Raw genomic sequence first — 55,109 nt, 5'->3', positions numbered from 1 at the left:
TTGTCAGTGTTAAAGTAGTGGGCTTATATTACCTATAAACCCTACAATTCAGGCAATTAAGTTTACATTGATAAATTTTGATTATTGGGATAACGGGCATATAACCTGATTGGCCGAACTCTAGCTCTTTGAGCACTGGAATGGCTTCTTGCAATGAGGCATTACGATCCAATAATGGTTTGAGTGCGGAATGAGCCATCTGCACATAGTTTTTCAGTTCCGCTTTCTTCATCGCCATCATCGTCGTGTGCGTATGATTGATTTGTTGTTGGTTGTAGGTACTGGTTTGGAGGTAGGTAAACCACATCATACCCAAAGCAATCGTTAACACGGGAATGATGGAAAGAATATAAAGTCGCTTTCTTATCGTTAGATTCATAGGTACTTCCTTACGTCTCGGCGCAGCGTTACAAACTGGTAAGCTTCAATAGCTTTACCAAATAAAAGTGTTAATAATTATTTTTGTACTGATTGCAGATTAACCGAGTTGGCGGGTGAGAAGTACAGGAAGTTGGTGATCGTGGACGAGAGAGACTCACATTTTTAAGCAGGATCACAATTAGCGAGAGCATTGGCCCGAGTTGCAGCGGGAGCTACCAGTAAGCCAGTATGAGACACGATACCTATTGTTGGCAAAGCGCAGGTAAAGCCAGTCTGCAATTGGCTTGAGTAATGGCCAACGTAGTGGAGCATATAGCCAACCTCGTCCTACCAACTGCCATGCTCGGTGAGTCACATCAAGACCAAGTATCAGTTCATTGTTGTCATTCAGCGCATGCAAAATCGTATTGGCTTTTTGCGCGTCTATCTGTGGGTAATCAGAAAAGTCATTGCTGTAGATATCGACGATTTTTATCGCTTGTTTTACATCTCGTCGCTTAAGTGCGTGCATTTCTTTGGCGCACAGTGGGCAAGTTCCGTCATAAAATATGGTGAGTTTTGTCATTGCGATCGTCTTATTATTTGATTTGGCTTACTGAGTTCTACGTGGCGATTTTTCTTTTGGTTCATTATGTTGCAGGTAGTGGTTCCAATTCGCGCGTATGTTCTCGTAGTTGTATTGGCAAAAGTCTTTGCGATCTCGTAGGTAGTCTTTTTCAACTTCATCGAGAAGCGACTTGTACTGTTCCGGATCACTGCCGTACACCAAACATAAGGTAGAGAAGTAGCGTTGCAAATCAAAACTGTGCTCATCAATGTACTCACCGAAGTCGTAGTAGTCCGGTCTGTCATCGGACTCAAATGCGAACATGTCGGCGGCGCTAATGGCCATCTCTGCGCCATCTTCTAGGAAGTCAATCATTAAGATCGTGGCAAAATTATCGACGGCATCTTCTTCTTTTCCGAGAACAGGGATGTTTTGATCTTCGATGTAAGCATGCCCGGCTTCATGCAGCAAGGTGTGTAATAACGTATCTAACGCCCCTGTTTTTGGGGATTTTCCAAGGCGTTCTTCATACTGGTTATTGGAGAAGTAATTGAGTGATTCCAAATAAAAAGTGTAGGGAATGTGTATCGTGTGCGTATCGGGATCGTACATTGGGCCATCTTCTCCGCCGTAAACTAGTGTGAGTGGTTTGCGAAATGGAAAGTGGATCTGAGATAGCTCAACAAAAATTGGGTTTACATCGCTGTTTTGGATAGATTGCAGGGCGATGTTTTCATGGGTTGTTTCCACGGGAGAATATTCAATACGGATATTTTCCGCTGCAGTGGCAGATGAGATGGCACAGAGTAATAGCACAGGGAAAAGCGAATGAATTTTCATGTAGGGCTCTTGTTATTTGAATAACTTACATAAAAATTATACATGTTTTTGTGTGATGCATAACTGGGATTGTTTTTATCACCCAGAATCGGGTAGTTAGCCTCGAAAGACTACCATGACAACACCGTACATTTTGGTTGCTGGGCCCTCCAAAAAGCCTATCAAAACACGTTTTATTCAGGAGACGATAGATAAGTGATTGGCCTTTAAGGTTTATTTTTTGGTGAGGCTAAGCTGAATTGGCTTTGCTCTTTTGTCTGTAAAAATGCTATTCAGCAGTTAATCATTATGGAATGAAACCATGGGATTGGTGAATGTCACTGAATTGAAGAAAATTATCAGCAATATGTTATAATCCGGCTCCGTTGTGACGAAAACGTTTGTTGCAGCTTGAGAATTTCCTAGGATTCGGTTCGTTTACACACCATGAGCCAGAGTTGAAAAACTACGACAGGAACAAGCAAACCCAATTGTTTTGAACGCGATCTCGGCGTTTAGAGGTTACAACGGGAAGGAACTTTGTTTGATAGTAATTGACACATTCTGTTTAAGTAAGGGAGCCCAATGTGGTTCAGAAAGTGTCACCCAGAATTTACTCACAACACTATACCCCAAGCAGTAACGCACAGGTATTGCGAGGGGGCATTTGAAGGAGCTATATCGGCTCCTTTCACATTTAAGGGCTGGCTAACAGCGGAAAACTGACACATCGCTAAAGGAGCGTCCCTTAAACTAGCCTAAGGCGCATCTACACCAACTTTTGAGTATTTTCGAAACAGTAAAGCGAGAACATTTGCTATTGAATGAAGGTTAAATTAACACTCGATCATTACGGAGGATGAAGAGAACAATAATAAGAGGCGATATGAATCATTTAATATCTGTAGGTGCACTGGAGTCCTTCTTGGTCGCAATCAGTGTGCTTTTCCTGGGGCATTTTATTAATGCTAAGCTACCGATTTTAAAGAAGTTCAACATACCTGAGCCGATTGTAGGTGGCCTTATTGTGGCCTGCATGATTACTGCTCTTCATTTCAACGGCATCGACTTGGAGTTCGATTTGCCGTTACAAAATACGTTTATGTTAATGTTTTTTGCGACGGTTGGTTTGGCCGCAAATTACACTCAGTTGATGAAAGGAGGTGCGAAGGTTTTTATCTTCTTAGCTGTCGCATCGTTTTACATCATCATACAAAACGGCGTTGGCGTTTCACTCGCGGCGGCGCTCGGTTTAGATCCTTTGATGGGGTTAATTGCTGGTTCGATTACTCTGTCTGGTGGCCATGGTACAGGTGCTGCGTGGTCACAAACCTTCCAAGACGTGTATGGATTGGATAACGTTTTGGAAATTGCGATGGCATCAGCCACTTTTGGTTTGATCATCGGCGGTATCATTGGTAGCCCAGTGGCACAGCGCCTCGTAGAAAAAAATAGCATTGAATCGGAGTATGGTCGTGGTGGTCGGGATGCCAAAACTCACGAAAAATTCCCTGAGTTGGTGACCTACAACGAATACGAAGAAGATAAAGTAACGGCGAAAAAAGTGGTGGAGAAACTCTTCTTCCTACTGATCTGTGTTACGGGGGCGAAGTATGTTGAGCAATGGGTTAGCACGTATGAAATCTCATGGTTGATGATTCCAGACTTTGTTTATGCGCTGTTCATTGGTGTGATCATCACGAACTTCTTAGAGGTGACCAAGCTTCGTAAGTTAGACGCAGAAACCGTCGATATGCTCGGTACCGTTTCTTTGTCATTGTTCTTGGCGATGGCATTAATGAGCTTGAAGTTATGGAATATCTTTGACTTAGCGATTCCATTCTTGGTCATTTTGGCTGTGCAGTCTGTGGTCTTAGCTATCTTCACTTACTACGTTACGTTCAAAGTGATGGGACGCAACTATGACGCTGCGGTTATTGCGGGTGGTCACTGTGGTTTTGGCTTGGGAGCAACCCCAACAGCCGTGATGAACATGGGCTCTATCGTTAACCGATTTGGCCCGTCGCCGCAGGCATTTATGGTGGTGCCAATTGTGGGGGCTTTCTTTATCGACATCGTTAACTTAATCATTTTACAAGGTTACATTTCATTCCTTGGTTAAATTTAAGTTCATGATCTCCTAAGGTCGAAATAAAAACGGTCACAACACAGGTTGTGACCGTTTTTTTATGGCTCGATTTTGGCCGTTTATCGAACGACGGATTATTGAATGGTTCGGCTGAATTTGAGACTAGCTGTCCAACCAAGAACGCCGATGAAAGCGTAAATGCCAACGTTTAACCAGCCCGCCTGAGGAATTGCATTAAATGGGCTTGGTGCAACAATGGCGTGCAGTGGAAGGTAAAGCACTTCGGAGAAGAACTGATCTAGGCCGTAATAGCCAAATAGTGCGATTGGCATCCAGCGCAGCGCATAAATGGCGATAAACAAAATGACCAGTGGTGAATTCACTTTCTGAGAAATAGCCATTGCGGTTAATGCCAACGGTAACAGTAGAATACCGGCGAACAACATTCTGATTAAAAACTCTCCCCAATGCAGCAGCACGTAACCTAACGAGGCTTGGCGGTACAATAAAGCCAATTGGTGATCGGTAGAGATGTTCAGCAACCACAGCATCAAATCTGCTGCGAGCACAAGCGCCGAGCAAACGAGCGGAATCACCAATAAGCCAAACCCTAGCTTCACTAAGTGAGTTTTTATATCGCTGACCGGCATACTACGCCAAAACATAATACTGCCCTCCGCACGCTCTTTGCGTAGCGTTCTTGGGAAGTATTGAACGGCTAACAAGATAGACAGCAGTCCTGCTCCTCCGGTAATCAACATATTGACGTCATCACCAAGCTCTTTATGAATGTCACTGACATCGCCACCAAAGCTCATTTGGAAAAACATATTGTGTTGTAGAGTGTCGTTACTCATTAAACTGACAAAGAGAATAACTCCACACGCCAACACAAACAGTGGAATACGTAAAACAAGAGGGTTTTCTAACCACTCTTTTTGCAACATCGCGACAACTGAACGCATTACGCTGCCTCCTTCTGCAATGCTAAAAATAGATCCGCTAACTTCACCCCATGGATGGTCCCCATTGTTTCTGCTTGTTGGGCATACTGGGCAGTGAGTAACCATTTCGTTGAACCGAGCCCTTTTTGTGACGAGAGTGGGTTCATCGCTTCAATTTGTGTGCGGTATTCGTCGCTGGCCTCAAGGATAAAGTAGTCTTCACTGATACTGTCCATCGAGGTTTGTAGTACAGGGCGGCCATGCTTGAGAATCAGCACATCAGTCAGTAAGTGCTCAATCTCTGATACTTCATGACTGGCGATGATCAACACGCGCTCGCCGTCGTGAAACCATTCCAATAAGTGACGATAAAACGTATCACGATACACGAGATCTAACCCGAGTGTCGGTTCATCCAATATGAGGATTTGGGTGTTAGTCGCGATTACAATCGCGAGGTGCAATTGCACCTTCATCCCTTTGGATAAAGATTTGATGCGCGCACGAGGTTTGATGTCCGTTTGACGAAGCAGCGTATCTGCTTGAGCGCGATTGAACCCTGGATGCACGCCTTCGGTATAGTTAAGCAGTTGAGCGACAGTCATCCAATCTGGCAGAACGTTCACATCCGAGATATAGGATAAGCTCCGCATTATTTTGTCGCGTTGCATAATGGGTTCAAATCCGTTGATACGAACAGTGCCTTGATATTCATGTGCGCCGAGTAGGGCATTAATAAGCGTTGATTTACCTGCGCCATTATGGCCGAGTAAGCCAAGTACTTGTCCTGCATGTAGGTCGAAACTCACTTCATGCAGTGCTTCTCCTTGTTGCTGATATTGCTTGGAGACATTGTTTACACTGACTAATGCGCTCATTGGTCACCTTTCAAGTGTGGTTTTAGTTGTTGAATGAATTCGTCGAGTGACATATCCAGACGCTGTATTGTGCCGGCTATCTGCGGAATTTGTTGTTGAAGAAAACGTGCCTTCTCGTCTGCGAGCAATTTTAGTTTTGCCCCTGAAGCGACAAACATACCTTGACCGCGTTTTTTCTCCACTAACCCCTCATCAACAAGCAATTGATAGCCTTTCATGACGGTGAGGTGGTTAATTTTCATATCCGCAGAGATGCTACGAACGGAGGGCAGAGCATCGCCTTCTTGCCAGATACCTTGCAGTATTTGTTGAGTGATCTGGTCAGCCAACTGTCGAAAAATCGGTTGGCGATCATGCCAATTGGTCATGAGTGAATCTCTTGGCTGAAGTGGTGTTATATATAGGTATAACACCTAGTGTGCCGGAGAGAAAGTAATAATTTAAAATTAAGCGTATGTTCCAGCCTTCGCTTCCCCTAAATATCTACCTATGTGATAGCTATTTTGAATACTTTGTTATGAGCATAAATTAAACACTTCTCATAAGTTGAGAAGTGTTATTTTTCTAATCCAATCAAGGCATTTACCACCAGCTTGGTATTGGTATTCTCATCTAATGATAATCAGTGAGATTTTGGGCGCATCCATTTCTTACTTGATGAGAATTGATGGCAAATACACCCTAGAAAACAAAAGGTTCGAGAGGCAATCTGATTGACTTAGGCACCTATCTCACGTTGGGCGCTTGCTCAATGAATGAGAAAGAGGAGAGTAAAGAGGTCTCATGAATCAGGTAATATCTATCGGCCCACAAGAGTCGTTTCTCGTCGCAATTTGCGTGTTATTTTTAGGGCAGTTCATTAACACCAAATTACCAACCTTAAAGAAATTCAATATCCCAGAGCCAATTGTTGGTGGTCTAGTTGTGGCTTGCGTGATCACGACGATGCACTTAAATGGTGTGGATGTATCATTTGATTTGCCACTGCAAAATACCTTTATGCTGATGTTTTTTGCGACGGTTGGCTTAGCCGCGAATTACACCCAACTGATTAAAGGCGGTGCGAAGGTTTTCATCTTCCTTGTTGTGGCATCGGTCTACATTCTTATCCAAAATGCGGTCGGCGTATCCTTAGCAACCGCATTGGGGTTAGATCCACTCATGGGGTTGATCGCCGGCTCTATTACGCTTTCTGGCGGACATGGAACTGGTGCGGCGTGGTCGCAAACTTTTCAAGAAATGTATGGTTTGCACAATGTCCTAGAAGTGGCGATGGCTTCTGCTACGTTTGGCTTGGTCATGGGCGGGATTATTGGCAGCCCTGTCGCGCAAAAGTTACTCAACAAGCACAACTTAGAATCGGAATACGGACGCACCAACCAAAGCCATCAGAGTTTCCCTGAATTGGTGACCTATAACGAACATGAAGAAGATCGTGTCACGGCGAAAAGAGTTGTAGAAAGCTTATCCATTATTTTGCTTTGCGTGACAGGCGCGAGCTATCTGGAGAGTTGGGTGAGCAGTTTTGGCATCAAGTGGTTGATGATCCCAGATTTTGTTTATGCGCTGTTTATTGGTGTTGTCATCACCAACATCATGGAAGTGACCAAGGTGCGCAAGGTTGATTTAGAAACCGTTGATATTCTTGGTACGGTTTCGCTATCGCTGTTCCTTGCCATGGCTCTGATGAGCTTGAAATTGTGGAATATCTTTGATCTTGCGATCCCATTCCTTATTATTCTTGCTATTCAGTCTGCCGTACTCGCGGTGTTCACTTATTACGTAACATTCCGCATGATGGGCAGTAATTACGATGCCGCGGTGATCGCCAGTGGACACTGTGGTTTCGGTTTAGGTGCCACACCGACTGCGGTCATGAATATGGGCTCTATCGTGAGTCGTTATGGTCCATCACCACAAGCATTTATGGTAGTACCAATTGTCGGTGCATTCTTCATCGACATTGTGAACTTAGTGATTTTGCAAGGTTGCATTGCTTTTATTAAATAGCCCCCGCTTCTTTCAGCTTAACATAACAAAGCCAGTCCCTTGAGACTGGCTTTGTTATTTGTAACACGAAATCTTGTTTCTCTGACTTCAAGCCGTAAAATCAATACGTTACTATGATGACATAGTGTTCAGTTTTACAGCAGCATGAGGTACCCACATGTCTGAAAAAATATCGACGTCGGCATTAGCGAAAATGCGCAAGGTTGAAGCCAAGCTGTTGTTTGCTGATCTCAAACGCGCTGGTTACATCGTTCGCCAAGACGAGAAATGGATTTTGACCGAAGAGGGCGCCAAGTTTGGTGGTGAGTATGTTGATCATCCTAAATTTGGGCAGTTCATTGTTTGGCCGACTAACTTGCACATCGAGCTTGCTGCGACGTCTGGCAAAAGCTACAGCGCAACCCAGTTGGGTGAGAAGCTTAAGCTCAATGCCAAGCGCATGAACCAGCTGTTAAGTGAATTAGGTTGGATCAGTAAATCCGAAGAGGGTTGGAGCTTAACCGAAGCTGGTATACGCGCTGGTGGACAGCAAAGAACCGATAAAGAGACACAAAATACCTTTGTCGTATGGCACGATGTGGTGCTGCGTAATAAGCGTCTTAAGCAGTCTGTCATTGAATTTTTAGGACAAGATGCGGAGTCACACTCCACGGATAAATCGTATTCAAGCTTTCGCCAAAAGTTTGAAGCCAAACACCGAACATTAGATGGGCATTACGTGCGCTCGAAGGGGGAGTTGCTCATCGACAACTGGCTGTACTTGGCTGGTGTGGTGCACGCTTATGAACGTCAGCTGCCGATTGACCAAGATGTCACCAGTGATTTTTATTTGCCAGGCGGTAAAGTCTATTTACAGTTTTGGGGAAGTGATACTGGGGAGATGGCTGAGGCTGACCGTGAGACCATTCGTACTGTTTATGAGCAGCATCATTTTAACCTTATCGAAGTCGAACCGAGTGAACTAGACAAGTTAGATGAAGTGCTGCCTAAGCGTCTTCGTCAGTTTGGTATTAAAGCTTATTAACGACTTAAGCCCGCTGTTCAGATAAGAAAAAACCCGTGATCAATCACGGGTTTCGTATTTTTAGCGTGCATCTAGGCTGTCATCCTATGGATTAAAAACCTTTGATGTTTTCCGCTTCTAGCTCCGAGAAGTACTTCACTGTCTTCACTTTCAGTTCTTGTTGAGCTGGCTCGTCACATACGATCACTGCTTTAGGGTGAAGTTGAAGTGCAGAAACCGTCCATAGGTGGTTTACACAACCCTCTACTGCTGCTTCAAGTGCTTGAGCTTTGTTATGACCTGTTACCAGAATCATCACTTCTTCTGCGTCTAGCAGTGTACCCACACCGATAGTCAGTGCGTATTTAGGCACTTGGTTGATATCGCCGTCAAAGAAGCGAGAGTTCGCAATGCGAGTGTCTTCAGTCAGTGTCTTGATGCGAGTACGAGAAGACAGAGATGACGCTGGCTCGTTGAACGCGATGTGACCGTCGTTACCCACGCCGCCCATGAACAGGTTGATCTTGCCGTAAGACTTAATTTTGTCTTCGTAACGCTTACATTCTGCGTCGTGATCGTCAGTGTTACCGTTCAGTAGGTTGATGTTTTCTTCTTGGATATCAATGTGATTAAAGAAGTTGTTGTACATGAACGAGCGGTAAGACTCTGGGTGATCCGCAGGGATGCCAATGTACTCATCCATGTTGAAAGTCACGACGTTTTTGAAGCTCACTTCGCCGGCTTGGTAAAGCTCGATTAAGGCTTTGTAGGTTGCTAGAGGAGTGCCACCAGTTGGTAGACCCAGAACGAATGGACGCTCAGCAGTAGGTTTAAAGTCGTTGATACGCTTAGCGATATGCGCAGCTGCCCACTTACCTACTTGTGCTGCTCGAGTTAACGGGATAAGTCTCATTTTGTGCCCCTAGTTATTGGAATTTACGATGTACCGAAACATTAATTCGCATTATAAAATAAGTAATGACGAACTGCTATTGTTTTAGGTCAAAATTTTGCTTTTTCTTTAACCAGTGTTGATTTTATCGACTGTTTTTATATCTAAATGCTTTTATAAGCCGATTTTTTACAAAGAAATTGCATTATGAAACTGACGAATTGATAGATAAAATTTATGATCTAAATTAAGTTCTGTCTTCGCACTTAACCTTGTTTTTTAACAACCTACAGAGTGTGAAACCGCACACGAACTTCAAATATTATGGGATGGACATGGCACGACGCTCATTCCTTAACCATAATTGAAATGTGTAAACCAGTGAGGAATTCGGTATGAAAAATGAGTTAGATCCGAGCAAAGTACTACAGGCTTACGAATGTGTGATGAACAACGGTACACCAACCGAATTTGGCAAAATGTATGAAGGTGTAGAAGCGTTTTCCGATTACGACGGGTACAACGTTTTCTTACGAGGGAATGGTGTTGAGCTAAAGGTTGGCTTCCACAATACCTATCAATTGGAGTACGACCAAGAGCACTTGAAAGAGAGCTTTTTGAAAAAGATCGCGATGCTTGCCAAGTAGACTAGCACTAAATACTAAAAAAGCCCTTGGGAGAACGCGCCCTTGGGCTTTAGGAGAAGAAATGAGCTTGTTTTGCTCGCTCAGTCAAACCAAACGAGCTTTCGCCTATTACCTACTGCTAGAAAAAGGCGAGAATTAGTTTATTTGGTTATTAATCGTCTTCGACCAAACTCTCTTCAATGTAATCTTCTGTCGCGTCAGGCTTATTACGACCATTTAGCGTGTGGAAGCGCTTGCGACCACGAGCAAGTTGGGTGTACTTTAGCCACGTACGCTCAAGTTTTGTTTTTGCTTTGCCTGGGTTTTCTAGCACCTTGATGAAGTGTTTCTCTTCGCTATTTTCAGGTGTTAATTCGCCTGACTCTAAGCCAAGCATAGTATCCCCATAAATTGTTAGGATTTCCTCTTCCGAGAGAGTAAAATCGCCAGACTTTGCAAAGCCGCGTGGGAATTTTACGTTGTCGTAAAAACGTTTTTTGCCATGACGGAATTCAGTGTCAGACATGTCAACAGCCTCTGTAACCGTTATTGATGAATGTAGTGAACTACGGCGAAAATTAGGCGTAAAGCTAACAAAAGAAAAACAAAACTTTTTTGTCGTCATGATTTTAATTAGTTGTTAATCTGGTTTTATATTAACCAGGAGATGGTTTATGGATGTAAAAGTCTTTCGAACATTTTTAGAGCTGGCAAGGGTTCGTCACTTCGGACGCGCCGCTGAGAATCTTTATATTACCCAAGCTGCAGTGAGCGCACGTATCAAACAATTGGAAAGTTACTTCGATACGCAATTGTTTATTCGTGATCGAAATAACATAAAGTTGACCTCTGCAGGTGAGCGCTTAATCAGTTATGCAGAGGTGATGGTCACCACATTGCAACAAGCGAAGCTAGAGTTATCGCTTGAAGATGGCAAAGCGCTGCAATTAACGTTAGGCGGTACGCCAAATATTTGGGACGCCTACTTGCAGAACTGTTTAAGTGTCGTCACAGATTCATTTGGAGGCTATGGCTTCATGGCAGAAGTGATGGGGCGGGAAATGCTCAGTCGCAGCTTGCTAGAGCGCACGTTAGATATGGCATTTGCGTTCGACCAAATCAAAGCTGATGAGCTTAACTGCAAAAAAGTGGCCGATGTTGTTCTCGTTCTGGTATCGACTGAGAAAGACTCTTTAGACACCGTTTTTGAAAACAAATACGTGTATGTGGATTGGGGAACGCGCTTCTCATCAGAACATTCTGAACGTCACCCTAAGATCCCGGCTCCGTATCTGCGCACCTCAACAGCGCGTATAGCATTGGACTTTATTTTAGAGAAGGGCGGTGCCGCTTACTTACCCATCTCTCTGGTAGAGCCCTTTATCGCCAATGGGCAGCTTCACAAGGTGTCTGGCGTAGAAGATTGGTGTCGCCCTATCTATTTGAGCTATCGTAAAGCTAGCTCGTCTGTAGACGCGATTAAGCAAGTGGAAGAAATTGTCAAAGAGATTGATCCACTGACGGCTTACAGTTTTCAGCAAATTGGTTCCGGCACTTCCGACGAATAGCGTTGAGTGAAAAGTCAGAGAAATTAAAAAGCCGCCTTGGAAAATCCAGGCGGCTTTCTTTTTATCTCGATGAATCGATAGTTATGGCAAGTCAAATAGCAGGGCGGTTGTGCTCTCGTTCGATGTATTGCGTAAAACAACCTTACTTTGCTGTTCGACCTTCGCGCCGTCGCCCGCCGTCAAGGTGGTATTGTCGATGCTAAGGCTTCCCGTTACTTGGTGAACGAATAACTTTCTACCCGATTCTATCTCAAAGTTAAGTTCGCTATTTGGTTCAAGAATTAACTGATGTAATGTGGCATCTTGCTTAATAAGTAGCGTACCGTTTTCTCCTGTTGGAGTCGCGATAGTTGTTAGTCCAGGCGTGCGACCAAAGTCTTTTTGCTGATAACCTGGTTTGGTTCCAAATGTATTTGGCTGAATCCAAATTTGTAGAAAGCGCAGCGTGTCGCGGTTCGACGCATTGTACTCACTGTGGTAAATCCCTTTCCCTGCCGACATGAGTTGGAATTCCCCGGCAGGTAATGTTTTCACGTTACCTTCGCTGTCTTTGTGCGCGATAACACCTTCCAGCACATAGCTGATGATCTCCATATCACGATGGCCATGTGTATCAAAACCTGCGCCAGGTTGGACTACATCGTCATTAATGACTCTCAGCTCAGAAAAGCCCATATGTTGAGGATCGTAATAGCTACCGAAAGAAAACGTATGTCTGCTATCAAGCCAGCCAAAGTTTGCTCGACCTCGGTCTGCTGCATGTCTTACCGTAATCATAGAGCCTCCCTAAGAGAGTTTTTTGTTCAAGAAGTTATCTAGCGCGGCCTTACCTGCGCCAGAAAACGCCAGTGAAACACTTGCTGCCAGTAAAGCTAAGCCAAACTCGTAACCGTTGTTTGCCATGAACAAACCGTTTTCAAAGTGGACGGAGAATATCGCTACCACCATCGTGAACGCTAAAGCAACGGCTGCTGGGCGAGTTAGTAGGCCAAGCAAGATGAACAAGCCGCCAAAGAACTCTGCGCTGCCAGCAAGGAATGCCATTAGCACGCCAGGACCTAAACCGATGGATGCCATCCACTGACCTGTACCTTCTAACCCATAGCCACCAAACCAACCAAACAGTTTTTGTGCGCCGTGCGCCATAAAGATAATGCCGATTGGAATGCGAAGTGATAGTGCGCTGTAACCTGCGTTTGAAGTGGTGATTTTCTGTAATAGTGCTTTCATGATTCTGTCCTCTGACTCTTTTCAATGAGTGGGAAGCGTGTGCTCCCGTGCTGTTGAGAACAGTTTAGGTGGCGGTGAGAATAAAAATAACGGGAGTATTTTGATAAACTCGTTCTAAAAAATTGAATAATGGATTTTTGTTATTTTTAATCAGTTGCTTGAGTGTTTTTTATGAGTTTTTTATGCCAGTTTTGTCGTGTTTTAAATCAGGTTCCATCATTATTTTCGATAAACATTTTTGCTGTTAAACAAAAAAAAGAGCACAGGTTGCTGTGCTCTATTGCTTTCGCTATTTACAAGGGAGAAAGGTGTGTTAAAGAAAACCGTCAGAGGTTCATTAAGCTCTCTAGTGACTCCTCTACATTGTTGTAGTGATAGGTTCGAATATTACGTCCATCCGTGGCATTAATTTGAATTTCTGAGATCTCGTTATCTGAGTCTCGTTCGATAATTCCAATTGAATGATCTACGGATTTACTGGTAATAACCTTTTGGTTTCTTAGTACAATTACGCAAGTGTGTAAGTCCATGCCAATTCCCTTTAGCCGACGTTGTTGTGATGTTCTGAATCTAACTTTAGTGTACAAAAGCGCTAATGCCAATAAATCTCAATATTGAGTTCCGAAAATGGCTAATTGTAGGCGCTTAAGCAAGCTACAATAACATTATATTGAACGATGCCTATGAACAATAAATGACAAAAGGCATGAGCAAGGAAAGCACTATGTTTATTCACCCCCATACCTCACTGACTTTCGAGCAGTGTCATAAGGCGCGAGTCGCGCGAGACAGCCGCTTTGATGGGCGATTTTATGTGGCAGTGAAAACAACGGGGATATTTTGTCGCCCAATTTGTCCGGCTAATTTACCTAAAGAAGAAAATGTAGAGTACTTCACCGATAAAGCGCAAGCTCTCCAAGCGGGGTACCGTCCTTGTTTGCGCTGTCGACCTGATAGCGCGCCGGGTTCCTGGGCATGGAAAGGCGTAGAAACGACCTTTCAACGAGCGATTTCGTTAATTGATCGAGGGGAGTTGCATCACCACTCGGTGTCTGAGCTAGCAGGGCGTGTTGGGATTTCGGATCGCTACTTACGTATGTTGTTTGAGCAGTATCTAGGCATGTCACCCAAGCAGTATGCGCAATATCAACAATTAATGTTCGCCAAACAGTTACTTCATTCCAGTTCTATGTCGGTCACGGAAGTAGGCTTCGCCGCCGGTTTTAATAGTACACGCCGCTTTAACGATGCTTTCCAAAAGTTTCTCAAATTGACGCCTTCTCAAGTCCGTCGCAAAGAGTTTGACGGTATGGGTAGCAATCGAATTGCCTTGCCTTATCGAGGTGAATTGAATTGGCAGCACATGTTGAACTTCTACCGTTTACGAGCGATTGAGGGGGTTGAGCTGGTGAGTGATGAGAGTTATCAGCGCAACGTTTGTCTGGATACCAGTAAAGCATGGTTTAAAGCGACCAAAGGTGAAGGGTACCTAGAGCTAGCGTTTGAAATTGAAGATGTAACGAAGCTGCAAAACTTGGTGTCTGACATTCGTCGTATGTTCGATCTTGACGCCGATATTTGTACTGTCGAGCAGCATTTGGATTATGTTGCTCCCGGGCTCGTGTCGAGTAAAGGTATTCGGATTCCTGGTGTATGGAATGCATGGGAGGCTGGAGTTCGAGCGATTTTAGGCCAACAAGTGTCGGTTAAAGCGGCGATTGGTCAACTTAACTTATTGGTGACCACACTTAGTGGAGAGTCAGAAAAACGCTTTTTCCCGACACCAGATGCGATAGCTAATACCGACGTGAGCTTTTTGCGCATGCCGCAAAGCCGTAAAGAGACGCTAGTGCGCTTCGCCCAGTTCATGCAGGACAACTCAGAAGCCGACCCCCAGCAGTGGCTAGCTTTGAAAGGCATTGGACCTTGGACAGTCAGTTATGCTCAACTGCGAGGGCAATCTCACCCCGATTGCTTTTTAGATAAAGACTTAGTGGTGAAAAAGGCGATGCAGCGTTACCCATCACTGAATACGCACACTGCGGCCCCTTGGGGAAGCTACGCAACGTTTCACTTATGGAATCAATCATGAAAACATTTTATACCGAAATGCCGAGCCTATTAGGAACGGTGACCATCCAATCTAACGCTGAGGGCTTGCTTGGCATTTGGTTTGAAACATGCACCACTAAGCCGAGTGAACTGGGAGCACGAGACGATCAAAACCCAGTTTTGCGCCAAGCTGTTACCCAGTTGAATGAATATTTTTCTGGCCTACGTAATGAATTTGAGCTGCCTTTGGCGGCTACAGGCACGGATTTTCAAAATCAAGTTTGGCAGGCACTAACGACCATTCCATACGGCGAAACGTGGAGCTATCAAGATCTCGCCAACGCGATTGGCAACCCTAAAGCTGTGCGCGCTGTTGGGTTGGCAAACGGCAAAAATCCTATTTCTATCGTGGTGCCTTGTCATCGCGTTATTGGCAAAAGCGGTAAATTGACAGGGTATGCTGGTGGAGTAGAGCGCAAGCAACGTTTACTTGCGTTGGAGCAAGGTACACCGCTTTAAGTGAGGCGATTCAAGCGTGCTACACAGGGGAAACGATAGTGTAGAGTTTCATATTCGTTATACGAATAGAAAAAGGATAATAAGGACATGCCTTTCAAAACGGATTTTGATGCATTCATGAGTGAGTGTTGGCAGCATCACGAAACACAGCCCGAACAAACTTATGCTCAATTGGAAACGGCTCTGAGTGAGGTGGAAAACGTTAACCACATCGAGCGAATATTCGCATTGATGCTGCACACCGCGATTGGGCACCTCCAGCGTCCAGAACCGTTTCTTGCTTGTTTAGAGCGCTTTGATGAACGCAAGGTTGCCGAGAGTTCGGCATTGCAACGCAATATTGCCGTTGCGCGCTACTTCGTAGATGGCACTGTCAATATGGAATTATTGGAAGAGCAAGACCAACGACGAGTTTACGCTTTGATTTCGAATGAACTTTCTGCGCTTGCTCAGCTTGAACTGGCGAGCCAATGGCTGGCGAAAGCCGCGCTAGGTATGACACCACAAGATGCTGAAGGGCTGCTAGCACGCTCTATCGCAATCACAGCAAACAACTTGGCGTGTCAGTATGAAGCGCTGGCTGAGCGCACGGATGTGGAAAAATCGAGGATGCTAGAAGCGGCCAAGCTCGCGTTGGATTACTGGAAAGTGGCGGGTGGTTGGATGCAAGAAGAACGTGCAGAGTATCGCTTAGCGATGAGTTTACTCAAAGCGGGTGAAGCCGGACAAGCCAAGCTGCATGCCGAGCGCTGCGAAGCCATTTGTCAGCAAAATGGTGGTGACGCGTTTGAGCTGTTCCATGCGCATGATTTGCTGATGCAAGTACACTTCCATCTTAGCCAGAAATATAAAGCTCAAGTGGATGTGGGGATGCAGCAATACTGCACAACGAGTTCGTTGACATGATCTCAACGTTGAATAAAAAAGCCCCGAGCGAATGGCTCGGGGCTCATATTTTTAAGTTCACTCATTACACGATGTTGATTAAGCTATTTGCGCTTTTGCCTGGTATCGTCCTGGTTTATGGTTCATCGCCAAAATCAAGTTTGTCGCCACGGCACCTAGGACGGATAGAGCGATAAGGTGCACATCCACAATGAACAGCGACATCACTACGATGGCACAATCGAGCGCCATCTGAACCTTACCCGCTCGAATCCCAAAACGTTCCTGAAGGTACAACGCTAGAATGTTAAAACCGCCTAAACTCATCTTGTGACGGAAAATCACCAACATACCTATTCCAATTAACCCACCACCTAGAAGTGCTGCATAGAAAGGTTCGATTCGTGAAATTTCAATCACATGGTGCAGATGATCGACCGCAAAAGAAACAATCGAGACCGCAATGAAAGTATTAATGGTAAAGCGCCATCCCATGCGCATGACAGACAAAATATAAAAAGGGAGGTTGAGAGCGAAAAATATCTGACCAAAGCTGAAGTCACTCACTTTGGTAAGGAAGATCGCCAAACCAGCCGTACCGCCGGTGAGCAATCCTACTTTGCTGAAAAAAATTACCCCAAGCGACACTAACGCACTGCCGAGCGTCAGAGCCAAGAGGTTCTCTCTTAGGCTATGATCTTTATCCATAAAATTTTTTCCTTGGTTTAAAAACCGCGCCGGAGACAACACGTCCATCCAACGAGATAAACAGTTGCCAAAATAGCAACTAACAAATCGGCCAATAAAATGTCGCGAAAAGTGATGAATGTCGAGTTTTTGGACAAGATTGTGCTGATGCTAGCCTGTTTAACATAATGTACACAGGTAGAAAAACAACAAGGAAAAGTTATGATTAAGAAAGTCGGCACTACCCAAATCAACGCATTACATCGACTGAATTGTCACTGCGGAAAAGTTGAGCTGGAACTTGCATTACCTAATGGTATTGAGAAGCCGAGACGATGTGATTGCTCCATGTGTCGACGTCGCGGCGCGATTGTGGCATCTGTGCCTCTGAATGGTATTCGTATCGTGCAAGGCGAAGACGTTTTGAAGCAGTATCAATTTAACACTCGCACAGCGAAACACTTTTTCTGTGGCGAATGTGGTATTTATACGCACCATCAGCGTCGCTCTGACCCGAGTGAGTACGGCTATAATGTCGGCTGTTTAGAGGGCGTCAACCCATATGAATTGGGAACTATCGAAGTGATGGATGGCGTTAACCATCCATCCGACCGTTAGGTTGCATTGCAAGTTAAGTGACTAATTCTAGGTGCTTTTAAGTAAATAAACCGCTATTCATCCACAAGTGCACCGCAATACTGGCGGCATAACCCAAGGCGATGACGGGAGCCCATTTTAGGTGGCCAAAGAAGGTATATTGACCACGCGCGGCTCCCATTAATGCGACACCTGCCGCAGAGCCAATTGAAAGCAAGCTGCCCCCCACACCCGCAGTCAATGTGACAAGTAACCAGTTCCCCATCGACATGCTTGGTTCCATAGTCAGTACAGCGAACATAACCGGAATGTTATCGACGATGGCAGACAGAACACCAACCATCACGTTGGCCCAGACAGGATTCCATTGGTTGTACATGACGTTTGAAACCAGTTCGAGATAGCCAAGTAAGCTCAAACCGCCGACACACATCACTACGCCGTAGAAGAACAGCAAGGTATCCCATTCTGCTCGAGATACACGGTGGAACACGTCAAACGGAACGACTGAACCTAAGCGTTTTAATGCGTGATCGTCGCCATTGGCAATTGCCATGGCCGCTTTTTTTGCCAAGGAATGTTTGAGTGTTTGGCGTAAGAAGTAGCCGAAAAATTGTAAGTAAGCCAAGCCCATCATCATGCCCATAACGGGTGGGAAGTGCAGCAAAGCGTGGAAAGAGACTGCGGTGGCAATCGTCAGAATGAATAGTGCGACAATACGTCTCGCGCCGCGTTTAAGTTCTACGTGTTGGTGAATCGTATTCGGTTTGGTGTTTGGAACAAAGAGTGACATCAAAAATGCAGGAACCAAATAGTTCACCAGTGACGGGACGAATAACGGGATGAATTCAGCAAAGCTGACATGCCCGGCTTGCCACACCATCAGGGTCGTAATGTCACCAAATGGGCTGAATGCACCGCCAGCGTTGGCAGCGATAACAATGTTGATACAGGCAAGATTCACGAATCTAGGATTATCACCAGAGACTTTCATCACCACAGCGCACATCAAGAGGGCTGTGGTTAAGTTATCGGCAATCGGTGAAATAATAAAGGCGAGAAACCCCGTCAGCCAAAACAGCTTTTTGAAGCCAAAGCCTTTGCCGACCATCCACGCCTGTAAGGCATCGAAGAGTTTGCGCTCTTCCATAGCATTGATGTAAGTCATCGCTACTAACAAAAACAGCAGCAGTTCCGCGTATTCCAACAAGTTGTGCTCTAGTGCGGATTTGGCGATTTCTGGCTGGTTGTGTTGAGCAAAGGTGTAGCCAATCAGAATCCAAATTAACCCTGCAGCGAGCAGCACAGGCTTGGATTTTCTCATTTTCAGATACTCTTCCAACATAACCAGTATGTAAGCAATCGAAAAGATAATGAGAGCCGCGTAGCCGACACCAGAATTAACAAGGTTCAGTTCATTGGTGGGGGCAGCAAAGGTGGCGCTAGAGAATAACAAACAGCAGAAAGCCACAATTGGATAGATTGGCATAGACATTTCTCCTTTGTCTGGTTGGAGAAATATTAGCCACAAATTAATGAGTTAGTTGTGAGAGAGCTCGAATTAACAGTAGGAGTTAGGAAATGATAGTGTGCGCCACTATTTTCTGAGTGACGCAATGCTTGCTGCGCCAAATAAAACCACAGCGGCATACAAACCGTAAGTTAACCAATGGCTAATCTCTAAAAAAGGAACGAGTCCTTGACCTGCCCACATACAGCCTCCGTTTAATGAGCAATGTTGTAATAGTCGAGCCAATTTAAAGGAAATGAACAATGTTTTTTGTGAGTGACGGCAAATTCTGAAGGATTAGAAAGTCAAAAATTGGTCAGTGAGAGAGAAATCTCATTTTTAACTGGCTAGCTCTAACCCTTTTGAGCTAGAGCTAGCTATATCGAGCGCTGAATGGATTTAGCGCAGCAGCCATTTTCTCAACGGCGAAGCCTCAATTGCTTTCACAAGTATTATGGTTGCGACAATCGTTGCAGGATAAATAAATGCGTCTTTCGCGAGGTGTTGCAACCCGATAAATTCAGCGACATTCATCATAATAATTATCACAAGCAGATGGCTAACATAAATGCCTAACACGCTAGGAGATAGTTTGAATACCCAAGGCATATCGCCAAAATGTGGGTGGACTAAGAGCCACATGAAGACACCCACGGCCCAGATAACAGTACCAAACAGGAAGTCGTGAGAATTAAAAGCGACCTCGTGTTGCATTAGCCAATAAGCTTCACCAAAATGCAGCGCCATACCAAGAAGAATGCATCGAATCGTATTGTTTCGCGACCATCGCCACTGTTCTTCTCGTGCTAGATAACCCAGTGTTACCAGCAAAGTACTGAAAAACGGCCCATTACGAGTAAAGAAAGGCGCTGGCAGATCGGTAATGGTCGAATAACTGCCAGCAAACACGCCGTATATGTATAGCAATACGGCGGTTGGCAGTACCAATTGAGCCATATTGATATGCACGAGGAAGGCAATTAAGGCAACGGCAATGACCAGAGCTGGAATAAACCACAGGTGAACGAGCCCGCCTTCGACGAGTGAATTGAACGGGGTCGACATTAAGTAGCCCCAGTAGCCCTGCCTTTCGGTGAGATACCCCGCCTCAGCGACAGTTTGCCACTGGAATGGCATCAATAAACTGATCACGCTCCAAATGAGCCAAACCTTCATCAGTGGTTTGGCGTAGTTTTTTAGTGTTTCGATAGGTGCGCGGCTTAGCTTGGGCTGGATAAGATAACCAGAAATGAGAAAAAACAGTGGCACAGCAAAACGAGCCAATTGGTTGAGCATATAGCCAACCCACGGTATTCCATCCCATTGCCAGTATGTCAGGGCCATCTGGCAGTGCAATCCTATAATTGCAAACATCGCAATAATACGCGCAAACTCTAAGCTGGCTATTTTTTGTTTCTTTGCCATTACATTACTTACCTAAATAAAAAAAACTTAGGTGAAAGTAGCAGGTTGTGGCTGAATGAATGCGTGAAAAAGTCAACAGACTCGCGCTTACACTGAAGCTGTGTTTAAATTTAAGACTTACTTCAAACTTCTTAATTATTAACCCATTAACCAACTCAATACGTGATTAGCGAGTCGAAAATGACACTAATGTATGGTTAGACCAGTTAACTCTAGATTGCAAAAAAGAACGATCGTGCTAAAAATAAGATTATGCAAAAAGGAAAAGTGACAAAAGAGTTTATTCTGCAACGGGCTTTTGAGATCGCCAGCGAAGACGGATTAGAAAGTCTTACGATTGGTGAGTTAGCCAAGCAGTGCGGTATGTCGAAAAGTGGTCTGTTTGCCCACTTCAATTCGAAGTTGAATTTACAACTATCGGTATTGGAGCACGCCAATAAAGTGTTCGCTGCTCGGGTTATTGAGCCTGTTCGTGAAGCAGAGGATGGCAATATCGAACGTAAAATTCGAGGGTTGCTCGACTCTTGGATGACTTGGAACCACGCATTTCAAGGAAGTTGTATGTTTCTAGACGCTTGGAATGACACGGCAGATAAAGATTGCCCACTTCAGGCCGGACTGCGTAAATCCATAGACACTTGGCTGAGCTACTTGGAGATCCAAATAACGAAAGGCAAAGAGAAGCAAGAATTTGCAGCAGACTTAGATACACGCCAAGCAACGTTTGATTTATACGGTCTTTATTTGAGTGCGCATGTTTTTTACTCAATTAAAGGTGAGGAAGAAAGCTTGCGCCTGTTTTGGAAAGGGATCGACAACTTATTTTCTCGCTGGAAAGGCTGATACCAGTTATTCGCTTTCCAGATTTGTAGACATAAAATCATAAAGAGCGGCTGAGTTCGCTCTTTCTTATCAGCATAAAAAGCACGATCGTTCTATTTTTTGTGCGTGGCTGATAGTTAAGGACATAATCATGAGTGAAAAAATTTACTTTAATACATCGCAACGTTTCAGTATTAAGCGCAGTTTGGTGAACATCAGTACGCGTTTACACCACACACTTGCCCCGTCACATGCAAAGAATACCGCGCGTAAGTTGCTCCTGACACCTGCTCGCACAGCACCTAAAAACACCGAACCTCAAGGACTTGCCAAGGGTGAAATTAAAGGGCATGCAGGCATTATCAAAACCTACACTTTGGGCTCTGGACCTATTTGGGTGTTAACTCATGGTTGGTCTGGCACCGCAAGTCAGTTTTATCCGTTGATGGAACATATTGCGTCGAAAGGTTTCACCGCTTTGGCATACGATCATCCAGCACATGGTGAGAGTGAAGGACAGTATGGGCACATTCCGGGTTTTGTCAAAGGGTTAGAAGATGTGTTAGATACGGTAGACGATATTGTTGGTCTAGTTGGGCACAGCATGGGCACCGCTTCTGCTCTTGAGTGCAGACATAGCAAATTAGAAAACAAGCCTTTACTGCTTATTGCACCGGTATTGAATTACGTAGAGAACCTATTCGGTAGCATTGCTCGTTCAGGTTATTCGATGAAGCTTTTTAATGCCGTAGTTTCTGAAGTTGAAGATCAATTTGGTTACCCATTACAGTCAATTGATCCGCTGAAGCGTTTGGCTGAGCGCTCGTCTCCAGCCATCATTGTTCATGATGAGCAGGATAAGTTCACTAAGTACAGTATCTCTGCACAAGCCGCTGAAGAGATTGAAAATGTTGAGTTAGTGACAACGCAAGGTCAAGGCCATGGCCGAGTGATGAAGTGTGGACAAGTCTTCAGTAGTTTTGACCGTTTACTCGATCGTGCTTGGTAATCTTCATGCTTGCTAATTGGCTCGGTCCGTTTTGGGCTAATTCGATTTGAAAGCAATACCTCGGATGGTTTTTCGTCTATGGTATCGCTTTTCTCGTTATGAGATAAAAACAAAAAAGGACAGCCGAAGCTGTCCTTTGATCGTTAACTTTACAGAAAGTCTGCAAGGTTGGGCTTAGTTACAGTTAGCTACGCCAACTTCTTTCCAAACGCCCCATTCGCCAGATTGGCTAGGATCGTCACCCTGAGTCCACCATTTCGCTTCCCAAGTTTTACCTGCATGAGTGACTTGGTTGCCGCCTGTGTACACTGCGCTTGCATCCCATGCGTTGTCACAGGTGCCTGGGTTTGGATCGGTGGTATGCTGTGCAACAACAACAGTTGCGCTTGCCGTTGAAGACGCTTTGCCGTCGCTCACACTTACGGTAAAGCTTAGGCTAGTGTCTTGCGGGTATTCAGCAGCAGTGAAAGTTACTTTAGAACCTTCAACCGTTGCGTTCAAACCTTGAGGAAGCGTCCAGTTGAAAGTAAGAGTATCGTTGTCTGCATCGCTAGAGGCTGACGCATCTACAACCACAACGTCACCAGCGTTTGCTGTTGCTGGAGCAACAACTTGCGCTACTGGCGCATTGTTCGCTGGGTCAACCACACCTGCTGGCTTCACAGTTACTACAACAAGGTCAGATGCCGTTGCACCTTCGTTGTCAGTCACCGTTAGCTTGAAAGTTAATTGCTCCTCAACGGTAACTTCTGCTGCATCAAAGCTTGCTTTCGCAGTGTTGGCGCCTGCTAGTACCACTGCAGTGCCAGAGACTTGCTCCCAAGCGTAGCTTGCGATAGTGCCGTCAGAGTCTTTCGATAGGCTGCCATCTAGAACCACACTTGCAGGGCCAGTTACAGATTTATCTGCGCCAGCAGCTGCGGTTGGTTTACGGTTTGGTTGAGGAACTACACCGCCAGCCATACCTTCGTGCATTGCGTTGAGAATGTCACCATTATCCGCGTCGATTTCCCAAGAGAATAGACCCGCAAGACCCAGAGACTTCGCGTAGTTACCTTTTGCTAGCACTGAGCGATGGTCATCAAATGTGATCAACTCACCCGTTGTGCGGTTCCACACCCATGGTGCTTCTGCTTGTGCATCATAGCCGTACTCGAAACCGTTAATGCCAGTGTTGTTGGCACCTAGCATAAATGACTTAATGCCTTTGTAGTCGATTACGCCATCTTCCCAAACACCTTGCGCTGTACTGCCCTTCAGTTTACCTGTTGCAGTACCTGTCATTGGGTCATTTGGATCGGTTAGCGTATCTGGAGTTACGCCTTCCCAGCCACGACCGTACATTGCTGTACCAAGTACTAGCTTGTTCGCAGGAACGCCTTGAGCAAGAAGAAGCTGGATGCCGTTATCTGCTGTGTAAGCAGGACCTTTGTACGGTTCGCCGTTCTCATCAACGCCACTACCGTCACACTGACCAGGGCGCATGAATGAACCACAGTAAAGCGCAGTTTGGTGACCAGGAACGTTGTTCCAACCGCCATAGAAGTCGTAAGTCATCGCGAAGATGTAGTCCATGTATTGAACCGCATCTGCATAGTCTACGTCTTCAATCTTGTCGTAACCGACCCCGATAGCTGACGTTAGCTCGTAAGTACGGCCTGTCTCAGCTTCTAATTCATCAAGCATTACGCGCAATTCACGCATCAGTGCGATGTAAGCCGGGCCATCGTTTACAGGGTCGCCTTTATCCGCGGCTGCACCGCCGCCACCTGGGAATTCCCAGTCGATATCAACACCGTCGTAGAATTTCCAAGTTTTCAGGAACTTCTTAACCGATGCGACGAATGTGTCTCGGTTTTTCTTGTCTACGAAATCGAAGAATGGGTCAGACAGCGTCCAGCCACCGATAGATGGGATGATTTTTAGATCAGGGTTACGTTGTTTCAATGCCATTAGCATTGCGTAGTTACCCTTGATAGGTGTGCTGTATTCATGACCAGCTTGTGGGAAGCTCTTCTGATAAGCGGCCCAAGGATCGTGGATCACGACTTCGTAGTCAGGCACGCCTGTACAAGCGGTTTGTAGTGCATTGAAGCTGTTGCCGCCAACAGACTTCACAGACTCATTTGGGCCACAAATTGGGATAAAACCGTAAAGGATGTGAGTCAAGTTGTCGACTGGCATGTTATCGACCGTGTAGTCACGACCATAGATGCCCCACTCAACAAAATACGTACCCATCACGACGCTTGGATCGGTATTGTACGTTTTGTTGTTTGGATCAACGTTCATCGTCAGTGGCTTCAAGTGAGAACCATCGGTATCTGCAATCGTGATTTCAGCTGGTGCGCTTTTCGCACAACCTGTCGCATCACACGCCTCGATTTCCATTTGGTATAGGCCGCCCTGACCATATTCAAATGTCGCTGTTGTTTGGCTACCAGTGATTGGGCCGGTTGCTACTTTTGCACCATCAAAATAGACGTTGTAAGTATCACCTGGCGTGCCACTCCACTGGTTAAACTTAACAGTGATCTTCGCTTGCTCATGGTATTTCACCATGTCGTAGTAGCCTGACGTGGTTTCCATCGCGAGTTCAATTTTAGAAAACTGAAGGTTGTTGGAACCGTACATATCGATACTTGGTGCGGTTGGAGCCGCAACTGCAGCACCTGATAGTGCTAAAGCAACGCCAGCTGCACATAGGTTAAATCGAATCATAACTTCTCTCTCAATCCTTGGATTCATGTTCTACCTAGAACATAGGCTGCTCTTGCACCAGATAAGATGATTGGATTTACTCCATGTGCAAAAGCATCACACTCAGCATTTCAGAGAGTTTTTTTTCGTCAAAAAAAATTAAGACGGTTTTCGAGGCACTTGAGAGAACTTAACTAAAACTCGCACTCTGTTACACAGAAAGTGTCAGACTGAGTCAATAATTTATAAAATCTCAGCAGAAACTAAAATTATTGTTTACTCAGTATCGGGTGGGATAAATGCGATGAATACCTTATTTCATTGTTTATTAAGGTTTTGTTTCATTGAAGTAGAAAGAGAGTTGAAAGGAGAAATAGCCGTGAAGACGTGCTAGTCACGGCTGAAATGTTCACTTAATGCAGCGCGACGTTTTGAAGCCGCTCCGGTTTCTGAGCCTTGAACGGTATGCTCAAATCCCTTACGGATGAATCGTTGATCTGGAATAAGAGGCTCAATACGGCGAATCTGAGGTGAAAGGTGAGAGCCCGAGATCTGGTACGCGGTTTTTCCTAATCCAGTGTTCAACGTGATGACCTTTCCATCGAATTCAAATTCTGTCGTGATGAGTCGATGGTTTCGATATACCCCATCCTCTGTGAAAGTCAGACGTTCTGTTTGGTAAGGTGGCGCGCCGATCTCAATCCACTCGCCGTAGACTTTTTCCGGGTCAATATGGTCTTGATAGGATAGGTGGATTTGATAGCTGAAAAACGTCAAAAGACCCACCCCGAAAACGGCAAATGCGCTTTTGAGGACTTTGGATTGGTGGCGAGCCCAAAATGAAAGTTTTGGTTCCTGTCTTGTTTTCCGCCTTCGGCGAGCTGAGTCCGTCATTGGTTTACTTTTCTTCCCTTTTTTAATATGGTGGAAACCTTCCTTCTCAAAAACAAACAATCCCGCCATTAAGACTAAGAAATTATGATCTAATGTCCACTTTTACATTCGGATACACTCTTATTGATGGTTTTATTGTTTGCTAGCGTTAACTAATTCACCGACTTTATCTCACTAATTACGTCGTCTGGTTAAGCCTAGAAAAAGGTGGCCTCGCTCAGTAGCAAAGGATGTGCTTTATAACGTTGAGCTTAATGGCTTTCAGAGCTTGAGTAACAGGAAGAAACAAGGTAAAAAAGAGCGGACTTTTGATAAGGAAACCAATAATGAGTATTAAGGAAAATAGCTATTTTGCAGGTAGTGTAAAATCACTAGGCTTTAACCAGAATGATCAGGACGTTAGCGTTGGTGTAATGCTTCCTGGTGAATACACGTTCGGCACTCAAGCGCCTGAGCGTATGACGGTTGTAAAAGGTGCACTTGTGGTCAAGCGTGTCGGCGAGAGTGATTGGACGACTTACCAAAGTGGTGAGTTTTTTGAAGTGGAAGGGAACTCCTCATTTGAGCTTCAAGTGAAAGACGCGACTGCGTATTTATGTGAGTACTTCTAAAGCGTCCTTTTTGCCTGTAACAAAGCCACCTTCGGGTGGTTTTTTCGTCTATGTCCTTCACTTATAACGCATCTTTTGGTTATTTGGGTATATACTTAATAAAAATGTACCCATCGACCAGGGAGGAAGTGATGGCAGTACAACGCAAGCATTCTGATCTCCCTCCTCGTTACGAGGACAAAGATCTCACCAATGAGCAAAGACATCGTTTTACCGAGGTCGCCAATGCAGCCCATAAGAGACGTGAATTCTATCGACGTGCTCTAGGAAAAGGCTTAATGGGCAAAGTGAAGGACCGTGCGTTTAAAGGCCAATTCGGTCGCCAGCAAGATAAGCCGAGCAGAGTGCTGCAAGCTGTGTGGCTAATCGTATTTCTGGTGCTGGGGCTATGGGTGATGCATGTATTCGCTTAACCGTTAGCAAGCTTCTGACACAGCCGGCGTTTCAGAGGCTGACTTCTCTTCGGTATTGCAGTGTTCGTAATACGCGTATTGGTTTTTCCCTGTGTGTTTAGCCGCATACATTGCTTTATCTGCGCACCGAGTCAATTCAGATAAATCCTTCGCATCTTGTTTGTAGATAGCAGCGCCCACACTCATTGTTAACTCGTTAATCATATCGTAGCTTCGGTAGCCTTTTGGGAATAGATTCACAATACGCTTCAAAATGCTGTCGAGGTCATCTTTACTGTTTATGTCGTACAGCATGAGCACAAACTCGTCGCCCGCAAATCGAGCGATGGAGTAGTCGTGTTTGTCGGTTTTTCTGTCTTTATGGCGAACATTGTTTTTTAATCGAGTTGCAAAGGCTTGAAGCACTTGGTCACCAATATCGTGTCCGTATGTGTCGTTAATATGTTTGAAGTTATCAATATCTAGGAAGACCAGAGCAGTGATGCTGTCATCAGATGAATGGTTGATCTCATCGAGCTTTGCTCGCGCCCAAGTTTCAAAGCTCCAGCGGTTGGCAAGCCCTGTGAGTTGGTCAAAATACGCCAACTCTTCAATCCCTTCACGATAAAGTGTTTGAATGTAGTTGAGGACTTTTGTGTAGTAGTACGAGAATGTGTGGCACACAAATGCAGTCGCTATTAGGGTCAGCATAAATCGTCGTTCTATGATGTCACTGGCTGTTGGTAGCCGATCTAAAAAAACGACGCCAAAAAAGATCAGTAAGATATAGGTGCCACTAAACAGCAGACCGACTTTAAACTCATTGATCAGCACCAGAGTGGCGACAATGGGGTATAGCCATAGCAGTTTGCCTGAGGGGGCATCGTTATACAGAAGTAGCAATAACCCTTCGAACATCAAAACTGCACTCAGCCATAGGTCGGCATATTGATGATGTCGTTGAACCTTTATCACATAACTGATACCTAAACAGGCTAAGGCACACAGAGCATGGAAAAAGCTTAATCCCCAATTATCCTCAAACAATTGAGCAATGGAGCCATAAGTTAAACATGCCGCGGCGATACTGGAGCATAAAAAGACAATTTTCTTTTTTCTTGTTGAGCGGATATCCGCCATTTCCTCTAAGCGTGCTCCAGCCAATGTCGACATTACGTATCCTTGCTTAATTAACGTGTACGCTTATTCTAGGCGGTATTTTAGCGATAAATAGAACAACAAAGTTTCCAAATGTGATGTCAGTCATTTTTAGTATGGGCTTAGAAGTGTGGTTTGGTGAGAGTGCTCAAAGCACAACAAAGGCTTATAAAGTTTTCCATGGCGGATCTTTATGGCTTCAGATGGTTCGATTAATAATTCAAAGTAATGCATTTCCACCGCCGTATTTTCAGGATCTATCCTGACTCAACTCTGTTGGGAGTAGCATGAATGGCGCCTTCTACTTATTGAGCTCATTGTTCGTCAATCGACGACCTCTAAGTTCCGTCAATGAGTTTTTCGTTGTGAAAAAGCATTAGAAATATTTTTCCGAAACAGAGCGAAATATTGTTGTCGTTGTGACCAATATGCGACTAGAATCCGCGCTAAATCACGACCTCATATCGAGCTTCATTCGAGTTACTCTTTTTCCAAACTGCTTCACACATTTTGTGGGGCAGTTTTTAGTTGTAGGAAAGGTTACAAACATGCCTAAAAGCCAGAACATCAACCAGCGAATGTCCATTGTGGCGTTAGCTTGGCCGATTCTTGTCGAAATTTTGCTACGGACGGCTTTAGGAACCAGTGACGTGTTCATGCTGAGTGGCTACTCAGACAAAGCGGTATCCGCTGTTGGTGTGATCACGCAGATTACCTTTTTCTTAATCATCGTTTCGACGTTTGTCAGCAGCGGAACGGGGATTTTGATTGCCCAATACAATGGCGCAGGGCGAGAGCAAGAGTCTGTGAGCGTCGGCGTTGCAAGTATTGCGCTGTCTGTGATCATCGGTGTGCTATTGAGTGTGATTGCTGTGCTTGGCGCGATATTCCTGCTCCCATATTACGGTTTGGAGGCACAAGTCGAGCAATACGCACGTGAATATCTGCTGATCAGCGGTGCGATGACGTTTAACGTTACGATTGGCGTTGTTTTTACGACCATTCTGCGTAGCCATGGCTATTCACGCTCTCCAATGGTGGTGAACTTGATCTCGGGTGTGTTCAACATCATTGGTAACTACATTGCGCTTTACCAGCCATTCGGTTTACCTGTGTATGGTGTGCAAGGTGTAGCAATAGCAACCGTCGTCAGCCAAGTCATCGGTACGTTAATGTTATGGTTTATTCTCGCACGCAGTAGCATTGAACTACCAATGTCAACCATGAAACAAGTACCCGCAGAGATTTACAAAAAAATCTTAAAAATCGGCGGTATGAACGCGGGTGAAGTGCTGTCTTACAACGTGGCGCAAATCTGCATTGTGTACTTTGTAGTGCAAATGGGGACGGCATCGTTGGCGGCTTTCACTTATGCACAAAACATTGCCCGTTTCTCGTTTGCTTTCGCGTTGGCAATTGGTCAGGCTGCGCAAATTCAGACTGGTTACTACATCGGTAAAGGTTGGGTGAGCAGCATTTTAAAACGCGTACAAATCTACTTCTTAGTGGGATTTGTGGCATCAACGGCGGCAACCACACTGATTTACCTGTTTAGAGAAGAGATTCTGAGCGTATTTACTGATCAACCGGAAATACTCGCATTGGCAGGCTCGTTAGTCATGGGCTCAATTTTGCTCGAAGCCGGACGTGTGTTTAACCTGATTTTTATCGCGGGGCTGAAAGGCGCGGGTGACATCAAGTTCCCAGTGCAAATGGGGATTTTGAGTATGTGGGGACTAGGCGTGCTTTTCTCCTACATCTTTGGCATCCACATGGGTTATGGCGTTTTAGGGGCTTGGATGGCAATCGCTCTCGATGAATGGGTGCGTGGTATCATCATGGCAAGGCGTTGGCGCTCTCAGGTGTGGACCAAGTTTAAGGTGAGCTAACGGTTTGCTGTATCACGCATCACGCTTATTCTGTTGTTAGAAACCAAAAAAGGCACTGATAGTCAGTGCCTTTTTGTTATTTAAAATCTGGAAGACGTTAGAATTCGCACTCAGCTCTGAACACCATGCGCTCTTTGCTGTATGGATGATCCAGCTCTAGCATCTCAGCATGCAGGTGTAAGCGATTCGCTTTTTCGCCGTATAAACCATCACCAACCATTGGCATGTTTAACCCCATGTGATGAGCACTGTGTACACGTAGTTGGTGAGTTCGCCCGGTTTTCGGATACATGTATACCTTGCTGCGTCCATCTTTGACTTCAATCAGTTGCCAGTAGGTTTCTGCATGTTTCCCGTGCTCAAAACACACCAGTTGACGTGGGCGGTCATCTGGGTCACCACGCATTGGCAGTGAAATTTCCCCTTCCGGCTCGTTCAATACGCCTTCGAGCAGTGCCATATAACGTTTTTGTACGCCGCGAGCCATAAACTGTTTTTGCAGACTTTTGTTCGCGCGCTTAGTTAAGGCAAACACCAAAATGCCAGAGGTCGCCATGTCGAGGCGATGAATCACAAACGGCCCTTCCACATCAGGGAACATCGTTTGTAGGCGCGTATAAGCAGAGTCTTTGATGGTTTTACCTGGCACTGAAAGTAAGCCCGAGGGCTTGTTGACGACGACCATAGCATCGTCTTGGTAGATTATCTCTAGCTCTTTGTCTTCTGCCCAATTCTCCGCCAATGGGTTAGGTTCGACATCCAGCCCTTGCATCATATGGCCCAAAATCGGCTGACATTTGCTGTTGCACGATGGGTAGAATTTTTTGTGTTGGCGAACTTCAGACTTTGGCGACACACCCCACCAAAATTCTGCCAGCGCCAGTGGTTTGAATCCGTGTTTAAACGCGTATTGAAGCAGTTTTGGCGCAGCACATTCCCCCGCACCTGCTGGTGGGGTTGGGTTTGTGGTGTCCGCAAAAATGTCCACCAAGTCGCGTGCTTCGCCATGGTTGTTTAGGAAGCGGTATTGTTTATGCAATTTGTGCTGCAAAGCGTTGGAGAGCGTTTTGCGCTGCTCTTTAAGGTGAGCAAGTTGCTGCTCTAACTCGGCCAAGCGCGCTTCTTTGATTGCAAGCTTTTCATCCCACGATTGCTTTAAGTATTTGAGAACATTTTTCTCGGCGACACTTTGCTTACCCAATTCATCCAACAAGATTTTGAGATCATCGGCATTGAGCGTTTGCTCTCCCTGTTGGCGCTGTCGTTTGCGTGCGGCGCGGCCGTCTATCATCACTTGGCGCTGTGTTTGCTCTTCTTGCTGATAAGCGGCTCGGTCGGCTTGGATTTGCGCTTTAAGATCTGCCAATTCCGGATTCGCAGCACAGGTTTTGTACTCCGCATTGGCGGCGTTGATGGCATCCGTTTCTGCGCGGAAGAAGCCTTCATCGGTCAGCATGTCGTACACAGGAGGGACAAATCCTGGAATCAAGTTTTGGTCAGCAATTTTGCCAGAAAATGCACTTAAAAAGCCGAGCTCGCCTTGAGGGCTTTTTACCAGCAATACGCCAAACATTTTGCCTCGCCCCGTTTCTTCATTAACTAAACCAAAATCGTGTTCGAAGTCGGTTTGCGCTAATAGGTGCTGTTGCAATTGCTTTGCGGCCATAACGCAAAGAGGATGCGGCGTGTAGTAGAACGGAAACGTAAACTGCGTTGGTAATTCATAGTCAGAAGTATCAGCAGTAAAACGAGTAAAACAATGTTCAGGCGAGTGCATGGTGGGTATCCGCGCGAGTAAAAATTCGAGCGAGGATTGTACCTGTTTGAGTCAGGATTGCCATGTTTGGTGTTGGCACTCGCTCTTGGATTAAGAACAAGAGCGAGTGGGGAAGAGCTTATTGCAGTTTTTGTAATGCAAGCTTCCACTGTGCCGGTCTGTCGTAGTAGGCCGAGTGCGGCAAGGTCAAGTACTCGCCATTTACTTCTACAATCAGGGTTGGATAACCACCAACGTGTAACTGGCGCATCAACTGTCGGCTAGAGCGAATTCTCTCATCTAGCTCGGCTTCGCTTAACGTCATGTTTTGCTCCCACGCATCGCTTGCTAAACCTAGCGATTCTGCAATGGCTTTGAGCGTCGATGCTTCATCCACTTTTAACCCGAGCTGATAATGCGCGGATTGGATGGCCTTGAGCATGTGCCATGGATTCAGCCCCATTTTCTCCGCACTCAAGATCGCTTGTGTTGGTAGGTAAGAATCAAGAACAAACGCATCTTCGCTTTTCACGCGTTGCAGATATGCTTCACCAAACGTTGCTCCGGTTTCGGTTGCGATACGAGCGTCACTGTTGATGATGTGCTGACGAAATTCAGGTTCAATCTCGCGTTTCTCGATCATGCCGCCGGGATGAAGCTCGACCTTAAATTGAGAGGTGTCCATCAAGGCTTCGATGAGTGGTGATGCCCCGTAGCACCAACCACACATGGGATCGAAGAAGTAATGCACGGTTACCATGTCATTTCACCAGTATGCACTTTCGCACCGATTTCTAACGCGATTGGCAATTGAGCTTCTGGGTATTTCGCTGACATGGTGTCAATGAGTTGAGCACTGTTATTGCTGTGTTTTTTCGCTTGCTGAAAATCCTGCAAGTATTGTTGCGAGTAGCGAATGGTGTCTGCGTTCAGCTTTGTGCCTGCTTTCATGTGACCAGGAATGACCACTTGAGGTTTAAGCGCAAGCATCTCGCTAAGCTGCTGCTCCCAAGCATTGATAGCGGTTTGGTCAGCGGCATCTGCCATCCATAAATGCACGTTTGAGTACACGGCTACGTTACCTAGAATCGCTTTGTTATCTGGAATCCATAGGTAAGGGCGGTGTGCTGATGTGCCATGGTTACCACGGATTTCAATCTTATGACCTTCTAGCTCTAATGATGCTTTGTCGTACGCGACAGGGATTACTGGTTTTACCGGTGCGTTTGCGCCAAGCTTTGGTCCCCAGTACGCCAACTTTCCAGCCAACTTCTCTTTAATAATTTTTTGAACCGCTGGCGTTGTGATGATCTGCGCATCAGGGAACTGTTGGTGTAAGGCCTCTGCGCCAAAGTAGTAATCTGGGTCCGCTTGGCTGATGAAAATGGTTTTAAGCGTTTTGCCTGAGTCCAACACTTTGGCGGCAATGCGCATCGCGTCAGCTTTGGTGAAGCCAGTGTCGATGACCATGGCATCAGTCTTACCGTATACCAAGGTTGAGTTAACGTGGAAGCTGTTACCGTCGGCGTTGTAAACCTCAAGAGTAAGGGGAGAGTGGTTTGCCGCTAGGGCAGGGCTTGCCATTAAAATGGATGCAGCAATCAAAGTGAATTTTTTCATAATAAGCTCCTAAAGAATTTGGGGCCAAGCGACGATGGCTTGGGAACGGGAGCAATATTAGGAAATTGATACGCTCGGAAAAATACACAATAATGTGCATCACTATTTCTTATTTCGAGCAAATATATGGACAGAGTAACGGCAGCAAAAGTGTTTGTGGATGTGGTGTATTCTGGCAGTTTTACCGCGACCGCAGAGCGGTTAGATATGTCTCGGCCAATGGTGACTCGTTATGTAGAGGCGATGGAGAACTGGCTACAAACTCGTTTGTTACACCGCACCACGCGCAAGGTGTCCCTCACCACCGCAGGGGAACGCAGCTTGCCTCAGATTGAGCGTTGGTTAAAACAGGCCGATACGTTGACGTCGAACATTGCCGTTGATGGTGAGCTGTCCGGAAAAATCCGTCTCGCGTCTAGCACTTCATTTGGGTTCTCACAGTTGATCCCAGCAGTAAACAGTTTTATGCAAAAGCACCCCAAAGTGCATATCGACATTGATCTGCAAGATTCAGTGAGTGATCTAACCGAGCAACGCATCGATCTGGCGATCCGAATTGCGTCGGATCCTGATCCTTCTTTGATTGGTAAGCCGATTGCGGTGTGTGAATCGGTGTTGGTGGCATCGCCGCAATACTTGCAAACTCATCGCGCGATCGCGCATCCGCGAGATTTATCTTCACACGACTGTTTGGGTTACAAAAACTTTGAGCGTCACGTGTGGCATTTGTCTAAGGGCGAGCAGTTCGAATCGGTGGGAATTGAGTGTCGCCTAACCAGCAATGAGGCCACGGCGTTATTGCATGGCGCTTTGCAAGGCATGGGTATTTCGATGCTGCCAACCTATTTGAGCAATATCTATCTGCAATCGGGTCAGCTTGAGTCGGTGTTGCCGGATTGGAAGCCAAATGATCTCAACATTTACGCGCTATATTCATCGCGTAAACACTTGTCTCCTGCCGTGAGAGCCTTCATCGATCACAGTGAAGATTACTTTAAACAGCACCCTTGGTAATCGCGAAAGGCGTCGTCATCCCGACTTGAGATTCATACAAGATCCTGTACCTTACATGGATATATTTTCGCAGCGTCATTTAGAGTTTTAGTTAATGTCACAAGTTCGCATCAAATTTATTGCTTCCGATATGGATGGCACTTTGCTTGACCAATACGGTCGTTTGGATCCAGAGTTTTTCGATCTGTTTTTGCAATTGGAAGAGCAAGGTATTTTGTTCTCCGCTGCGTCTGGTCGTCAGTATTACAGCCTGCGAGACACGTTTGCGCCAATCAAAGATCGAGTGTTGTATGTGGCCGAAAACGGCACCTTGGTGATGTACCAAGACAAAGAGCTCTACAGTTGCACCATTCCTAAAGCGGAAGTGGCGGAGATTGTGCAAGCGGCTCGTGAAATTGACGGGGCGAACATCGTATTGTGTGGCAAGCGCTCGGCGTACATCGAAACGCATGATCAGCAATCACTGGAAGAGTTTCAAAAGTACTACCACCGCTGTGAATACGTGCCGGATTTGCTTGAGGTCGAAGACGAGTTTATTAAGGTGGCAATTTGTCACTTTGACGGTTCGGAAGAGCTCCTGTTCCCGACCATGAACGCGAAGTTTGGCGCAACGCATAAAGTCGTGGTGAGCGCAAAAATTTGGCTGGATGTGATGAATGCCGAAGCGTCTAAAGGCGCGGCCATTCAGCATCTTCAAGAGTCGATGAATTTTACTCCGGCAGAAACCATGACGTTTGGTGATTACCTCAATGACCTCGAAATGCTGCAAGTCAGTGAGCATTCGTACGCGGTTGCTAACGCGCATGAAGAGATTAAGAAAATCGCTCGTTATTCTGCGCCAAGCAACCAAGAGGCTGGGGTACTCAAAGTGATTAAAGAGAAAGTGTTAGCGAAGTAACGCCCTCCTTTCGATGTTACTTTCTTCTTAACGTAAAAAGCCCCGCAGTACATGCGGGGCTTTGTTTTTTTTGTGTGTGGTGGGATGGGGTAGTAATGTTCCCGTTTTTTAGCGCACGTACTTAGCGGTTGCGCTGACTAAAAAGTGCTGCAACTTTCCATCCGATTTTGGTACCCACAAGTCGTTGTGGTATTGGTAGATACGGCCATTGACGGTCACAGACAAGGTGTTATCACCCGTTTGTTCCATGCGAATAAACTGATCCGAAGTGACCAAAAACGGCTCTTGCTCTTCAATGCTCTGTCCCGTTGCCAATACGAAGTAGCCGAATCGGTTGCCAGCATCCGGATCGGTTGAGTAGATTCGATGCCCAACGAGGCTGTAGTCGTCGTTGAGTGCCTGCTCAAGCGTTTTTTGCCCGATGGTTTCGTGCGATGGAATAAATACCCAAGCCAATACACCTGCCGCAATGACTGCCAGTAGAAGCAGTATTTGCATGAACTTTCTCATCATAAATACCGTTTAACGTTGAAATTTCATTTTGTACATGCGCTTATCCGCTATGCTGATAAGAAAGTCAACATTGTTACTGTCTTTTGGGTATTGGGCTAAGCCCACGCTGGTTGATAGTGTTGCGACGTTGTCGGAGTTTAGTATTGGCGCATCAAATACCGCATTGATATGCTCACGAACGCCTTCTTCATCAACATGCTCCCCTTCGAGGATGACGGCGAACTCATCGCCTCCCATGCGATAGACGGTAAAATCATTCAACGCCATAGATTTAAGCCGTCTAGCAATTTCACGCAGTACGGTGTCTCCCACTTGGTGACCGTGTGTATCGTTGACACTTTTAAAACCATTTAAATCTAAAATCCACAGAGAAAAAGGCCTTTTCTCTTGAGTGAGCTCATTCAGGTTGATAAATAGTGCATTGCGATTTCCAAGATGAGTCAGTGGGTCGCTGAGCGCCAGTTTTCTATGGAAATGGGATTCACGATAAAAGAAATAAGTCAGAGACAGGATCGACAAAACGAATGTAGCAAACAGCATATACTGCGCTTGCATTAACCGTTGCGTTTCTCCTTTCTGTGCTTCATAGACTTTGCTGCTTAGGCGAAAGTTCTGATTAACGAAATCGACCAAGCTTAAGTACAGTGTTTGAGTGGATCGATAAAATTGAGCCGCAGCTTGGCTATCGCCAGTTCTTGCTTCAACTAATTGCGCTTCCAGACCCTGAAATTCCTCAAAAAGATCAATGAAATACTGATGCATATTATTTCGAGAGAAAAAAGTGTAGGCTTCATTACTACTAATTAATAAATCGAATCTACTCCAGGCCAGTTCATATTGCAGCTCTGCACCTTCGATATTTAATACATTTTCATCGACTCGTCTCGCTTCTCCGACAAGTTCCGAAAGCTCTTTAGATAGTTGGAATAAAAACCAGGTTGCTTGTTTTTGCTCATTATTAAAGTTTTGTGACAGTGCGCGTGTCTGCTGCAGAAGCAATACATTTGCGAGAAGCAAAGAAGTGGCAAACACCACAAGCAACATTTTACTGGTTGTAGAGTATTGTGGTGCTCTCTGCTTTTGATAGGTGGGTTCTGATAACTTCATTCTTATTATTTTGCTTTCATCTCATTTACTTGCCAGACCATTTGCGCGTGATATTTATTGTAGTTGAGCTCAGGATAGAGACTAAGAGAGTATATTACCCAAAATGGCCCCTTATTCCTGACTTTTATATAGTGTTGATCTTGTTGGTAAGCCAGTATTGGTTGGTATCTAAGAATGTCTTGTCGAGACAGTGTCTAGTGATAGTCATTCAAGCTACTGACATCAACTTGTTCTGGCACTTTGCCATAGACGTGGGTGAGGAGCGTGCTAAGTTTGACCCCAAGAAATTCAGAAGAAGCAGGGATCCAAGGCAGCGTGGTTGTGTAGCTGGTGGTTGGTAAAGATTGAATCTCTTCCAGTTTTAATGTGACACTAGGTTGTTGGCTACTGCTAAATACGATCGTACTTGCAGATAAGAATGGCGCAACAAAAAACAGACCTAGCGCGACTATCTTTTTCATCATATGCCCTTTGAGTTTTATTCTTTTTGCTGAGCTAGGACAAAGGTGCTAGCGGTACTTTATTTGTAATTGTAATAATAGAGCCAACCGGATGAGATTTTATAATATGTTATGTTTGAAAAGTAACTGTCGGTTTACTGTACGTCAAGGTTATTAAGTGACTTCTTAATTAAAAGGTCAGAAATATGCGTTATTATTTCGCTCTATAACGAATTCGTGTCAGTTCGCAGATTTTTAATGGAAATTAATCCTATTTTCAACCGATGAATTGTATTGTGAATGAGAATTAGAAGGGTTAATGATTGAGGTATAAGCAAACCCGATTTCATCCTTACATTGTTCTCTATATTTATTCCAATGCTATTTAAGATTGGCATGTTAATACGCACCAAAAATAAAGCCACCTAGGTAGGTGACTTTATTTTTTAATTCATCAAGTTACTCCTATTAATTAGGCAAACAAATACTTCGCATGGAAGTTGAGATGATCGTCAATAAAGCTTGAGATGAAATAATAGCTATGGTCATAACCAGATTGCATTCTTAAGTTCAGGTTTGAATCATGCACTTTTGCTGCAGCAACCAGCGCTTCTGGCCTAAGTTGCTCGTTGAGGAAGCCATCAGCATCACCTTGATCAACCAAAATAGGAAGTGGTGATGGTTTTTGCTTGAGAAGCTCACTTGCATCGTATTGCTTCCAGCTCTCAATATCTTTGCCTAAGTAAGCAGTAAAGGCTTTTTGTCCCCAAGGGCATTGGACTGGGTTACAGATAGGGCTAAACGCCGATATTGAGCGATATTGTTCTGCGTTTTTCAGACCAATGGTTAATGCTCCGTGACCTCCCATGCTGTGCCCAGAAATCGATTTTACTTCTGAGACAGGGAAATTGCTTTCAATGATCTCTGGTAACTCTTTAGTCACGTAATCGTACATGAAGTAATGCAGTGACCAAGGTGCTTGAGTCGCATTAAGATAAAAGCCAGCTCCTTTACCCAGGTCATAGTTTTCATCGTCAGCGATACCTTCGCCTCTTGGACTCGTGTCTGGTGCAATGATCGCAATGCCAAGCTCGGCCGCCATACGAAATGCGCCCGCTTTCTGCATAAAGTTTTCATCGGTGCAGGTTAAGCCCGACAACCAGTACAAAGCGGGTACGGGGTTCGATTTAGTGGCATTCGGTGGTAAGAAAATCGCAAAGCGCATCGTGCAGTTTAGGGCTTTGGATTCGTGTGTATATTGTTTGTGCCAACCGCCAAACACTTTGGCCTGGCTTACATTTTCAATGGTCATGAATAAACTCTCTAACAACAGAATGAATTCAGGCTCCCCAAAAGGAGAGCCTGAGGCAGCATTATTGATCCATATGAATAACAGTACGGATGCTCTTACCTTCGTGCATCAGATCAAACGCTTTGTTTACGTCAGCCAATCCCATTGTATGAGTAATGAACTCTTGCAAGCCAAACTCACCAGCCATGTAACGGTTTACGATTTCTGGAAGCTCAGAGCGGCCTTTAACACCACCGAAAGCCGAGCCACGCCATACACGACCAGTTACGAGCTGGAATGGACGAGTTGAGATCTCCTGACCTGCACCCGCAACACCGATGATCACCGACTCACCCCAACCTTTGTGACAACACTCAAGTGCCTGACGCATCACGTTTACGTTACCGATACATTCGAATGAGTAGTCAACACCACCGTCAGTCATTTCAACAATCACTTCTTGGATAGGCTTGTCGAATTTCTGTGGGTTAATTACATCGGTTGCGCCTAGCTGTTTTGCAAGATCGAATTTGCTTTCGTTGATATCGATACCGATGATGCGGCTTGCACCCACCATGCGTGCACCGATGATTGCTGAAAGACCGATACCACCCAGACCGAATATCGCAACCGTGTCGCCTTTTTCAACTTTTGCCGTATTCATAACTGCGCCCATACCGGTTGTTACACCACAACCCAACAGACACACTTCTTCAAGTGGTGCATCTTTGTTTACTTTCGCTAGCGAGATTTCAGGGAGTACCGTGTACTCAGAGAAAGTAGAACAACCCATGTAGTGGAAGATGGTTTCACCGTTGATAGAAAAACGGCTTGTGCCATCTGGCATCAGACCTTTACCTTGTGTTTCACGCACTGCCTGACAAAGGTTGGTTTTGCCCGATTTACAGAACTTACACTCGCCACATTCTGCGGTGTACAGTGGAATTACGTGGTCGCCAACCTCAACGCTGGTAACGCCTTCGCCAACCATTTCAACAATACCGCCACCTTCGTGACCAAGAATCGAAGGGAAGATGCCTTCTGGATCGTCGCCTGACAGAGTGAACGCATCAGTATGACAAACACCTGTCGCGACGATGCGCACTAGCACTTCACCCGCTTTAGGAAGCTGTACATCCACTTCTTCCATTTTCAGTGGTTCGCCAGCGGCCCATGCAACCATTGCCTTGGATTTGATGTGAGTTTGACCAGGTTTGATTTCAACAGTCATTGGATTTTCCTTTATATTCTCAGTATATGGAGTGACGTAATAAGCGTAGTTAAGGTTTGCTTACTGCGCTGCGTCGTTTTGTTGATATCTATTCTAGGTGTTTCAATAAAAATGATAATCCGTCCATTTTGAAAATGATTTTTACATATACGTAATAATGGTAAGGTAAGCAGATTATAAGAGTGTGATGCCTCCTCAACGCGGAAGGGAAAGCGGAAAAGGCAGTTGACCTGAAGTTAGGTAGAGGGGCTAGAGTAGAACGCAATCAACCCATCAGCGAAGTAAGAGTGATTATGAACAAGACGGATCTGAATGCCTATTTAACCAAGCTCGGTTTGCTAAGAGAGCTACCTGCCGATTTAGAAACATTACATAAAGTACACGTGGCACAGCACCGCAGCCTGCCGTTTGAGAACTTTGATATTGCGTTGCAGCGCGGCATCTCTGTTGAGATTGAAGACATCATTCAAAAAACGGTGTATCACTCTCGCGGTGGTTACTGTTTTGAATTGAATGGTTTAATGCTTGAGGTACTCAATACTCTCGGATTTGAAGCACGCAGTTTACTAGGGCGTGTGCATGTGTCGGGCACACCAACTGGCCGTAGTCATCAAATCACGTTGGTAACGCTGGATGAACAAGCATGGATTGTCGATGTAGGCTTTGGCTCCAATACGCCGCGCGCGCCATTGCCGTTTATCCTCAACCAAGTGATTCAAACGGATTTACAAACCTTCCGCTTTGTCGAAGATGCTCAGTTTGGTTACTACCTTCAAGTGTTGTCAACGGACGGAACGGACACATGGAACAACCTTTATAGCTTCGATTTAGAGTTTGTGTTTGCGGGTGATATCGCGTGTGGCAACTTTTTTACCTCCACTTCTCCCAACTCGCGTTTTACCAGTGCAAGAGTCGCGGCGAAAGCAACAGAAAGTGGGTTGGTGACATTGCTTAACTACACACTCAAATACACCAGCGAAGGTGAGCAGACAGAATTAGAGTTAGAACCGGGCCAAGCCTATCTGGATGCATTGAAAGAATACTTCGGCATTGAACTTGATGCGCAGTACGGCGATCTTCGTCCGTTGCCTGATGCGTAAAATTCTCCCGTTTTCAAAGCGTAGCGCGACGAGAACATTTTCATCACTATTTGTCTAAAAGAGGTCGACAGGAATACAGCATGGCGAATTGGGAAGGGGTCAGCGAATTTGTTGCTGTGGCGGAAACCAACAGTTTTACCGGAGCAGCAGCTAAGCTGAAAACATCGGTGGCACAAATCAGTCGTCGGGTATCAGCTCTTGAAGAACGACTTGCGGTGAAATTGCTGCATCGCACGACGCGAAAAGTCTCCCTGTCTGAAGCCGGACAACTCTATTACCAGCAGTGTAAACATTTGGTGGAAGGGTTAGAACTGGCCGAGCTTGCCGTAACGCAAATGCAGACCGAACCGCGCGGTTTACTGCGCGTGACGGCTCCTGTGACGTATGGGGAAATGAACCTCGCGCCGCTTTTGCATCAGTTTTTGGAAAAGTACCCGCGTGTGGATCTTGATTTAGTGCTGACCAACCAAAAGCTGGATTTGATTGAGCAAGGTGTGGACGTGGCGATTCGTCTTGGCCGCTTGCAAGATTCCAGCATGATTGCTAAACGTCTTTCGTCGCGCCAAAACTATGTGTGTGCCAGTCCGATGTATTTGGAGCGTTTTGGTGAGCCACATACGTTGTCGGAATTGGGACGGCATCAGTGCTTGGTTGGCTCTGTCGACTATTGGCACTTTAAAGAAAATAAACGCGATAAGTCTTTGCGCGTGTCGGGAAGGATTAAATGCAACAGCGGTTTTGCTTTGGTGGACGCAGCGAAACGCGGTCTGGGTTTAGTGCAGCTGCCGGATTATTACGTTCAAGAAGCGTTAGACAGTGGTGAGTTGGTCGAGGTGCTGACCGATTACCGCGACGATCGCGAAGGCATTTGGGCGCTGTATCCGCAAAGTCGTAATTTGTCGCCAAAAGTGAGGTTGTTGATCGACTTTTTGGCGCAAGAGCTTGTTGATTAGCGGCTTAAAGTGCTCATTACAAGGTATGTTGCTAAAACGCCCGGTGGTGCCGGGCGTTATTAATTTGGGTGAGAGCCTGAATCACGCAGACATGAATCACTATTGATTGGATTCCGCGTCTTCACGTTTAATCACTTTGTGCCCGTCTTCCGACACGCCTTGTTTCCAATAGCTGCTGATGTAGATATTTTCACGATCAACTTCTTTCTCGTTGCGGAAGTATTGGCGTAGCGCGCGCATTGAATCGAACTCACAGGCACACCATACTGCGGCGTCCCCATCTAGCCATTTTTGTTCGCGTACCGCTTCTGCTAGGGTTTGACCTTCTGTAAGCCAAATTAGCTCCATACCACCTGGTGCGTGCAGAGGCTGGATGTCTGCCGCAGACATCACACTGATCACGGCATAGCCTTTTGCCTCTTCTGGTAGCGTACGAATTTTCGCTGAAAGAGCAGGAAGTGCTGTCATATCGGCGGCCATAAAGAACCAGTCAGCCTCGGTATTTAAATTAGAGATACTGCCTGGACCTACGATATTAATCGTATCGCCTTTTTGTGCGGCCATCGCCCAACGCGCGGCAAAACCACACTGTAAATCTTGTGTGGTGTGGCGGACAAAATCGACTTCGATGGTGTGTGTTTCCGGATGGAAACGACGAATAGTATAGGTTCGCATTAATGGTCGGTCATCGTCGCTTAGCGTTTTCAAATCGGTACCGCCCATCTCATTGAACAATAGCTTGATGTAGCTACCTTCGCAGTCGCGTGGAAACTGGCTTAGCGCTTCACCTTGCAAAGTAATACGCTGCATATTTGGGGTAATTGTCTCTGTATCTGTGACAACAATCGTTTTAGGTTGAGGCTTCTTCTTCATCTTTGACTCTACTCGATAATTATTCTCTTTCTCATTTAAGGTTATCAAGATCTCTCATAAGAGGGTAGTGTCTTTATATAAATTTACACTGTGAATTGAGCTGGATTATTGGAGTATTGCAGTGGTACTGGGGACTGGGGCGAGCAAAATACGTAGAAAAAATAAGAAAGGGCACGCCAACATGCCCTTTCGAACTTAACGATGTAAAGGCTTACTGAGTCTGCTCAAGTAAATGTGTTTTTAGGAATCTATCCATCGCTTGGTAACCATCAAGACGGTTCTCCAAAGAGCGGAATCCGTGCCCCTCATCTTCCTTCACGATGTATTCGACCTCGACGCCTCGTTCGCGCAGTGCATCAACGATTTGGTCTGACTCGCTCTTCACCACGCGTGGATCTTGTGCTCCCTGTAGAACCAATAAGGGTGCCTTAATTTGGTCGACATGGAACACTGGTGAGTAGGCTTTCATCATTTTCGCGTCTTCAGGATCATTCGGATTGCCTACTTGCTCGTGTAACATTGCAAGGAATGGTGCCCAATAAGGTGGAATGGAGTCCATAAAGGTAAATAAGTTAGATACGCCAACGTAGTCGATTCCGCACTTATATAAATCAGGAGTGAATGTCACCCCCGCCAGAGTTGCATAGCCGCCATAAGAGGCGCCATAAATACATACGTTGCCATCTTGTGCGTAACCTTGTTCGGTAGCCCATTTGACACCGTCGGTAATGTCATCCTGCATGGATTGTCCCCATTGCTTGAACGACTTCTCCCAAAACTCGCGACCATAACCAGTTGATCCCCTGAAGTTCATTTGAAGCACCGCGATACCGCGGTTAGCGAATAATTGTACCTCAGGCTGAAATCCCCAGTGATCACGAGCCCATGGACCGCCGTGTGGGAGCACAAGGAAAGGCAGATCTTTGGCCTCTCGACCCTTCGACAGCGTTAGGTACCCATGAATGGTTTCTCCATCTCGAGCGGTGTATTGGATAGGCGTCATCTTCGCCATATGTTCTGGCTTATGCCATGGAGCGTTTTCTGCCAATTTCTCCAATTTGTCTGCTTTACGATCGTAGAAGTAGTAATTCGGTCGATCGACATCGCTGTAGGTGACGACAATCATTTTACTTTCATCTCGCGTCGCACTGGTTACAGAAATTTCTACATTTGGCAGTTTCTCTGAGAGGCGTTCGAAGGTTTGTTGGTAAGAATCATCTAAGAAGTGATAGTGGTTTTTATCTGTCACGTAAGAGACTGAAACCAGCTTATTAAGCGCTTCAGAGTAGTGAGCGCTATTCACGTCAACTTCTGGGTGAGAGAAGATTTCTCGTATTTCTTTATTGGCTTTTACATCGTATTCAACGATGGCTGATTTATCACGCGTAATTCGTGATGCCACATATAAATTTTTGTTGTCCGGCGTGAATGAAATGGGGCTAAAGCTCTCTTTGAAAGTGAGATTTTTTAGCGGCTTAAATTCATCTTCAACCGTATCGCGATATAAAACGGAGGTATTAACACCATCTGATGTGGTGATGACACGAATGTTGCCATCGTGATCGGTACCCCATGAGCGCACATTGCCCGGGTTTTGCGCGACGAGAGTATTTTCGCCTGTTTTTAGATTATGTCGATAGACATCAAAGACTTGCGGGTTACGCTCGTTACTCGAAATCAAAATGTCATCGGGTTGATTGTCTAGTGTGTCGATGACGTATGCCACAACACCGGATGTCGGTGTGATGGTTTTCTCTTCGCCTGTTTTGACATTAACCGTCACGAGATAAAAGTTCTCATCTCCTCCCGTATCACGAGAGTAAATTACGGTGTCTTCGCCAACCCAGTAGTAGTATGCGATGTCGCGCCCTGTTACGGATGTGACGCGTTTTATCTGATCGGGGTTATCTGTGGGATAAACAAAGACGTTCTTACGGTCTTGCCATGGTTTCATCATTGAGATGTAGTCACCAGCAGGAGAGATTTGATAGCTAGAAACTTCGCTGTTTTTAAAGAAATAATCCACTGGATACTCGGGTGGAATCATTTCAGCATTGGTTGTGGTGGATGTTTGACTGCAACCCGCCAATAATAATCCAAAAGTGGCAGCAAGAATAAGCTTGCGAGTGTGCATTGTGTAACGCTCCTTGTGTAAAGGGCCTTAAGCTCATGAGCTTTTGGCCAGGGTGATAGATTCATCGCAGTTACTGCGAGCAAGCAACGAACATTAAAATAGCTGTGGCTTATGATTAGTGTGCTTTTAATAAATAGCGCATTGCTTCGCTACTATGACCCTGGCATTGTCCAAAAGTGGCGTTAGATTGTGATTATTGATTCAGTATCTACCTGAACTTTGTATTAGATCACGGTTTTACGGCTATTTTGTCTTCTATATCATTGGGATAGTCGACAGCAGTAAAAGCGCTGCCATCCCATAGTTAAACCCTTTTACACGCCTAGATGTGGTCAACCAGCGTTGAAGTTGCATGCCTGCCGCAGTCCAAAATGTTACCGATGGCAAGTTAGCTAAGCAGAAGATACCCGCGATAAAAGTCAGCTCTAGCCATGCGCCACCGCTGCTGTACACGGTAATAGCCGTTAACGCCATCGACCAACCCTTCGGGTTCACCCATTGGAATGCCACAGCCCCTAAAAAAGACATTGGGCGAAAATCGTGTTTTGCTTCGGTTTTGCCGCTCGTGGCGATTTTGTACGTCAAGTACAGCAAATAACTCAAGCTCAATACTTTCAAAATGGAGTGAGTAATCGGGTAAGCGTTGAAGAGACTCATCAAACCAATGCCCACCAAAATTAACATGGCACCAAAGCCGAAGGTAATGCCCAACATGTGTGGGATAGTGCGTTTAAAGCCGACATTTGCCCCTGAGGTCATCAACATAATGTTATTGGGACCCGGCGTAAAAGTGGAGACAAAAGCGAACAACGCCAAAGCGCCCAGTTGATGATATTCCATAGATTGTTCCTTGAATCAGTTCTCGATAAGTTGAGAACAACTATAAGTAGAACTGAGGTCAATATTGTGCTTTTATTTGATGATTAGAAACTAAATAAGCAATGAAACATCATCATGGATAGATTTGACGAAAGAATATTGCAAGTGCTCAAGCGGGACGGAAGAATCTCCAATGTAGAGCTGTCGGAACGCGTTGGCTTATCTCCGTCTGCAACCTTACGTCGAGTGCAAGATTTAGAGCGTAAAGGCGTGATAAAAGGCTACCGAGCGGTACTGGATAATCAGCAACTTGGCGTGGGTTTTGTCGCTTATGTGTCGATTGGTTTGGCCTCGCACTCTAAGCAGGCGCAGCTGGGTTTCGAAGAGCATGTGCGTTTTGTAAACGAGGTGGTGGAATGTCACAACATCACTGGCGCGAATGAGTATTTGCTGCGTGTGGAAACGCAAGATCTCGCCGCTTATAAAGCGTTTCACGCTGATGTGTTGGGTGAGTGCGAACACGTCAAGTCGATCACAACCATGGTGGTAATGGACACACCGAAAGACGAACGTTAGTCGGTCAAGAGTGGCATGGTTTTGTGGCACATGAATTTGAAGTGACTCGAAAGAGTCAGTCGAGTATGAGATAAGTACACAACAAATGCTGGAAAGCAGATGGCACTCTTACAATTTCCACCTTTATTCTCACCTTCGAAATAATCTCATCCTGCTAGTTTTGCTTAAACCGCTTGTGTTCATGAGCGGCGAGTCAGCAAATTTAAGGATGAACGATGAAATCACATGTAACACTTCCTCTTTTGAGCTTAAGCGCTGTTGCCGCATTGAGCTCATTTAACGTCAATGCCCACGGCTGGGTAGAATTTCCAAGCGCTCGTCAGAATACGTGTTATTTAGACGGTGGTTTTTGGACCAATGAGATCCCCAACCAAGCGTGTAAAGCGGCTTTTGAAGAATCTGGTGCTTACCCGTTTGTGCAACGCAGTGAAATTGCAGCAAACGTACCAAATTACCGAGATATGGAACATGTTAAAGCCGTAGTCCGTGACGGTGAACTGTGTTCTGCCGGCGATGCCGCTAAGAAAGGCTTGAACATTCCTTCTCCAAACTGGCAGCGCACCAATGTTACACCAGATGCAAATAACCAGATTGAATTGGTGTTTTACGGCAAGGCGCCGCACAACCCATCATACTGGGAATTCTATCTCACCAAGCCGACCTATGATGATTCAAAACCGCTTACTTGGAGTGATTTAGAGCTGATCGACACCGCAGGTGACGTGTATGTTGATGCGGAAAAACGCTACCGTATTCAGGTGACTTTCCCAGCTGAGCGTTCGGGCGATGCGGTGCTTTATACTCGTTGGCAGCGCATTGATGTCGCTGGTGAAGGTTTCTACAACTGTAGTGACATTACGTTAAACGGAACGGGCACGACGCCACCGACTGACCCTGTTGATCCAACCGAACCGGGCAACAATCTGACATCTCTGGGCTACTTTGTTCAGCAAGGTTTTGGACCAGTAGAAGCGGGTGACACCATCCGTTTCCGTACTTTTAATGCGACAGGCAATGAAATTGTTGATATTTCACTACCAATCAGCGCAAACAATACGACGACTTGGGCGGCAGAAATTGCGGATCAATTTAACGCGCAGCAAACGGGCGATTGGTATGTGGGCATTTGGCATCAAGAGATGAACCACTATATGTTCGATAGTAAGAACGTGAATGCGAACCAAGTATTAGCGCCAAGCGCAGACTTCAGTTATGCGTTGTCACTGATCAAAGCGGATGTACCGCCACCAGTTGAGCCAACCAACTTGTGGGACAAGACGGCCGTTTACAACCAAGGTGATTTGGTGACGCACAACGGCAAAGAATGGACCGCTCAGTGGTGGACGTCTGGTGAGGAACCAGGCACAACGGGTCAATGGGGTGTATGGCGTTAAGCCAGTTATTCGGGCCCTGATCAATAAAACCCTTCTCATGTGAGAAGGGTTTGTTTTTTTTAGTCTAAAACGACCACTTTGGCGGAGTGGTTGTCTTGAAAATCAGAGCACATATCGTTATTCGCTTGCTCTCCACTCGATCCAGTTGAGCATCGCGTAGTCTGCCAGTTTGAGCATCGGAATGTCTTCGTGTGTATCACCGTAGGCATAAATAGACTCAAACTCGTCGAGCGAAAACGCCGCCTTAACGCGCGAGACTTTTCTTTCTAAACTGCAATCACCTTGCTGGTAAAAGCCACTCAGTTTTGGCTGCTCTGAGATCAGTTCACTGCACAGCAAGTGGTAACCGTTCGCTTCACACCAAGGCTTGAGATACGCATTGAGTGATGCCGACACCACCACAATGGTATCGCCTCTGTGTTGATGCCACGCCAACCTTTCCATCGCTTCTGGCCGTAAGTACAGCGGGATCACTTCATGGGCAAACTGAGCGCCAATCGCTTCAATTTGCTGCGTTTCTTTCCCTGAAAATGCAATAAAACTGCTGAGCGGACGCATAAGACGAGCGGGTAACACTCCGAGTTTGTACAGCACATAAAATGGCATGATAGCGACCTTTCCTACTCGTTTGCGCAGGCCATAAGCAGAATAGTGGAGGAAAAGGCTAAACATATCCTCTCGGGTGATGGTGCCATCAAAATCAAACAGTGCCAGTGACGGCTTGGTAGTATCGAGCAAATTCAGCGCCTATTTTTCGATTTAAAATCGTTTTGTGTTTATTGATAAAACACTGCCAACCAAATGGTTTCTTGCGTTGGGTCAGTCCAGCTCACTTTGTGTTTGGTATGAGCCGGAATTGTCACGTGATCGCCTGCCTCAAGTCGTTTCACTACACCTGATTCAAAAGTCAGCTCTCCAGCTCCTTTAAGAACCAATACCCATTCATGTTCTTCTTGATCGTACCAGCCACTTTTGGGCGAGGTTTGCCCTGTTGAGACAATGCGTTCTATACGCAGGTTTTTGTGGGTCAGCAGGTCTTCGAACACTTCCTCGTCGAGGTTATTCGGTAAGTCTTTAAACAGGTTCATGGCCTTTCCTTAGATAATGATCAGTCCAAAAGGCGCAAGCAATTGCTCTTGTTGCCAATCACAAATTTTAACACCAAACAGAGAAACGCGGCGAACATCTAGCCCGTCTAGTTCGACATGAGTCAGATCACACTGCTCAACGTTAAAGGTTCCCCATTGTTCTGGCGAGAATTCGCAGCGAGATAAATCCGAGCCTTTAAGAGTTGCCCCTGCGAGGTTTGCACCGTTCCAACGGTTTTCAAAGAGGTCACATTTTTCTAGTAACGCTCGCTCGAAGTTACAGTAGGTAAGGTTGCAGCCAGTAATAAAAGCAGAACAGAAAAACATGGTGTTACTGACGCGATTAGCAAAGTTCGCACCTTGGAAGTTTGCCCCTTTGAGATCGCACTTACGCAGCTCCAAGCCCATACAATTTGCGCCGTTAAACAGGCTCATCGCCAACATACAGTTCGTAAAGCTGGCATCTTTTAAGTTCGCGAAGCGAAAACTACACCCTTCTAGCGCTTTGGATTCGATAAAGCGACAGTCGATGAACTTAGCATCGCGCAGATCGGCATGGTCGAAACTGCACATATAAAAGTGGCAGTTTTTAAAGGTGGCATTCTGAAAATCGTGGTGAGAAAAGTTTTCTCGTTCAAAAATGAGATCGGTTTTTAACATGTCTTCTCCTTAGCTGCGAGCAGACTAGCACTCCAAGTAACTGATTTTCCAGAAAAATAACTTCTTGTATTTCAGTGTTTTACAAACCCCTCAAATCGCGATTTTAAGGGGTCAAACGAGCGTTTTAAGTGGGTTGTTTTTTGAAAATAGAAGACGTAGAGGAAGAAAAAAGTTTTTGCTGGCTACGGACCTTAGCGAGAGGATTCGTGTTTTTGAGCATGCATAGCTTCTCACACGCACAGTTTGCATTACAGAATTGTATCCGATTTGCATAATTTGTTGATCGGTATGGCGTTTCTCTATACAAAAAACCTATATTTTTCACAAATTGATTTCCATCAAAATAGTAGGGTTTCTATGTGCTAGATTGCGCGCAGCTCAAAAAAATATAGATGCCCGTGTGCTTCAAGGCGCTGAGTTTACTTGAAATCTAAGGCCAGTCAGCAGGCACACCTTTGGGTACGACATAACGAAGCCCTATAAAAGGAAATAAAAAATGAAAAAAACAATCTGCAGTCTAGCAGTGGTTGCTGCACTCGTGTCACCAAGTGTTTTCGCTCATAAACAAGGTGACTTCGTCCTTCGTGTTGGTGCGGCGTCTGTCGTTCCAAATGACAGCAGCGATAAGATTCTTGGTTCTCAAGAAGAATTGAAAGTGGATTCAAATACGCAGCTTGGTTTGACGTTTGGCTACATGTTCACAGATAACATCAGCCTAGAGCTTCTAGCAGCAACACCATTCAGCCACGATATCTCAACAGATTTGTTAGGTCTTGGTGATATCGCGGACACCAAACATCTTCCACCAACGCTTATGGTTCAGTACTACTTTGGCGAGCCACAAAGTAAATTCCGTCCATATGTTGGTGCAGGTCTCAACTACACCATGTTCTTTGATGAGGGTTTCAATAGCACGGGTAAAGGCGCTGGTCTTTCAGATCTTAAGTTGGATGACTCATTCGGTCTAGCAGCGAATATTGGTGTGGACTACATGATCAACGATCAATGGTTCCTCAACGCTGCTGCGTGGTACGCAAACATTGAAACAGAAGCAACTTACAAAGCAGGTGGAGCGAAGCAAAAAACTGACGTCAAAATTAACCCTTGGGTATTTATGATCAGCGGCGGTTACAAGTTCTAAGAAAAACCAGTAGTTACACGCACATTACTATTATTGGCATGACTTTGGGGGCGGTTACGGGGACTGCCCCTCTTTTTATCCTCGTTTTGATTGCACATCATTTACTCCACTTAGCAACATGCAAAATTGGATCTTTACCTTGCAGATCATTTTATTGTCGGAAGATCGAAAAGTCCTACACTGATCACATAATTGAACAAGTGGACAATATAAATGAGCGGCGACATCGCGAAGCATTCTTCCTCCAGATCTAAGCTGGTAAAAACTCTTTTCTTTACTCTCTGTGTTATCGCATTTGGTGCGATGTATTGGTCTTGGCAGTATTCAGACAGTCATCCAAGCACGGAAGATGCCTACGTTAGGGCAAAAATTTTATCGGTAGCGCCTCAAGTAAAAGGCCAAGTGGTTTCTGTGGATGTCAAAGACTTCCAATCTGTTAACAAAGGTGATCTACTGCTGAAGATTGATTCGCGCCCATATCTGTTGGCAGTGAAGCAGGCAAAAGCGGCATACCAATTGGCGGTCCAGCAACATGACGTTGCCGATAAGCAGGTAACTGAAGCCGTTGCGGGCTTAGATGCGGCGCGCTCTAACCTGACAGAAGCGCAAGTGGAGTACAAACGTACGGATTCCTTGGTGAAACGCAAACTGGCGTCGGACCAAGATTTAGATACGGCGAAAAACAAACTAGCCAATGCCCAAGCGAGCTTAGAGCAAGCGCGCGCGACGGTAGAAAAAGCCATTGCGAACCGTGGTGAAGAAGGCGCAGAGGCTGCGGTTGTTCAACAAGCGGCCGCACAGTTAGCGCAAGCGGAGCTGAACTTGAGCTACACCGACATTACGTCACCAGTGGATGGCATTGCCGGTGAAATCAATACGCACGTAGGCTCGGTCGTTAGCGTGGGTCAAACGCTGTTCCCTGTGATTTTAAAAGACAGCTATTGGGTACGCGCGAACTTTAAAGAAACCGATCTTACTCATATTAAACCTGGCATGCATGCGGATGTGGTGATTGATATGTACCCAGACGTGGTGTGGAAAGCAACGGTAGAACAACTATCGCCTGCGAGTGGTACATCGTTCTCTTTGATGCCACCAGAAAACGCAACGGGTAACTGGGTCAAAATCAAACAGCGTTTCCCTGTACGTTTGGCATTAGAAGTACCAGCCGATGCGCCGCAACTTCGCGTGGGTGCGAGCTCAGAAGTCACCATTGATTTGCAAAGTAGCGTGCAATGAACCATCAAATTACGGCAGACAAACGGGGAATTGCCACCGTCGCCGTGATGCTTTCTGCCATCATGGTGTTAATCGATATGACCGTTGCGAACGTGTCGCTATCGCACATGATGGGCGCGTTGGGCGCGACAGCAGACCAAATTACGTGGGTGCTGACGGGTTACAGCATGGCGGAAGCGATCTTCATTCCGATGACCAGTTTCTGGGTGTCGCGCTTTGGTGAACGCAAAGTCATGCTGGTTGCCGTGGTCGGTTTTGTGATTGCCAGTGCGCTTTGTGGGCAAGCACAGTCTCTTGAAGAGATGGTGCTATTTCGCATTATCCAAGGCGCTTTCGGCGCGTCGGTGATTCCATTGGCGCAGTCGACGTTAGTACAGATTTATCCGTATGAGCAAAAAGGCAAAGCGATGGCGATTTTCTCCATCGGCATTTTGCTTGGTCCTATTTTGGGCCCAGTTGTGGGTGGTGTGATCACCGACAACATTAACTGGCGCTGGATTTTTTACATCAACTTGCCATTCGGTTTGATCTGTACCTCTTTGATTTATCGCTATATCCATATCGACAACAAATCCAAACCTAACTTTGACTGGTGGATCATCGGTTACATGGCGTTAGGTGTGGGCGCGTTGCAGTTTGTGTTGGATAAAGGGAATGAAGACGACTGGCTCGACTCACGTATGATTCAGACGGCGATATTGCTCGCAGTCATGGGATTGGTGATGTGGATTTATCGCAGCTGGAAAACCAAAAGCCCAATAGCGCCATTATGGCTGCTTAAAGACCGAAACCTTATGGTCTCGTCATTGATGATTGCCGTGGTGTCGATGGCGATGTTTGGTCTGACGACTCAACAACCGATGTTGTTGGAAAGTTTGCTGGATTATCCGGTCTCAACCACTGGCTTATTAATGGCACCGCGTGGATTGGCGTCAGCGGCGATGTTAATTTTGGTGATTAAACTCAATCCGCAATTCGATCCCAGAATCAAAATAGTCTTTGGCTTGAGCTGCATCGGGATTGGTAGTTATTTGATGACGCAATACTCACTGCAGATCGATACATTTTGGATTGTGATGCCGAGTATGATTCAGGGGATGGGGCTTGGTTTAACTTTCTCGACGCTATCCACCTTGGCGTATTTAACGATTCCGAAAGAGCAATCTGTCGCGGCGGCGAGCATTTACAATCTGTTCCGTACCATTGGTAGTTCGTTTGGTATCTCTATCGCCACCACGTTCCAATATCGTGATAGTCAGCAGCAATGGCATGCGCTGGGAGAGGGTATTAATCCTTATAATCCTAACTTGCATGACTGGGCGGTCAATCAGGGGCTTTCCATTACCGACCCGGTTGCGTTAGACCAATACCAACAGATGTTGCAGCAGCAATCGCAAATGGTCGCGTTTGTGCACACCTTCCAGCTTGTGGGAGTGATGTTCGTGATCATGATGCCGATGCTGGTTTTCATCAGGTCGCGTGAATAACAACAAGTTCCGGTGAATCGTGTCAGAGAACGCCTCTCAAGTTGTATTTGCTTGAGAGGTGTTTTTTATTGGACGGTGTCAATGAAAGACGGACGTTTACTCAAACGTCACTTCGTCAAAATGCGGATTGGCTTTGAGCGCGCGCATTGCGACTAATTGTTCAGTCGGGAAGGCGGTGTGCTCACCATCCATATCTAAAAACAAGCACTCTTGTCGCTGCATGTCGTAGCCTGTGTCGAACGCGTTGCCCTGATGAGTTTCACCATTTTTTAGCGTGATCTCGATAGGGAGCTTAAACATACAGGCGATTTCAATAAAATCGTATTGGCTGCAAGTCACCATAGTTTTCTCCTTTCAAACCGACGCAGTATTCAGAAGGTTTGAGAACCGTATCCTTAAATAGAAGACGTTTGATTGAAACTGAATCTTCATCTTACACCTCATTTTGGTCACGAAATAGACATACACGCACGTTTTAATAAACCTACTGTTGAGCGTTCACAAGCGAGACAAAATAACGATATGTCTGAGACGATACTTAAGCGCACATACCTAACGAGTGAACAAAAGACACAAAAGCCAGATTCACTGATTCCGCCTCAAACCTACCATGCGCAGTTGGCGCACCGTGTTCACCACTCGCCTCAATTTGAAAACGGCCGCGTTAAAAACGAGATGCCAAACGTCCCTAGTCCGCAATCATTCTGGCAGGTGTGTTGGAGTTATCTTGGTGGTAGAACGCCGTTGAGTCCTAACGAACATCTGCCACATTCCCCAATTCAACCCACGCAGTTTGCGCAGCGAAGTGAATCGATGCGCGTTACTTGGCTGGGCCATTCCACCATGCTGGTGGAGGTCGATGGCATTCGAATTCTGACCGATCCGGTCTTTGATTACGCTTCTCCGTTCGTCGCAAAAGCGTGGTTTGAACGCAATATTCCCAATACCCACGCCAGAGATTGTTTACCGATTCCTGAAATTATCGTGATTTCGCACGATCATTACGACCATTTAGAAGCATCGACCATACGTTTCTACGCCGATAAACCCGTGACGTTTTATGTACCCTTAGGGGTTGGCAAGCATCTGATAAAGTGGGGCGTTTGCGCAGACAACATCGTGGAATTCGATTGGTGGGATAGCGTGCACTATGCCGGAATCGAACTGATTTGTACGCCCGCTAACCATAATTCGGGTCGTACTTATTTCGATAAAAACTCGACCTTGTGGGCTTCTTGGGTCATCAAAGGCAAAGAAGAGACGCTCTATTTTAGTGGCGATTCAGCTTACGATTCGCACTTTTCCGAGATAGCACAGCGATGTGGACCGATCGACATTGCCTGTTTGGAAGTGGCTGCCGATGTGAAAGGCCAAGGTTATCCGGTCGAAAACTGGGGGCACATGCAGGCTCATCATACCGTGCAAGCGTTTCGCGATTTAAATGCGAAAAAACTGTTGCCAGTACATTGGGCTACATACGAGCTGTTTACTCACCGCTGGGACGAACCGATTTTAGATTTGCTTGCCCATTGTCAAAAAGAACATATACCCGTGATCATTGAAGATGCTTGATTTTCTTTAGAATCAGGATCATGCTACGAACTATGAAAATTACACTGACTCCTCAACAGAAACTGC

General features: G+C 45.6%; 53 protein-coding genes and 3 pseudogenes. 24 read left to right on the top strand and 32 right to left on the bottom strand.

Annotated elements, in window-relative coordinates; translation table 11 throughout:
- Window positions 1-97: 97 nt before the first annotated feature.
- From B7360_RS20265 to B7360_RS20255, 3 genes and pseudogenes are all read right to left on the bottom strand, one after another.
- Window positions 98-379: pseudogene (locus B7360_RS20265) on the bottom strand (chemotaxis protein); the annotation flags it as partial.
- A gap of 180 nt (window positions 380-559) precedes the next feature.
- Complete coding sequence (locus B7360_RS20260) at window positions 560-946, bottom strand: thiol-disulfide oxidoreductase DCC family protein (protein ID WP_085344470.1); 387 nt, start codon at window positions 944-946, stop codon at window positions 560-562.
- Between the two features lie 27 nt (window positions 947-973).
- The gene (locus B7360_RS20255; RefSeq protein WP_085344469.1) at window positions 974-1,768 is read right to left on the bottom strand and encodes a DUF4344 domain-containing metallopeptidase; all 795 of its coding nucleotides are present in this window, start codon (window positions 1,766-1,768) and stop codon (window positions 974-976) included.
- A gap of 865 nt (window positions 1,769-2,633) precedes the next feature.
- Between B7360_RS20255 and gltS (B7360_RS20250) the strand changes: the two genes are divergently transcribed.
- On the top strand, window positions 2,634-3,869 hold the full coding sequence (gene gltS / locus B7360_RS20250) for a sodium/glutamate symporter (protein WP_006740921.1): 1,236 nt from the start codon (window positions 2,634-2,636) through the stop codon (window positions 3,867-3,869).
- 101 nt (window positions 3,870-3,970) lie between these two features.
- Here the strand turns inward: gltS (B7360_RS20250) and B7360_RS20245 are convergent, their stop codons facing one another.
- From B7360_RS20245 to B7360_RS20235, 3 genes are read right to left on the bottom strand one after another with little or no spacing between them, the layout of a single operon-like run.
- Window positions 3,971-4,801 carry a hypothetical protein gene (locus tag B7360_RS20245; RefSeq protein WP_085344468.1) on the bottom strand — a complete coding sequence of 277 codons (831 nt, stop codon included), beginning with the start codon at window positions 4,799-4,801 and terminating at the stop codon, window positions 3,971-3,973.
- On the bottom strand, window positions 4,801-5,658 hold the full coding sequence (locus tag B7360_RS20240) for an ABC transporter ATP-binding protein (protein ID WP_085344467.1): 858 nt from the start codon (window positions 5,656-5,658) through the stop codon (window positions 4,801-4,803). Before B7360_RS20240 ends, B7360_RS20245 begins: the two co-directional genes overlap by 1 nt.
- Window positions 5,655-6,026: a GntR family transcriptional regulator gene (locus B7360_RS20235; RefSeq protein ID WP_085344466.1), complete on the bottom strand. Its 372-nt coding sequence runs from the start codon at window positions 6,024-6,026 to the stop codon at window positions 5,655-5,657. The genes B7360_RS20240 and B7360_RS20235 overlap by 4 nt, the downstream gene beginning before the upstream one ends.
- A 415-nt stretch (window positions 6,027-6,441) precedes the next feature.
- Here B7360_RS20235 and gltS (B7360_RS20230) point away from each other — a divergent pair, with 415 nt between their 5' ends.
- Both gltS (B7360_RS20230) and B7360_RS20225 read left to right on the top strand, forming a co-directional pair.
- Window positions 6,442-7,668: a sodium/glutamate symporter gene (gene gltS, locus B7360_RS20230; protein ID WP_006740924.1), complete on the top strand. Its 1,227-nt coding sequence runs from the start codon at window positions 6,442-6,444 to the stop codon at window positions 7,666-7,668.
- A 157-nt stretch (window positions 7,669-7,825) separates the two neighbouring features.
- Window positions 7,826-8,692: a glycerol kinase gene (locus B7360_RS20225; protein ID WP_085344465.1), complete on the top strand. Its 867-nt coding sequence runs from the start codon at window positions 7,826-7,828 to the stop codon at window positions 8,690-8,692.
- A gap of 91 nt (window positions 8,693-8,783) precedes the next feature.
- Here B7360_RS20225 and nagB read toward each other — a convergent pair whose 3' ends face one another.
- A complete protein-coding gene (gene nagB / locus B7360_RS20220; protein ID WP_006740926.1) occupies window positions 8,784-9,584 on the bottom strand; it encodes a glucosamine-6-phosphate deaminase in 801 nt (266 codons plus the stop codon).
- Window positions 9,585-9,958: 374 nt separating this feature from the next.
- On the opposite strand from nagB, the gene B7360_RS20215 reads away from it, so the two are divergent.
- Window positions 9,959-10,210, top strand: coding sequence for a DUF3081 domain-containing protein (locus B7360_RS20215; RefSeq protein WP_005392042.1), 252 nt, complete (start codon window positions 9,959-9,961; stop codon window positions 10,208-10,210).
- Between the two features lie 151 nt (window positions 10,211-10,361).
- On the opposite strand, the gene B7360_RS20210 is transcribed toward B7360_RS20215, so the two are convergent.
- Window positions 10,362-10,715, bottom strand: coding sequence for a DUF413 domain-containing protein (locus B7360_RS20210; RefSeq protein WP_005392041.1), 354 nt, complete (start codon window positions 10,713-10,715; stop codon window positions 10,362-10,364).
- Window positions 10,716-10,863: 148 nt separating this feature from the next.
- Between B7360_RS20210 and B7360_RS20205 the strand changes: the two genes are divergently transcribed.
- Window positions 10,864-11,757: a LysR family transcriptional regulator gene (locus tag B7360_RS20205; protein WP_005374436.1), complete on the top strand. Its 894-nt coding sequence runs from the start codon at window positions 10,864-10,866 to the stop codon at window positions 11,755-11,757.
- An 81-nt stretch (window positions 11,758-11,838) separates the two neighbouring features.
- Here B7360_RS20205 and B7360_RS20200 read toward each other — a convergent pair whose 3' ends face one another.
- From B7360_RS20200 to B7360_RS20190, 3 genes are all read right to left on the bottom strand, one after another.
- Window positions 11,839-12,534: a pirin family protein gene (locus tag B7360_RS20200; protein WP_085344464.1), complete on the bottom strand. Its 696-nt coding sequence runs from the start codon at window positions 12,532-12,534 to the stop codon at window positions 11,839-11,841.
- Window positions 12,535-12,543: 9 nt separating this feature from the next.
- Entirely contained in the window at window positions 12,544-12,987 is a 444-nt protein-coding gene (locus tag B7360_RS20195) for a DoxX family protein (RefSeq protein ID WP_006740929.1), read from the bottom strand.
- 326 nt (window positions 12,988-13,313) lie between these two features.
- A complete protein-coding gene (locus B7360_RS20190) occupies window positions 13,314-13,517 on the bottom strand; it encodes a hypothetical protein (protein ID WP_017633816.1) in 204 nt (67 codons plus the stop codon).
- Between the two features lie 194 nt (window positions 13,518-13,711).
- Between B7360_RS20190 and B7360_RS20185 the strand changes: the two genes are divergently transcribed.
- The 3 genes from B7360_RS20185 to B7360_RS20175 all read left to right on the top strand — a co-directional run bounded on the left by B7360_RS20185 (window position 13,712) and on the right by B7360_RS20175 (window position 16,464).
- Window positions 13,712-15,079 carry an AlkA N-terminal domain-containing protein gene (locus B7360_RS20185; protein WP_085344463.1) on the top strand — a complete coding sequence of 456 codons (1,368 nt, stop codon included), beginning with the start codon at window positions 13,712-13,714 and terminating at the stop codon, window positions 15,077-15,079.
- On the top strand, window positions 15,076-15,558 hold the full coding sequence (locus B7360_RS20180) for a methylated-DNA--[protein]-cysteine S-methyltransferase (RefSeq protein WP_085344462.1): 483 nt from the start codon (window positions 15,076-15,078) through the stop codon (window positions 15,556-15,558). The genes B7360_RS20185 and B7360_RS20180 overlap by 4 nt, the downstream gene beginning before the upstream one ends.
- 87 nt (window positions 15,559-15,645) lie before the next feature.
- Window positions 15,646-16,464, top strand: coding sequence for a hypothetical protein (locus tag B7360_RS20175; RefSeq protein ID WP_085344461.1), 819 nt, complete (start codon window positions 15,646-15,648; stop codon window positions 16,462-16,464).
- A 78-nt stretch (window positions 16,465-16,542) separates the two neighbouring features.
- Here the strand turns inward: B7360_RS20175 and B7360_RS20170 are convergent, their stop codons facing one another.
- Window positions 16,543-17,151 carry a YitT family protein gene (locus tag B7360_RS20170; protein ID WP_006740933.1) on the bottom strand — a complete coding sequence of 203 codons (609 nt, stop codon included), beginning with the start codon at window positions 17,149-17,151 and terminating at the stop codon, window positions 16,543-16,545.
- A 201-nt stretch (window positions 17,152-17,352) separates the two neighbouring features.
- On the opposite strand from B7360_RS20170, the gene B7360_RS20165 reads away from it, so the two are divergent.
- Window positions 17,353-17,748, top strand: a complete 396-nt coding sequence (locus tag B7360_RS20165; RefSeq protein WP_085344460.1) for a GFA family protein — start codon at window positions 17,353-17,355, stop codon at window positions 17,746-17,748.
- A 37-nt stretch (window positions 17,749-17,785) separates the two neighbouring features.
- Here B7360_RS20165 and nhaD read toward each other — a convergent pair whose 3' ends face one another.
- Window positions 17,786-19,216, bottom strand: coding sequence for a sodium:proton antiporter NhaD (gene nhaD / locus B7360_RS20160; protein ID WP_005392020.1), 1,431 nt, complete (start codon window positions 19,214-19,216; stop codon window positions 17,786-17,788).
- 420 nt (window positions 19,217-19,636) lie between these two features.
- The gene (locus B7360_RS20155; protein WP_085344459.1) at window positions 19,637-20,662 is read right to left on the bottom strand and encodes an acyltransferase; all 1,026 of its coding nucleotides are present in this window, start codon (window positions 20,660-20,662) and stop codon (window positions 19,637-19,639) included.
- Between the two features lie 252 nt (window positions 20,663-20,914).
- On the opposite strand from B7360_RS20155, the gene B7360_RS20150 reads away from it, so the two are divergent.
- Both B7360_RS20150 and B7360_RS20145 read left to right on the top strand, forming a co-directional pair.
- A complete protein-coding gene (locus B7360_RS20150; RefSeq protein ID WP_085344458.1) occupies window positions 20,915-21,505 on the top strand; it encodes a TetR/AcrR family transcriptional regulator in 591 nt (196 codons plus the stop codon).
- A gap of 130 nt (window positions 21,506-21,635) precedes the next feature.
- A complete protein-coding gene (locus B7360_RS20145) occupies window positions 21,636-22,493 on the top strand; it encodes an alpha/beta fold hydrolase (protein WP_006740936.1) in 858 nt (285 codons plus the stop codon).
- Between the two features lie 174 nt (window positions 22,494-22,667).
- Here the strand turns inward: B7360_RS20145 and B7360_RS20140 are convergent, their stop codons facing one another.
- Window positions 22,668-25,214: a glycosyl hydrolase family 18 protein gene (locus tag B7360_RS20140; protein WP_085344457.1), complete on the bottom strand. Its 2,547-nt coding sequence runs from the start codon at window positions 25,212-25,214 to the stop codon at window positions 22,668-22,670.
- Window positions 25,215-25,583: 369 nt separating this feature from the next.
- The gene (locus tag B7360_RS20135; RefSeq protein ID WP_054866862.1) at window positions 25,584-26,087 is read right to left on the bottom strand and encodes a DUF2850 domain-containing protein; all 504 of its coding nucleotides are present in this window, start codon (window positions 26,085-26,087) and stop codon (window positions 25,584-25,586) included.
- Window positions 26,088-26,413: 326 nt separating this feature from the next.
- Here B7360_RS20135 and B7360_RS20130 point away from each other — a divergent pair, with 326 nt between their 5' ends.
- Window positions 26,414-26,698: a pyrimidine/purine nucleoside phosphorylase gene (locus B7360_RS20130; protein WP_005392006.1), complete on the top strand. Its 285-nt coding sequence runs from the start codon at window positions 26,414-26,416 to the stop codon at window positions 26,696-26,698.
- Window positions 26,699-26,829: 131 nt separating this feature from the next.
- Window positions 26,830-27,111, top strand: coding sequence for a hypothetical protein (locus B7360_RS20125; RefSeq protein ID WP_041853103.1), 282 nt, complete (start codon window positions 26,830-26,832; stop codon window positions 27,109-27,111).
- Window positions 27,112-27,114: 3 nt separating this feature from the next.
- On the opposite strand, the gene B7360_RS20120 is transcribed toward B7360_RS20125, so the two are convergent.
- Window positions 27,115-28,263, bottom strand: coding sequence for a GGDEF domain-containing protein (locus B7360_RS20120; RefSeq protein WP_048625526.1), 1,149 nt, complete (start codon window positions 28,261-28,263; stop codon window positions 27,115-27,117).
- Between the two features lie 533 nt (window positions 28,264-28,796).
- On the opposite strand from B7360_RS20120, the gene B7360_RS20115 reads away from it, so the two are divergent.
- Window positions 28,797-30,137: an MATE family efflux transporter gene (locus B7360_RS20115; protein WP_085344456.1), complete on the top strand. Its 1,341-nt coding sequence runs from the start codon at window positions 28,797-28,799 to the stop codon at window positions 30,135-30,137.
- A gap of 97 nt (window positions 30,138-30,234) precedes the next feature.
- Here B7360_RS20115 and B7360_RS20110 read toward each other — a convergent pair whose 3' ends face one another.
- The 3 genes from B7360_RS20110 to B7360_RS20100 form a co-directional block, all read right to left on the bottom strand.
- A complete protein-coding gene (locus B7360_RS20110; RefSeq protein ID WP_085344455.1) occupies window positions 30,235-31,914 on the bottom strand; it encodes an RluA family pseudouridine synthase in 1,680 nt (559 codons plus the stop codon).
- Between the two features lie 118 nt (window positions 31,915-32,032).
- Complete coding sequence (locus B7360_RS20105; protein ID WP_085344454.1) at window positions 32,033-32,653, bottom strand: DsbA family protein; 621 nt, start codon at window positions 32,651-32,653, stop codon at window positions 32,033-32,035.
- Complete coding sequence (locus tag B7360_RS20100) at window positions 32,647-33,513, bottom strand: MBL fold metallo-hydrolase (RefSeq protein ID WP_085344453.1); 867 nt, start codon at window positions 33,511-33,513, stop codon at window positions 32,647-32,649. Before B7360_RS20100 ends, B7360_RS20105 begins: the two co-directional genes overlap by 7 nt.
- Before the next feature lie 126 nt (window positions 33,514-33,639).
- On the opposite strand from B7360_RS20100, the gene B7360_RS20095 reads away from it, so the two are divergent.
- Both B7360_RS20095 and B7360_RS20090 read left to right on the top strand, forming a co-directional pair.
- Complete coding sequence (locus B7360_RS20095; protein ID WP_085344452.1) at window positions 33,640-34,527, top strand: LysR family transcriptional regulator; 888 nt, start codon at window positions 33,640-33,642, stop codon at window positions 34,525-34,527.
- 94 nt (window positions 34,528-34,621) lie between these two features.
- A complete protein-coding gene (locus tag B7360_RS20090; RefSeq protein ID WP_085344451.1) occupies window positions 34,622-35,425 on the top strand; it encodes a Cof-type HAD-IIB family hydrolase in 804 nt (267 codons plus the stop codon).
- Between the two features lie 108 nt (window positions 35,426-35,533).
- Here B7360_RS20090 and B7360_RS20085 read toward each other — a convergent pair whose 3' ends face one another.
- The 5 genes and pseudogenes from B7360_RS20085 to B7360_RS20065 form a co-directional block, all read right to left on the bottom strand.
- Window positions 35,534-35,938: a hypothetical protein gene (locus tag B7360_RS20085; RefSeq protein ID WP_031813571.1), complete on the bottom strand. Its 405-nt coding sequence runs from the start codon at window positions 35,936-35,938 to the stop codon at window positions 35,534-35,536.
- A 9-nt stretch (window positions 35,939-35,947) separates the two neighbouring features.
- Complete coding sequence (locus B7360_RS20080) at window positions 35,948-37,045, bottom strand: GGDEF domain-containing protein (RefSeq protein WP_085344450.1); 1,098 nt, start codon at window positions 37,043-37,045, stop codon at window positions 35,948-35,950.
- Between the two features lie 5 nt (window positions 37,046-37,050).
- Window positions 37,051-37,506: pseudogene (locus B7360_RS20075) on the bottom strand (oxidoreductase).
- A gap of 451 nt (window positions 37,507-37,957) precedes the next feature.
- The gene (fghA, locus tag B7360_RS20070) at window positions 37,958-38,797 is read right to left on the bottom strand and encodes an S-formylglutathione hydrolase (protein ID WP_047009747.1); all 840 of its coding nucleotides are present in this window, start codon (window positions 38,795-38,797) and stop codon (window positions 37,958-37,960) included.
- Window positions 38,798-38,858: 61 nt separating this feature from the next.
- A complete protein-coding gene (locus B7360_RS20065; protein ID WP_005391984.1) occupies window positions 38,859-40,007 on the bottom strand; it encodes an S-(hydroxymethyl)glutathione dehydrogenase/class III alcohol dehydrogenase in 1,149 nt (382 codons plus the stop codon).
- A gap of 293 nt (window positions 40,008-40,300) precedes the next feature.
- Between B7360_RS20065 and B7360_RS20060 the strand changes: the two genes are divergently transcribed.
- Together B7360_RS20060 and B7360_RS20055 are read left to right on the top strand one after the other, a co-directional pair.
- Window positions 40,301-41,107: an arylamine N-acetyltransferase gene (locus B7360_RS20060; RefSeq protein ID WP_085344449.1), complete on the top strand. Its 807-nt coding sequence runs from the start codon at window positions 40,301-40,303 to the stop codon at window positions 41,105-41,107.
- Between the two features lie 80 nt (window positions 41,108-41,187).
- A complete protein-coding gene (locus tag B7360_RS20055; protein WP_005391982.1) occupies window positions 41,188-42,060 on the top strand; it encodes a LysR family transcriptional regulator in 873 nt (290 codons plus the stop codon).
- A 99-nt stretch (window positions 42,061-42,159) separates the two neighbouring features.
- Here B7360_RS20055 and B7360_RS20050 read toward each other — a convergent pair whose 3' ends face one another.
- From B7360_RS20050 to B7360_RS20040, 3 genes are all read right to left on the bottom strand, one after another.
- Complete coding sequence (locus tag B7360_RS20050; protein ID WP_085344448.1) at window positions 42,160-42,933, bottom strand: siderophore-interacting protein; 774 nt, start codon at window positions 42,931-42,933, stop codon at window positions 42,160-42,162.
- A 211-nt stretch (window positions 42,934-43,144) separates the two neighbouring features.
- The gene (locus B7360_RS20045) at window positions 43,145-45,067 is read right to left on the bottom strand and encodes a S9 family peptidase (RefSeq protein WP_085344447.1); all 1,923 of its coding nucleotides are present in this window, start codon (window positions 45,065-45,067) and stop codon (window positions 43,145-43,147) included.
- A 255-nt stretch (window positions 45,068-45,322) separates the two neighbouring features.
- The gene (locus B7360_RS20040) at window positions 45,323-45,907 is read right to left on the bottom strand and encodes a LysE family translocator (protein WP_048625534.1); all 585 of its coding nucleotides are present in this window, start codon (window positions 45,905-45,907) and stop codon (window positions 45,323-45,325) included.
- A 114-nt stretch (window positions 45,908-46,021) separates the two neighbouring features.
- On the opposite strand from B7360_RS20040, the gene B7360_RS20035 reads away from it, so the two are divergent.
- Complete coding sequence (locus B7360_RS20035; RefSeq protein WP_005482841.1) at window positions 46,022-46,462, top strand: Lrp/AsnC family transcriptional regulator; 441 nt, start codon at window positions 46,022-46,024, stop codon at window positions 46,460-46,462.
- Between the two features lie 215 nt (window positions 46,463-46,677).
- The gene (locus tag B7360_RS20030; protein ID WP_085344446.1) at window positions 46,678-47,856 is read left to right on the top strand and encodes a lytic polysaccharide monooxygenase; all 1,179 of its coding nucleotides are present in this window, start codon (window positions 46,678-46,680) and stop codon (window positions 47,854-47,856) included.
- 117 nt (window positions 47,857-47,973) lie between these two features.
- Here the strand turns inward: B7360_RS20030 and B7360_RS20025 are convergent, their stop codons facing one another.
- From B7360_RS20025 to B7360_RS20015, 3 genes are read right to left on the bottom strand one after another with little or no spacing between them, the layout of a single operon-like run.
- Window positions 47,974-48,594 (bottom strand): HAD-IB family hydrolase, encoded by a 621-nt coding sequence (locus B7360_RS20025; RefSeq protein ID WP_085344445.1) that lies wholly within the window; start codon window positions 48,592-48,594, stop codon window positions 47,974-47,976.
- Between the two features lie 38 nt (window positions 48,595-48,632).
- Entirely contained in the window at window positions 48,633-48,944 is a 312-nt protein-coding gene (locus B7360_RS20020) for a cupin domain-containing protein (protein WP_085344444.1), read from the bottom strand.
- A 9-nt stretch (window positions 48,945-48,953) separates the two neighbouring features.
- Entirely contained in the window at window positions 48,954-49,604 is a 651-nt protein-coding gene (locus tag B7360_RS20015; RefSeq protein ID WP_085344443.1) for a Qnr family pentapeptide repeat protein, read from the bottom strand.
- A gap of 496 nt (window positions 49,605-50,100) precedes the next feature.
- Here B7360_RS20015 and ompW point away from each other — a divergent pair, with 496 nt between their 5' ends.
- From ompW to B7360_RS20000, 3 genes are all read left to right on the top strand, one after another.
- Window positions 50,101-50,745 carry an outer membrane protein OmpW gene (gene ompW / locus B7360_RS20010; RefSeq protein WP_005391962.1) on the top strand — a complete coding sequence of 215 codons (645 nt, stop codon included), beginning with the start codon at window positions 50,101-50,103 and terminating at the stop codon, window positions 50,743-50,745.
- A 213-nt stretch (window positions 50,746-50,958) separates the two neighbouring features.
- Window positions 50,959-51,984 carry an HlyD family secretion protein gene (locus tag B7360_RS20005; RefSeq protein WP_005482880.1) on the top strand — a complete coding sequence of 342 codons (1,026 nt, stop codon included), beginning with the start codon at window positions 50,959-50,961 and terminating at the stop codon, window positions 51,982-51,984.
- Window positions 51,981-53,471, top strand: coding sequence for an MDR family MFS transporter (locus tag B7360_RS20000; protein ID WP_085344442.1), 1,491 nt, complete (start codon window positions 51,981-51,983; stop codon window positions 53,469-53,471). Before B7360_RS20005 ends, B7360_RS20000 begins: the two co-directional genes overlap by 4 nt.
- A 96-nt stretch (window positions 53,472-53,567) precedes the next feature.
- Here B7360_RS20000 and B7360_RS19995 read toward each other — a convergent pair whose 3' ends face one another.
- Window positions 53,568-53,813 (bottom strand): Rho-binding antiterminator, encoded by a 246-nt coding sequence (locus B7360_RS19995; RefSeq protein WP_005460845.1) that lies wholly within the window; start codon window positions 53,811-53,813, stop codon window positions 53,568-53,570.
- A gap of 180 nt (window positions 53,814-53,993) precedes the next feature.
- On the opposite strand from B7360_RS19995, the pseudogene B7360_RS19990 reads away from it, so the two are divergent.
- Window positions 53,994-55,028 (top strand): annotated as a pseudogene (locus tag B7360_RS19990) (MBL fold metallo-hydrolase); the annotation flags it as partial.
- Window positions 55,029-55,109: the final 81 nt, after the last annotated feature.

Source organism: Vibrio sp. ArtGut-C1, from assembly GCF_002105475.1.
GTDB classification, from domain to species: domain Bacteria; phylum Pseudomonadota; class Gammaproteobacteria; order Enterobacterales; family Vibrionaceae; genus Vibrio; species Vibrio diabolicus.
This window is presented reverse-complemented; position numbering and strand designations above follow the sequence as displayed.

Bases quoted from the DNA above. Each gene is read 5' to 3' on its own strand.
- B7360_RS20135 (WP_054866862.1), bottom strand. From the start codon at position 26,087: ATGACGGACTCAGCTCGCCGAAGGCGGAAAACAAGACAGGAACCAAAA.
- B7360_RS20185 (WP_085344463.1), top strand. From the start codon at position 13,712: ATGTTTATTCACCCCCATACCTCACTGACTTTCGAGCAGTGTCATAAG.
- B7360_RS20215 (WP_005392042.1), top strand. From the start codon at position 9,959: ATGAAAAATGAGTTAGATCCGAGCAAAGTACTACAGGCTTACGAATGT.
- B7360_RS20015 (WP_085344443.1), bottom strand. From the start codon at position 49,604: ATGTTAAAAACCGATCTCATTTTTGAACGAGAAAACTTTTCTCACCAC.
- B7360_RS20240 (WP_085344467.1), bottom strand. From the start codon at position 5,658: ATGAGCGCATTAGTCAGTGTAAACAATGTCTCCAAGCAATATCAGCAA.
- B7360_RS20235 (WP_085344466.1), bottom strand. From the start codon at position 6,026: ATGACCAATTGGCATGATCGCCAACCGATTTTTCGACAGTTGGCTGAC.
- B7360_RS20035 (WP_005482841.1), top strand. From the start codon at position 46,022: ATGGATAGATTTGACGAAAGAATATTGCAAGTGCTCAAGCGGGACGGA.
- B7360_RS20190 (WP_017633816.1), bottom strand. From the start codon at position 13,517: ATGGACTTACACACTTGCGTAATTGTACTAAGAAACCAAAAGGTTATT.
- B7360_RS20090 (WP_085344451.1), top strand. From the start codon at position 34,622: ATGTCACAAGTTCGCATCAAATTTATTGCTTCCGATATGGATGGCACT.
- B7360_RS20115 (WP_085344456.1), top strand. From the start codon at position 28,797: ATGCCTAAAAGCCAGAACATCAACCAGCGAATGTCCATTGTGGCGTTA.
- gltS (WP_006740924.1), top strand. From the start codon at position 6,442: ATGAATCAGGTAATATCTATCGGCCCACAAGAGTCGTTTCTCGTCGCA.
- nagB (WP_006740926.1), bottom strand. From the start codon at position 9,584: ATGAGACTTATCCCGTTAACTCGAGCAGCACAAGTAGGTAAGTGGGCA.
- B7360_RS20095 (WP_085344452.1), top strand. From the start codon at position 33,640: ATGGACAGAGTAACGGCAGCAAAAGTGTTTGTGGATGTGGTGTATTCT.
- B7360_RS20125 (WP_041853103.1), top strand. From the start codon at position 26,830: ATGGCAGTACAACGCAAGCATTCTGATCTCCCTCCTCGTTACGAGGAC.
- B7360_RS20180 (WP_085344462.1), top strand. From the start codon at position 15,076: ATGAAAACATTTTATACCGAAATGCCGAGCCTATTAGGAACGGTGACC.
- B7360_RS20030 (WP_085344446.1), top strand. From the start codon at position 46,678: ATGAAATCACATGTAACACTTCCTCTTTTGAGCTTAAGCGCTGTTGCC.
- ompW (WP_005391962.1), top strand. From the start codon at position 50,101: ATGAAAAAAACAATCTGCAGTCTAGCAGTGGTTGCTGCACTCGTGTCA.
- B7360_RS20065 (WP_005391984.1), bottom strand. From the start codon at position 40,007: ATGACTGTTGAAATCAAACCTGGTCAAACTCACATCAAATCCAAGGCA.
- B7360_RS20080 (WP_085344450.1), bottom strand. From the start codon at position 37,045: ATGAAGTTATCAGAACCCACCTATCAAAAGCAGAGAGCACCACAATAC.
- B7360_RS20170 (WP_006740933.1), bottom strand. From the start codon at position 17,151: ATGGATAAAGATCATAGCCTAAGAGAGAACCTCTTGGCTCTGACGCTC.
- B7360_RS20005 (WP_005482880.1), top strand. From the start codon at position 50,959: ATGAGCGGCGACATCGCGAAGCATTCTTCCTCCAGATCTAAGCTGGTA.
- B7360_RS20020 (WP_085344444.1), bottom strand. From the start codon at position 48,944: ATGAACCTGTTTAAAGACTTACCGAATAACCTCGACGAGGAAGTGTTC.
- B7360_RS19995 (WP_005460845.1), bottom strand. From the start codon at position 53,813: ATGGTGACTTGCAGCCAATACGATTTTATTGAAATCGCCTGTATGTTT.
- B7360_RS20085 (WP_031813571.1), bottom strand. From the start codon at position 35,938: ATGATGAGAAAGTTCATGCAAATACTGCTTCTACTGGCAGTCATTGCG.
- B7360_RS20255 (WP_085344469.1), bottom strand. From the start codon at position 1,768: ATGAAAATTCATTCGCTTTTCCCTGTGCTATTACTCTGTGCCATCTCA.
- B7360_RS20225 (WP_085344465.1), top strand. From the start codon at position 7,826: ATGTCTGAAAAAATATCGACGTCGGCATTAGCGAAAATGCGCAAGGTT.
- B7360_RS20105 (WP_085344454.1), bottom strand. From the start codon at position 32,653: ATGGTAACCGTGCATTACTTCTTCGATCCCATGTGTGGTTGGTGCTAC.
- fghA (WP_047009747.1), bottom strand. From the start codon at position 38,797: ATGACCATTGAAAATGTAAGCCAGGCCAAAGTGTTTGGCGGTTGGCAC.
- B7360_RS20045 (WP_085344447.1), bottom strand. From the start codon at position 45,067: ATGCACACTCGCAAGCTTATTCTTGCTGCCACTTTTGGATTATTATTG.
- B7360_RS20195 (WP_006740929.1), bottom strand. From the start codon at position 12,987: ATGAAAGCACTATTACAGAAAATCACCACTTCAAACGCAGGTTACAGC.
- B7360_RS20245 (WP_085344468.1), bottom strand. From the start codon at position 4,801: ATGCGTTCAGTTGTCGCGATGTTGCAAAAAGAGTGGTTAGAAAACCCT.
- B7360_RS20120 (WP_048625526.1), bottom strand. From the start codon at position 28,263: ATGTCGACATTGGCTGGAGCACGCTTAGAGGAAATGGCGGATATCCGC.
- B7360_RS20155 (WP_085344459.1), bottom strand. From the start codon at position 20,662: ATGGCAAAGAAACAAAAAATAGCCAGCTTAGAGTTTGCGCGTATTATT.
- B7360_RS20040 (WP_048625534.1), bottom strand. From the start codon at position 45,907: ATGGAATATCATCAACTGGGCGCTTTGGCGTTGTTCGCTTTTGTCTCC.
- B7360_RS20175 (WP_085344461.1), top strand. From the start codon at position 15,646: ATGCCTTTCAAAACGGATTTTGATGCATTCATGAGTGAGTGTTGGCAG.
- gltS (WP_006740921.1), top strand. From the start codon at position 2,634: ATGAATCATTTAATATCTGTAGGTGCACTGGAGTCCTTCTTGGTCGCA.
- B7360_RS20140 (WP_085344457.1), bottom strand. From the start codon at position 25,214: ATGATTCGATTTAACCTATGTGCAGCTGGCGTTGCTTTAGCACTATCA.
- B7360_RS20260 (WP_085344470.1), bottom strand. From the start codon at position 946: ATGACAAAACTCACCATATTTTATGACGGAACTTGCCCACTGTGCGCC.
- B7360_RS20205 (WP_005374436.1), top strand. From the start codon at position 10,864: ATGGATGTAAAAGTCTTTCGAACATTTTTAGAGCTGGCAAGGGTTCGT.
- B7360_RS20145 (WP_006740936.1), top strand. From the start codon at position 21,636: ATGAGTGAAAAAATTTACTTTAATACATCGCAACGTTTCAGTATTAAG.
- nhaD (WP_005392020.1), bottom strand. From the start codon at position 19,216: ATGCCAATCTATCCAATTGTGGCTTTCTGCTGTTTGTTATTCTCTAGC.
- B7360_RS20050 (WP_085344448.1), bottom strand. From the start codon at position 42,933: ATGAAGAAGAAGCCTCAACCTAAAACGATTGTTGTCACAGATACAGAG.
- B7360_RS20110 (WP_085344455.1), bottom strand. From the start codon at position 31,914: ATGCACTCGCCTGAACATTGTTTTACTCGTTTTACTGCTGATACTTCT.
- B7360_RS20130 (WP_005392006.1), top strand. From the start codon at position 26,414: ATGAGTATTAAGGAAAATAGCTATTTTGCAGGTAGTGTAAAATCACTA.
- B7360_RS20060 (WP_085344449.1), top strand. From the start codon at position 40,301: ATGAACAAGACGGATCTGAATGCCTATTTAACCAAGCTCGGTTTGCTA.
- B7360_RS20100 (WP_085344453.1), bottom strand. From the start codon at position 33,513: ATGAAAAAATTCACTTTGATTGCTGCATCCATTTTAATGGCAAGCCCT.
- B7360_RS20000 (WP_085344442.1), top strand. From the start codon at position 51,981: ATGAACCATCAAATTACGGCAGACAAACGGGGAATTGCCACCGTCGCC.
- B7360_RS20200 (WP_085344464.1), bottom strand. From the start codon at position 12,534: ATGATTACGGTAAGACATGCAGCAGACCGAGGTCGAGCAAACTTTGGC.
- B7360_RS20165 (WP_085344460.1), top strand. From the start codon at position 17,353: ATGATTAAGAAAGTCGGCACTACCCAAATCAACGCATTACATCGACTG.
- B7360_RS20210 (WP_005392041.1), bottom strand. From the start codon at position 10,715: ATGTCTGACACTGAATTCCGTCATGGCAAAAAACGTTTTTACGACAAC.
- B7360_RS20150 (WP_085344458.1), top strand. From the start codon at position 20,915: ATGCAAAAAGGAAAAGTGACAAAAGAGTTTATTCTGCAACGGGCTTTT.
- B7360_RS20055 (WP_005391982.1), top strand. From the start codon at position 41,188: ATGGCGAATTGGGAAGGGGTCAGCGAATTTGTTGCTGTGGCGGAAACC.